This window comes from Streptomyces sp. NPDC002623 (assembly GCF_053592635.1).
This window is the reverse complement of the sequence record NZ_JBSFWB010000054.1, coordinates 1-46,134: the sequence shown is the minus strand read 5'-3', so window position 1 is coordinate 46,134 and position 46,134 is coordinate 1. Positions and strand designations below refer to the sequence as shown.

Below are 46,134 nucleotides of genomic sequence, written 5' to 3'. Positions count from 1 at the left end.
TGGAAGGAGCGGACGAGGACTTCGTAGAACACGGCGCGTTTGAACCACTCGGGGTCGCGGTCCTTGGCGGGAGTGTCCTCGAAGGTGTCCGGAACAGGTTCGTTGACGCTCATGGTGTGGGTGACCCTCCGATCTGCGGGTGGGACGGTCGCAGGACGGTGAGTACGTGCGCGGGCCGGGTGCCCGGTTCCAGGCGCACGTAGTTGGCCCTGCCCCAGTGGTAGGTCTCGCCGGTGAGCTCGTCGCGCACCGGTACCGACTCGTGCCAGTCCAGGCCGAGTTGTGGCATGTTCAACGAGACCGTGGCCTCCTGGGTGTGGTGGGGGTCGAGGTTGACGACCACCACAACCGTGTTCGAACCGCTCGTCCTCGAACTCCTCTTGGAGTAGGCGATCACCGCTTCGTTGTCGGTGGGATGGAAGTGCAGGTCGCGCAGTTGCCGCAGGGCGGGAGCGGCCCGCCGGATCGCGTTGAGCTTCGTGATCAGGGGCGCGAGGCTGCGGCCCTCACGTTCGGCCGCCGCCCAGTCGCGCGGCTTGAGCTGGTACTTCTCCGAGTCGAGGTACTCCTCGCTCCCCGGCTTGAGCGGAGCGTTCTCGCACAGTTCGTAGCCGCTGTAGACGCCCCAGGCAGGGGAGAGGGTGGCCGCGAGCACGGCGCGGATCGCGAAGGCGGCCGGCCCGCCGTGCTGGAGGTACTCGTGCAGGATGTCCGGGGTGTTGGCGAAGAGGTTGGGCCGCATGTAGGAGGCGGCGTCCCCCGACAGCTCCGTGAGGTACTCCGTCAGCTCCTGCTTGGTGTTGCGCCAGGTGAAGTACGTGTAGGACTGCTGGAAGCCGATCTGGCCGAGCGTGTGCATCATCGCGGGCCGGGTGAACGCCTCGGCCAGGAAGACGACGTCCGGGTCGGCGGCGTTGATCTCCCCGATGACCCGCTCCCAGAACACGACCGGCTTGGTGTGCGGGTTGTCGACGCGGAAGATCCGCACCCCGTACGACATCCAGTGCCGCAGCACGCGCAGGGTCTCGGCGACGAGGCCGTCCAGGTCGGCGTCGAAGGCGATCGGGTAGATGTCCTGGTACTTCTTCGGCGGGTTCTCGGCGTAGGCGATGGTCCCGTCGGGCCGGTGGTGGAACCACTGGGGGTGTTTCTGCACCCAGGGGTGGTCCGGGGAGCACTGCAGGGCGAAGTCCAGGGCGATCTCCAGGCCGAGCTCGCCCGCCCGCTCCACGAACCAGGCGAAGTCCTCGATCGTGCCCAGCTCCGGGTGGACGGCGTCGTGCCCGCCCTCCGGCGAGCCGATCGCCCACGGCACGCCGACGTCGTCGGGACCGGGGTCGAGGGTGTTGTTGCGGCCCTTGCGGAACGTCGTGCCGATGGGGTGGATCGGCGGCAGATAGACGACGTCGAAGCCCATCGCGGCGATCGCGGGCAGTCTGCGCGCGGCGGTGCGGAAGGTGCCGTGCGGGCGCTCGGGGGTGCCCTCGGAGCGCGGGAAGAACTCGTACCAGGCCCCGTACAGGGCCCGTTCCCGCTCGACCAGCAGCGGCAGCGGCTCGGCGGCGGAGACCAGTTCCCGCAGCGGGCGTCGGCCGAGAACGGCGTCGACCTCCGGCGTCAGCGCCGCGGCCAGCCGGGAGACGGGCGGCCGGGTCTCGTCGCGCAGGGCGTCGACCGCGGCCCGCAGCACGACCCGGTCGGGCCCCTTCGGCACCGCCGCGGCCGCCCGCTCGTGGAGACTCGCGCCCTCCTCGAGGACCAGCTCCGTGTCCATCCCCGCGGGGATCTTGATGCGAGCGTGGCGCCGCCAGGTGGAGACCGGATCGCTCCACGCCTCCACGGTGTACGTCCAGCGGCCCGTTGCGTCCGGGGTGACGTCCGCGCCCCAGCGGTCGGTGCCGGGGGCGAGTTCGCGCATCGGCGTCCACGGACCGGGCCTGCCGTGCGGATCTCGCAGGACGACGTTGGCGGCGACGGCGTCGTGCCCCTCCCGGAACACGGTCGCCGAGACCTCGAACGTCTCGCCGACGACCGCCTTGGCGGGCCGGCGCCCCTGCTGGACCAGTGGGCGGACGTCGAGGACGGGTATGCGTCCGACGGCGGAGCTGCCGCCGCCCGCGGAGGATCGCTCCGGGGCGGCCGGCGGATCGGGGGTCGGGGTGATCTTCTCGGCGTGCTCGGCACGCTCGGCGTGCTCGATGCGCCTGCCGTGCTCGACGTGCTCGACGTGCTCGACGTGCTCGGTGTTCTCGGTGTGCTCGGCGTTCCGGGCGTGCTCGGGGCGGGTCGTCGGGGGTGTTGACGGGTGGTGCCTGGCTGGCATGACCGCTCCTGTCCGCATCAACGGGGGGTAGGCGGATGGATGTGGTGGGGAGGGGGTCCTGCGAGGGAGTACCGGAGGAGCCTTCCACCCTATTCGGGTGAGCAATCCGGCACTTTGTTAACTACTCGCGCGTATGTCTACGCACAAGACCGGCCCCGTTCGCGGGGAACGGGGCCGGTTCTGGCGCTCCGTCACCGGAAGGGTGGGACCTGCAGGAGTTTGTTCGGCGAACCGAGCCCCCGGCCGGAGACCTTGCCGTTCGCGGCCCCCGCGACCAACGCCCGCGCGACCTGTGCGGGCGTGGCCCTCGGATGGTCGGCGAGGTGTAACGCGGCCGCGCCCGCCGCGTGCGGCGCCGCCATCGACGTACCGGAGTACGCCACCCGGCCGGTGTCGCTCGCGTACGACGCGGAGGTGATCGACACGCCCGGCGCGAACAGATCGACGGCGGAACCGTAGTTGGAGAAGCCCGCCCTGGCGTCCTTGCGGTCGGTGGCCCCGACCGTGATGGCCTCCCGCACATCGGCGGGGGAGTGCAGGGCGGCCGGCTGCCCCAGGTTGCCCGCGGCGACGGTGTAGGTGACGCCGGACCGGATGGAGGTGCGGACGGCGGCGTCCAGCGCCGCGTTGTAGCCGCCGCCCAGACTGAGGTTGGCGACCGCGGGCTTGTGCGCGTGCCGGGTGACCCAGTCGATGCCCGCGATGGCCTGCGCGGTCGTGCCCGCACCGGAGTCGTCGAGCACCCGCACCGCGACCACCTGGGCCTTCTTGGCCACGCCGAGGCTCGCGCCCGCGACGGTGCCGGCGACGTGCGTGCCGTGTCCGTTGCCGTCGGAGGCGACCCGGTCACCGCCGACGAAGTCCCAGCCGTACCTGGCCCGGCCGCCGAAGTCGGCATGGGTGATCCGGACGCCGGTGTCGATCACGTACACCGTGACCCCGGCGCCCGCCGACTTCGGCCAGCTGTAGCTGCCGTCCAACGGCCGGCTCGGCTGGTCGACGCGGTCCAGCCCCCAGGACGGCGGGTTCCTCCCGACGACGTCCAGCGTCACCCGCGTGTCCTGGACGACCGAGGCCACCTCCGGGTCGGCCGCCAGCCGCCGCGCCTGTCTCTCGTCGGCCTCGACGGCGAACCCGTTGAGCACCGTGCCGTAGGTGTGGCTGATGGTGGCCCCGTACTCTCTGACGAGCCGTCGTCCGGCCTCCGACGACGCCTTCATGTCCCCCTTCAGCGTCACGAGATAGCTTCCGCCGACGGTGCCGGGCAGACCGGCGCCGCGTATCAGCCCGTCCCGTGCGGCGAGTGACTTCCCCTCCGGTGCGGCGTGCGCGGGCAGGGTGACGGCCGACAGCACCACGGTCGCGACGACCGCGGTCAGGCCCCCCGCCCGGCGCAGACGCCGTGCTCGCGTCCGTGCCATGGCTCGAGTTCCCCTCCTCGACTCGGCTACAGCCTCTCGTGCGGGGCGAACTGCCACAAGGTGGCCTGCGAGGGTGAAAGGGTATTTTTTAGGCCTTCCGGCGGCGCACCCGACCGTGCCCGGAAAACGCCGCGGCAGGCCGCTTCAGCCCGTCCGGCGATCGAGGGGGAGGCGGTTCAGGCCGAAAAGCGCGGGTCCGGGGGCGGCCAGCCCCCAGCGACGCCGACGCCGACGCCGGTACCTTCTACGAAAGACGTGACGCACACCGCCGTGCGTCTCTTCCTCACGCACGCCGAGGTGGAATGTGAAGGCGATCCGTCGATTCACCGTCCGACCCCTCCTCCCCGACCCCCTCCGGCCACTCAGCGACCTGGCCCGCAACCTGCGCTGGTCCTGGCACGCGGAAACCCGCGACCTCTTCCAGTCCGTCGATCCCGAACGCTGGGCCACCGCCGAGCGCGACCCGGTGAGACTCCTCGGCAACGTGCGCCCCGCACGGCTCGCCGAACTCGCCGAGGACCGCCGTTTCCTGCGCCGGCTGACCGCCGCCGCCGACGACCTCCACGACTACGTGACCGGCGACCGCTGGTACCAGGCACAGCCCCCCACCGCCGGGCTGCCCGCCGCCGTCGCCTACTTCTCGCCCGAGTTCGGCATCACGGCCGCGCTGCCCCAGTACTCCGGCGGCCTCGGCATCCTCGCCGGCGACCACCTCAAGGCGGCCAGCGACCTGGGCGTGCCGCTGATCGGCGTGGGCCTGCTCTACCGGCACGGCTACTTCCGCCAGTCGCTCTCCCGGGACGGCTGGCAGCAGGAGCACTACCCCGTCCTCGACCCCAACGAGCTGCCGGTCACCCTCCTGAGGGAGGACGACGGAGCCCCCGCGCGGGTCTCCCTCGCCCTGCCCGGCGGGAAGTCGCTGCACGCCCGGATCTGGCTGGCCCAGGTCGGCCGCGTCCCGCTCCTCATGCTCGACTCGGACGTCGAGGAGAACGACCTCGGCGAACGCGGAGTGACCGACCGGCTCTACGGCGGCGGCAGCGAGCATCGCCTCCTCCAGGAGATGCTCCTGGGCATAGGAGGTGTCCGGGCGGTGCGGACGTACTGCCGCCTCACCGGCCACGCCCCGCCCGAGGTCTTCCACACCAACGAGGGCCACGCGGGCTTCCTCGGCCTGGAGCGCATCGCCGAACTCGCCGATGCCGGCCTGGACTTCGACCCGGCGCTGGAAGCCGTCCGCGCCGGGACGGTCTTCACCACCCACACCCCCGTACCGGCCGGCATCGACCGCTTCGACCGCGGGCTCGTCGCCCGGCACTTCGGCCCTGACGCCGAACTGCCGCGCATGGACGTCGACCGCATCCTGCGGCTCGGCATGGAGACGTACCCGGGCGGCGAGCCGAACCTGTTCAACATGGCCGTGATGGGCCTGCGCCTGGCCCAGCGCGCGAACGGCGTGTCCCTGCTGCACGGCCGTGTGAGCAGGGAGATGTTCTCCGGCCTGTGGCCCGGCTTCGACCCCGAGGAGGTGCCGATCACCTCCGTCACCAACGGGGTGCACGCCCCCTCCTGGGTGGCCCCGGAGGTGCTGCGCCTGGGCGCCCGGCAGGTCGGCGCCGAACGCGCCGAGGACGCCCTGAGCGTCGGCGGCTCCGACCGCTGGGACGCCGTCACGGACATCCCCGACCAGGACATCTGGGAGCTGCGCCGCGATCTGCGCGAGCAACTGGTGGTGGAGGTACGGCGGCGGCTGCGCGCGTCCTGGCGGCAACGGGGCGCGGGCACCGCGGAGCTGGGCTGGATCGACGGCGCCCTGGACCCGGACGTCCTCACCATCGGTTTCGCCCGCCGGGTCCCGTCCTACAAACGGCTGACGCTGATGCTGCGCGACCGCGACCGGCTGACGGAGTTGCTCCTCCACCCGGAGCACCCCATCCAGATCGTGGTGGCGGGCAAGGCGCACCCGGCGGACGACGGCGGCAAACGCCTGGTCCAGGAGCTGGTCAGGTTCGCCGACGACCCGCGCGTACGCCATCGCATCGTCTTCCTCCCCGACTACGGCATGGCGATGGCCCAGAAGCTGTACCCCGGCTGCGACATCTGGCTGAACAACCCCCTGCGTCCCCTGGAGGCCTGCGGTACCTCCGGGATGAAGGCGGCGCTCAACGGCTGTCTCAACCTCTCCGTCCTGGACGGCTGGTGGGACGAATGGTTCCAGCCCGACTTCGGCTGGGCGATCCCCACCGCCGACGGCGTCGGCACCGACCCCGACCACCGTGACGACATCGAGGCGGCGGCCCTCTACGACCTCCTGGAACAGCGCATCACCCCCCGTTTCTACGAGCGCGGCCGGTCCGGCCTGCCCGACCGCTGGATCGAGATGGTCCGTCAGACCCTCACCCTCCTCGGCCCGAAGGTGCTGGCGGGCCGCATGGTCCGCGAGTACGTGGAACGCCTCTACACCCCGGCGGCCCACGCCCACCGCACCATGACCCCCGACGTCGCCCGCGATCTCGCCGCCTGGAAGCACCGGGTACGCGCGGCCTGGCACGCGGTGACGGTCGACCACGTCGAGACCTCGGTCGCGACGACCACCGCCGAACTCGGCACCACCCTCGCCCTGCGCGTCCGCGTGGGCCTCGGCGACCTGGCCCCCGACGACGTCGAGGTCCAGGCGGTCTCCGGCCGGGTCGACGAGGAGGACCACATCACGGACGCGACGACGGTCCCCCTCAAACCGGCGGGCGGCCCCGACCTGGAGGGCCGCTGGTCCTACGAGGGCCCCCTCTCCCTCGACCGCACAGGCCCCTACGGCTACACGGTCCGCATCCTTGCGACCCACCGACTCCTCGCCTCCGGCGCGGAACTGGGGGTGGTGGCGGTGCCGCCGGAGGAAGTGGTGGAGGCGACGGGGGTGGTGTTGCGGTAGGGACGGCTCTTCGGTGTGCGGGCGTCGGCGACCCCGGCGCCCGCACGCGCGCAGGTCACTCCGGCAGCGACGGGAAAGCCCTTGTCATGTCCGTTCAGGGCTGACATAGGCTGTGTCGCCCGGCAGCCGACTCGCAGAAAGGCCGAAGGCGCGTGTCTGACAGACCGTCCGATGAGCCCGGTCCCATATCCGACGAGGAGTGGGCGAAGTTCGTCCAGGACAGCGAGCGGGCGATACCCGCCTCCGCACCGAAGGAGCCGTCCGCGAGGGCTCGGATGGTGACCGCGCGGTTGCGGGAGCAGGAGGCGCGGGGGGAGTCGCCCGAGGGGTGGCGTACCGGGCCCGCCTTGCACGAGACGGCCGACAGGGCCGCTCGCAGGCGTCGGCGGTTGTGGGTGTTCCTCGGTCTGCCCGTCGTGATCGCTCTGGCCGTGGTGGCGATGCGGCCCTCGCTGCTGCCCGGGGATCCGTTCGGCGCCGGCTCGTCGGACGCGGCCGCCTCCGCGTCGCCGCTGCCCGCCGAGACCGCGGCGCCGACCGGCGCACCCGACGCGGTGGACCCCGAGGCGCCCACGATCGACCAGCCGTTCCGCGGCTCCCCGGCGTTGCAGTGGGCCGACGGCGCGGCCGCGATCGTGCCGCCCGAGGCGACGCCCGTCGGATCGCTGTCCGCGGCCGAGGTGGCGAAGGCGCTGGAACTGACCAAGAAGCTCCTGGTCGACGCGAACCTGGACCCGGTCACCCTGCGCGGCGGCCGTCCCGAGACCGCGTTGGCGGTGATCGAACCCCGGCAGACGGACCTCGTCAGCCAGTTGAACACCTCACTGAGCAAGCCCGACGAGAAACACGACCCGTTGGCGATGTTCAGCCGCTTCGACCCCGCCGACCTGCGGCTGGTCGGCGACGTGGTCAAGACCCGGGGCCGGATGACGTTCAAGGCGGGGGAACACGCCTCCGTCGCCGTGCACGCCGACTACACCTTCGTCTACCCGGTGGCGCGCGCCGAGAACGGCTCGACCGAGGTGGTCCGCACCATCGTCCGTCGGGTGCTCGACGTGGAACTCTCCGATCCGGCCAAGTACATCGTCACCCCGGGGAAGATCACCGTCACGAACTACGAGCAGGACATCGGCAACTCCGCCTGCGACGTCTACGACGGCTTTCTGCATCCCCGGTTCTCGACGACGGTCGACGCGGAGCCCACGGGCGCGTCCCCGACCGGGCCGACGACGGACCCCTACGACCGCAGCCAGGAGCTCAGCGCCGACCGCGACCAGGGATGCGGCGTCGTCTCCCGCACCTGACCGGCCGGCGGGCGGTCGACAGCCGAACCTCCCCGTAGGGTCATCCGGTCCGCGTCCTTGCGTCCCGTCCCCTGCTCCCGCCCGGCGAGGAGCCGGGGGAGGCACGCCTCTTCGAGCCTATGGACGTCCTGGCGATCCTTCGGGCGGTCCAGATGACGCTTCCACTTCAGGGTGTTCTCCAGCGTCAGGAATCTGATGTCGCCGACGACCTTCGCGGTCCGGATGAGGTCGTCGACCTCTCCCATCACGGACGGGAACCAGGCGTTCAGAACCTCGATCCGGGTGCCGAAGAAATACAGGGACAGGGCGTCCCCGTGGGGGGCGTGCTCGGGGCCGGGGAGCGACTGCCCCCGGGCCCGGGACACGGCGTGGTCCCAGCCGGCTTTCCGCGTGACGATGTCGAGATCGGTGACATGGTCGCGCAGCCCGTGGATGAACATGGGCGCGCTGCCGGCCACGACGAAGTCGTCGTTCGCCAGGCCGAGTGCCCCGAGCTGCCGGAAGTGCTCGGTTCGTAGTCGATCCGGCCGCACCGAACACTCGGGTACGACGGACGTCCGGCTCCCTCGGTCGGAGGTCGGGCGGTCGGAATCCGGGTGTCCGGTGCGCTTCATGCCACTAGCTCCGAACGGAGGTGCCGAGGGAGCTGGAGGAGCTGAGGGAGCTGAGGGAGCTGGGGGAGCTGGGGGAGCGGGGCGGGGGAATGGCAGCGTCCGCTACCGACGCTCTGATCAACGACGTCCACAGTTGTGCTGTCACGGGATCTCCTGTGAGCCTGGTTGCCGAGCCCTGCTGGGTGACCGACGCCTGGCGCCTTGGTAGGAGGCGCGCCTGATACATCGTCGGGCGACTGCCCACGCTACGTTCCGAAGCCCGGCGGAGCCACCCGCGCAGGGCCGAAAGCAAAGAGACGACAAGACCCGCGAACCATGTCATCCGACATAGTTCCGCCGCAGGCCTTGCGTCTAGGCTGGTCGGATCGGGTGGAGTCTCTTTGCCGAGCCCTCGTCCGGTGACCGCGCAGGCAGGCTGCGGGGGTGGTAGCCCGCAGTTTTGCCTGCGTTTGAGGTGCCCCGGTGTCATGCGGACGGCGTAGGGGCCTCCACGCCCGCCGTGTCACGGCGTCGACGTCGACCCGTCATCTCCCGTAGGGGCCGCATCGGTCAGGACCCGTGCGCCACCTCGGTCAGCGCGGCCCGGTCCCTCAGCTTCAGCTGGCGGTAGCCGCTCTCCAGCATGCCCGCCTTGCGGAACTCCCTCAGCGCCCTGGCCACGGAGACCGGCGAGGCGGACACCAGTGCGGCCAACTCGGCCTGGCTCAGGGCCACGTCGAGCACCATGCCGTCCTCCTGCCGGGAGCCCAGCGAATCGGCCAGCGACAGCAGGACGCGGGCCAGCCGCACCCGCACGCTGTAGGTGTGCACCTCGACCCGCGCGACGGTCGCCGAGCGCAGCTTCGCCGTCACCACCCGGAACAGCGCGGCCCCGAGATCGGGGTGGTCCTCGGCGAGCCGGAAGAAGACCCGGTGGGACACCCGCCAGGCGGTCACATGACCGGCCGGCGCGACCGTGGCCGACCGCAGGGGGGTCTTCTCCAACGCCGAGAGCTCTCCGATGACGTCCCCCGGACAGCGGATGGCGAGCAGCGTCTCCTGACCCGACTCCGAGGAGGCGGTCACCTTCGCCAGGCCCGACCGGATCACCAACAGGTAGGACGCCGGGTCCCCTTCCCGGAACAGCAGTTCGTCAGGGCCGTACGACACCTGGGCGCCCGCGTCGACGAGCGCCTGACGCGACTCCCGGGAGAGCTGGCTCAGGTACGAGCCCGCCGGCCAGGTGCGGTCGGCTTTCCATGGCACGGCCTCGGCCTCACCCATGCGTCCTCCCCCTCCACGCAGCCTGATGATGGCAGGCGCCGGGACGAACTGAGAAGGACGAGTGTTCTTCAGGCCACCTCCTGTGCCGGGAAAACAGCTGGGCCGGTCGGCTCGCGCCGCGTTATGCTCCCCGCGATGACGACTCACTCTCTTCACAGATCGGGGGTCCCGTCCGCGCAAGGTGAGTGCTGATGCTCACTCAGAACGCGAACAGGGACGACACCCGCTTTTCCTTCTGGCCGCGCGTGCGCGAGTTCGCCGTGCCGGCCTCCATGATCGAGACGGCGACCGCCCGCCGGCATGCCGGGGACTGGGCGGGGGCGTGCGCCGCCGCCCACCTCGACGTCGATCTCGACCTGCGTGCCGTGGCGGCCGCGCACGGACGTGACATCGCCTCCCGGATCAGAGCCGACCTGCGGCACCTGGCTCCCGACCTGCTGCGCTGGCATCTGCCGAGGGTCGCTCCCGACGGGTTGCTGAGACCGGGGCTGACCGTCGCCCTGGCCCGGTACGACCGTCCCGGCCGGTACGACCGTCCCGGCCGGTACGACCGTCCCGGCCGGTACGACCGTCCCGGCCAGTACGACCGTCCCGGGCGGGACGACACCAAGTGGCCGGTGCATCTGGTCGTGCGGACCCCGCCGGCCTGGGCCGATGCCGGGCAGCGGATCAGCCTCGCGGTGTGGGACGGCGCCCACGACGGCCATCCGCATCCCCACCCGAAACCCAGCCGGCGGTTTCGGCTCGATCTGCACCGTCACCTGTGGGACGCCCGCCGGACGGACGAGCTGCGCGAGCGGGCCGGCACCGCGCCGGACGGGCATGGCCGCGCCGTCGACCGGTGGGCCGACGAGGCCGAGATCCTGCTGCGGGCCGATGCGACGACCCGGTCCACATCCGTTCTCGTACGGCTCGGGAAGCGGCAGCGGCTCGTCCTCGACGACGTCGGGGCGTCCACGTTCCGGATCACCGAGCCGCCCCCGCGCGGCGACGGCTCCGTGCTGCCCGTGCTGCCCGACGCGGCCACCTGGGCGCCGCCCGATCTGGAGCTGATCCGGGCCGGCGCCATCGACGTCGACCGGCTGCATCCGCTCGTCGCCTCGGCGCTGGCCCCGGGGCACGAGCCGGCGGCGGCCGGGTCGCTCCGGGCCGACGACCACGCCGGGCGGCCGCGCCTCGTCGAGTGCCGGGGGGACACGCACCGCATCGGGCTGGTGGGCGGGGTCCTCGTCCCGCTCGACCACGAACCCGGCGAGATCCGGCGCGAGGAACTGCTGGTCGCACTGACCGGTACGCCCTTGCCCTGTCTCCGGGCCATCGACGAAGCCCATCGCCGGCCCGACTGTCTGACCGGGGTCCGGGAACGTCTCGTCCACGGGGACATCACCGGTGCGCTGGCCGTCGTCGAGGGACTGCTCGGAGCCGACGCGGTGCTGCGCGACGGCGCTCTGCGGGACGAACTGGAGTCGGCCGCGCGACGGCGGATCACCTATGGGCTGTTCCGCGCCGGGCTGGCCACGCCCGGACCGCGTCGGGTGGGACTGCGGCCGTCCGCCGACCGCCCCCGCGGCCACCGTTCACACCCGCGCCACACCCTCGGCCGCTGACTTCACTCACTTGTTCTTCTGACCCCCTCGTTCTTCTCGCCAACCCCGAAGGTGATCACGCATGCCCACACGTACCCCTGTTGCACCCCTGCCCGAACTCTCCGAACTCTCCCAACTCGACGTCGCCGCCGATCTGTTGACCCTGCTCCGCGACTCCACCACCGAACCGCGTCCCGACGTCCAGCTGGAGGCCCTGACCCTTGCCGTGGCCGCCGATCTGCCCGTGCTGCTCTGGGGGGAGCCGGGGATCGGCAAGACCGCCGCGCTCACCCAGCTCGCCGACGCTCTCGACCTGCCGTTGACGACCGTCATCGCCAGCGTGCACGAGCCGTCCGACTTCTCGGGGCTGCCCGTCGTCGGGGACGATCCCGCCGAGCAGGGCGTGCCGATGGCGCCGCCGGACTGGGCGGTGCGGCTGGTGCGGGCCGGCCGGGGGCTGCTGTTCCTGGACGAGCTGTCCACCGCGCCGCCCGCCGTGCAGGCCGCGCTGCTGCGGCTGGTCCTCGAACGGCGGATCGGTGCGCTGCGACTGCCGCCCGGCGTACGGATCGTGGCCGCCGCCAACCCGCGGTCCTCGGCGGCCGACGGCTGGGAGCTGAGCCCGCCGCTGGCCAACCGGTTCGTGCATCTGCAGTGGACCCACGACCACGAGGTCGTCGTCCGCGGACTCGGCGGGACCTGGCCCCGGGCCACCCTGCCCCGGCTCGACCCGGAGCGGCTGCCGCAGGCCGTGGACTTCGCCCGCCGCGCGGTGTGCGGGCTGCTGGCCGCCCGGCCCACGCTCGTGCACCGGCTGCCCAGCGGCGAGACGCGCCGGGGCGGGGCCTGGCCGTCGCCGCGCAGTTGGGACATGACGTTGAGTCTCGTCGCGTTCGCGACCGCCGCCGGGTCCTCCCGGGAGGTGCTCTCCCTGCTGGTGCGCGGCACGGTCGGGGACGGCCCCGGGCTGGAGCTGCTGGCGAGCCTGGACCGGATGGACCTCCCGGACCCCGAGACGCTGCTCGCCGATCCGGCGGCCGCCGAACTGCCCGAGCGGGGGGATCTGCGGCAGGCCGTGCTCGACGGGGTGGTGGCGGCCGTCCGCGCCCGTCCGGAGCGGTCCCGTTGGGACGCGGCATGGGCGCTGCTGGTGAAGGCCGTCGAGACCGGGGCCCCGGACCTGGTCGTCGTGCCCGCGACCACCCTCGCCAGTCTGCGCCGGGAGGACTGGGACGTCCCGGACTCGATCGAGAGCCTCGCCGGGGCGGTCGGCCTGTCCAGGCGGGCGGACCGGGCGGCGGCAAGGGTCGCAGACCTGGAGAGGACCGCCCGATGAGCTCTCATGAGGTGCAGACCTCGCTCGACGCGAAGACGTCGCTGGCCCTCGACCTCGACCTCGACAAGCTGCTCGCCGCCCGGCTCCAAGCGGCCCGGGCCCGGCCCTACCTGGCGACGGCGCTGTTCGCCCTGCACATCGTGGAGTCACGGCGGGTGCCGACCATGGCGGTGGACCGGCACTGGCGCTGCTACGCCTCACCGACGTTCGTGGACCGGACGCCGGTGGAGGAGCTGGCCGGGGTGTGGGTGCACGAGGTGTCGCATCTGCTGCGCGACCACCACGGGCGCAGTGACCGGGTGGCGAGGGAGCGCGGGCTGACCGGGCCGGGGGAGCGGCTGCGTATGAACATCGCCGCGGATCTGGAGATCAACGACGACGCCTACGGCGAGGGACTGGCCCGACCCGAGGGCGTCGTCGTGCCCGAGACGCTGGGGCTGCCCGACGGCGAGCTCATGGAGGAGTACCTGAGCCGGTTCCGGCTCGGGCAGTTCACCGACGGGCTCTCCTGGCTGGACTGCGGCAGCGGCGCCGACGGGCTGGAACGGGACTGGGAGCTGGGGCCCGAGGGCGCTCACGGGCTCAGCGAGCAGGAGCGGGACGCGGTCCGGTTCCGGGTGGCGCAGGGCATCAACGGGCGGCCGGGCAGGGCCTCCAGGCAGTGGCGGCGGTGGGCGGAGGAGGCGTTCCATCCGCCGCAGCCGTGGCGGGAGCTGCTGGGCGCGGCGGTCCGCTCGGCGACCTCCGGGCCGGGCGCGGGCGAGGACTACAGCTACGGCCGGCCCGCCCGCCGTTCGGCGAGCGTCCCGGGCGCGGTCCTGCCGAGCCTGCGACGCAGACCGCCCCGGGTCTGCGTGGTCGTCGACACCTCTGGATCGGTCAGCGACGCCGAACTGGGCAGCGCGCTGCTGGAGGTCGCCGCGATCTCCCGGGCCGTGGGCGGCCGACGTGACCTGGTCAGCGTGGTGCCGTGCGACGCGTCGGCCCGGATCGCGCATCCGCTGTGCCGCGCGGAGGGGATTCCGCTGGTGGGCGGTGGCGGCACGGATCTGCGCACCGGCTTCGCCAAGGCGCTGCGGCTGTCGCCCCGACCGGACGTGGTCGTGATCCTGACCGACGGCCAAACCCCCTGGCCGGCCACCCGCCCCCCGTGCCGCACGGTGGTGGGCCTGTTCCCCCGGCCCTCGGATTCCTACGACGAGGACGACCCCGACTACGTGCCGGATGCGCCGCCGGGGTGGGCTCGGGTGGTGGAGCTGGGGTGACGGCGATCGGGTGGCGAAGTGAGGGTGCTATGCGGCGAATTGCCGTGTGATCATGTTCACTTCGCCTGTAGGAACCGTGTGAATATCTTGTGCTTTTGTTTGGAGATCTTTTAGAACTTGCCCACTCGTGATCTTTTGGGTGGGGGGATTCCGTGCGTCCGGCACGCTCGCTGGTTCTTGCTGTTGTCTTCGTCCTGGCCGTGCTGGCCGGGACCGACCAAGTCGCCTTCGCTGTGGGGCAGTCCGCGGGCGGCGGCTCCGGGGAAGCCCCCGACCAGCGCTGGGGTTCCGCCGCGGGGCGCGGTCACACCGCGTCCGCGCAGGCCACGGACGCCTCCGCGAAGGGCGGGCGCGACGGGGCGCTCACCGGGCGGGGCGAACTCCCGGCCGAGCAGGCCGAGGGCGTCACACGCCTGCCCAGCACCGCCCGGACACCCGAGCCCGGAACTGCCGTCGAGGTCGTTCCGGAATCGACCTGAGGAACCTGGTTGCGGAGTATGAGAAGACGAACAGTCCGTATCTCAACCATGGCGTGGAGAAGGAGATCAGAAATTCCATCAAGTCGGGCAAGCATCTCGCTATCTCCGTGATTCCGCATTATGGAAACAGTGGCAGCGGGATCCCCGCTGAAATTGAATACAACTACGGAGCCTTGGAGAGCGGCAAAATGAAGCATTGTGTTATCACGCAATCACCTGCAGGAGGAACCACCCGAGGTAGTGCAGATTGCCCGAAGAGGTGAATGGGATGAGGGATAGTTACCTGGAGCGAGTGCTGGACATGCTCGGTGAGCCGCCGGGGCGGTACCGGAACCCAGTGGCGTGGGGCGAGATTGAGGGCGAACTCGGCACAAGCCTACCAGGGGAATATAAGGAGATCATCGACGGATATGCGCCTGTTCTCGTCAATGGTCATCTATCTTTGAAGCATCCGGCGACTGGGCGTTGGAACTTGGGCGAGTGGATTCGTAGTACGGCGGAGGCTTGGTCGCAGGTCGAATGGGGCGACGGGGAACCCGAGGGTGACCCCAGAATCTCGCTCGGTATCCCTGAATTGGAATTCGGTACCCCGAATGGGCTGATTCCGATCGCATCCACCGACCGAGGGGAGACTATTTTCCATGCACCTCGGGGAGCGCAAGGGAAGGGATCGCTCTTCGTTGAAGATGGCGAGGGTGAGTTCTTCGAATATTCGATCGGATTCGCCGAGTGGCTTTGGCGCTGGCTTGTCGGTGAAGAGGTTACTGGGCCAGGCGGCTCTGCCTTCTACCCCGGTCCAGTGGCATTGCAGGACCTGCCCATGACTCCCACCGAGCGTCCGGAGAGGCGGTACGGACCGCCCCGCGGAATGTAATGGACGAGCCGCTCTCGGTCGAACCTCAACGGGATGGCGGACGATCTGCCGCAGTGTTTCGCGAGCTAGTCGGTCGGTTGCTGCAGAAGAGTATGAACGAATACCGTTCCGAAGCGTCCCAGGCGATGCATCAAATTCCGCAGGTCCACCCCCCCCGGCGACCACCGATGACCTCTTGATACTTGAGGGTCGGGCGGGGCAGGTGCTGGAGTCGAACTATCGTGCCTTTCTGTTGCTGACGGATGGGATGGATGGCTTCAGGTTGGACATGCCGCTCTTCGGTTTTCATGACTGGGGAGAGGGGGGGGCGAGCTGTCGATGGGGTGGCTTTTCTGGACGGCGTGAGAGAGGACGGTACCGCCGAGGACGTTGGCCTTCCGGCGGACATCGATTTGTTCCCAGTGTCGGTCGATGCGGACAGGACCCGGGCGATCTTCATGCTTGATTGTCCCGATGTTCTTCCAGAGCGCTTTTGGTGGGTCGGAGAGGGTAGTAGTTCTTTCTTCGGGACTTTCCTCGACCTGCTTGGGTATGTCCTTGACCCGCACTCCTATTTGCCCCGGGAAGAAATTGACTGACCTGACTGAAGGCGAATACCTTTCCTTGATGAGTGGAATAAACAAGTGGACGAAGAGAGACTCGAGATGGTCAGAGCCTGCCCTCGTGGGGCGGCCGTCCTGAGGGCTGCTGTAGTAGTGGCCGTTCTGTGCGTGGTGGGATGTTCGGCTGGCGGGGGCGCTGGTGCCGGCGAGCCTTCGGGCGTTGAGAGTTCTCCGGTGAGCTCGGTGTCCGCGTCGGTGAGTTCGTCGAGCGGTGTTGCGTCACCGAGCCCTTCTCCGAGTCGCTCGGTGACCGCGTCGGGCACGCCATCGCCGTCGAAGACCTCGGCTTCGCGGGCCACGAGGGATTCGTCGGCGGATGTGGGCAGCGGCTCAGGTAGGTCGAGCGGTTCAGGTACGACCCGAACAGGGTCGGGCGGGTCGGGTTCTGTTGCCCAGAATCCCAACCGTGGCTCGAATCCTCCGCCCGCGCCGCCTCGTCCGTCCCCCACTCCGGAGTGGACTTCGGCGGAATGGCAGCCCGGCGATCCGGTCGAGACAGGGGTGCCGGGTTCGGGGGGATGAGGACCTGAGTTCGCGGCGCGGCCCCTCGTCCGTGAGGGTTGCCTACGTTGCCGCAATCTGACGGTGACACGATCGATTGGCATGTGTTCGCGGACTCAGCTGAATGTTATGCCTTGGCATTAGTGAGGGGACCCAGGGATGGCGCACTCCATGGTCGATCGAATCCGACACGTGCTTCCGCCCTCACCATCAGGCGGAGACCTGGTCGACTGGGAGATGGTCGCTCGCACTACGGGCTGGCAATTCCCACCGGACTACAAGGCGTTCGTTGAACTCTACGGAGGGGGTGAGATCGACGAATACCTGTCCGTCAGTACACCGCCTGTTGAGGGGTCTCCACTTGGAGACCTGTTGGACCGCGTGGACCCAGCACTCCCCTCGGACTGCCGTGAAGAGTTGGCCCCTCATCTTCCGGCTGGCGTCGAGCCAAGGCTTCTGCCATTCGGCGATACGGCAAACAGTGACGTCGTGTTCTGGTTGATTGAGGGCGCTCCAGAAAAGTGGAAAGTCGTTGTTTTTAGGCGGCAATCGCCTTATGGGGAGAAACGTTGGTCAATTTTCGACGGGGGTATGGTCGATTTCTTTTGGTCCATTCTCTGTGATTCTCTCCAGCCTTCAGTCAGCACTTTGCGGATGATGAGCCGCATGAGTACCTCAGTTGGCGTGACGACTGACGGAAGGCCGGTTTTCGTGAGTAGCGCGGGTGTGAAAGGTGAAAGAATCCATTGATTCCTGGGATGCTTCCGGGGGAATGGGCACGGGCTGCCTGCGAGCTACACCGTCGACCGTGTCCGTTCGGTAAGTGCAGGTAGGAGAACAGTAGTCATGGCAGCGCGAAATAGCTTCGAGGTATTGAAGGAACTGTTGCCTCCACGGTCGGGCGGCGGCCTGGCCGTGGACTGGGCAGCGGTCGAGCAAGCCTGGGGGTTGGAGTTTCCCTCCGACTACAAGAACATCATTGCTCACTACGGCGATTTGATCCTTGAGGACTATCTCCAGGTCATTGGGCCCTCCACCGTGACACCGGCAACCTGCGACGAACCCGGAGCGCCGCGCGGCGGCATGGGTTTCATCACAGCGGATACCCGTGACACCTGGACGGACACGGAACCCACTGAAATCGACGCCGAACCCGAGGAATTGGTGACCTGGGGAGCCGCGAGCAGCGCTGACCTCTTCTGCTGGCTCACCCGCGGCGAACCGGACAAGTGGCCTGTGCTGGTCTTCAGCCACGGCGACGACACCTGGACCCAATACGACTTCGGGATTGCGGAGTTCCTGGTCCGCGTACTGACTGCGCAACCGGGCGTCGAGATGATGGAGGGGACGATGTTGTGGGGTGACAGGAATCCTTCGTACGTCAATTCCGCGGAGTGTCGCCGCGCACGGGGACAGTAAGCCCTTTTAAGTAACAGACGATGACGTTGTGTGGTCGCTCAAATGGTGCGGTCGTACTCGAGTTGGAGCAGGGCAACGAGGTCTGCGGCGATCTTCGTGATGCGCTGGGCCGAGGCTGACCCTGTGCGGGGGTAACGCGTCGTCGCGCTTTCTGTACCGCGACGAGGAGCAGCGACTCCGTGCTTTCGGCCTTGACCCGTGGACCGGGGAGTCGGATCCCTTTGCAGGCATGTTCGGCAACTGACACAGGTAGGCCGGTTTCTGCTATGCAGGCGTGATCCGTGGAGAAGTAGTATGGAAATGTGGATGCTTATCGGCGAGCTGATGCGCGCTAGGACGCGCGACTACCTCGCTACTTCGCCCCTGGATCCGGAGTGCATGCCCGGCCTCAGGCCCCCGGCGACTTCCGTGCAGATCGAGGCTCTTGAAACTCTGGCTGGCCAGCCGCTGGATCCGGATTATCGAAAGTTCCTGTCTCTGACGGACGGATTGGGCGGATTCCAATTCACGATGCCGCTCTTGGGGTGTTGTGACTGGGAGGATCCGGAGCTGAACGGACTGGCTTCGATGTTCCGCGATATCATCCTGGAGGCCGACCTACTGGATGATGTCGGGCTGTCGGAAGAGACATATGTCTTCCCGGTCTTCGTCAACCGCCAGGGGTCTGCGGGCGCCCTGATGCTTCACGCCAGTGATGCATTCGCGAAACGCTACTGGTGGACCGGTTCGGGAGACAGTAGATTTTTCCATACCTTCTACGACCTTGTAGCCTACATAGCGGATTTGCCATCCTGAAGTCCGAGGTACTCGCCCGGCTGACCTGGCGGGGCAATAGTCGGCCACCTGCTCCAGGCTGCTAGCCGTACATTGTGTACTTCGGGAGGTGATCTTCTGCAAGAGAGTTGAAATGTGTCTAGCGGCTACAGAGCTTGGCATCGGTTCGGCGTAGGTGTGCATGCTTAGCGGGAGGGATGCGTTGTCCGTCGATGAGCTGGTCAAGATCCTAGGAGTGCCTCATCGGGATCCAGTTGGCGATTTGGGGACCGTGGAGAGTTCCCTCGGGATCGAACTTCCCCGAGAAGTGATGGAGGTTTGCTCGGTCTACGGAGACGTGGTGATCTCTGATTTCATGTTCGTCTTCGGCCCCAAGTTCATGGCTGCGAAAAACGCGTGGATGAGTGAATTTGTGCGCGATGACCTTTCTTTCATCCCTCGACATGTTCTACCGACGGCCGGAGGAATGCTCCATTGGGCACACACCATCGAAGGGGACAAGCTATTCCTGGAGGATCGCGGGGGAGGGAAGTGGACTGTCTCCGCTTTTCGGAGAAGCTGGGGAGACTGGTATGAGACCGATGACACTCTTGTCAACTGGCTTGTGAAGGTCTTCACGGGGTGCTGTGCCACGGATTGGATGCCCGAGTGGCCTGCACTTCATTGGTTTGAGAGGGGTAATTAGAGTCGGCTCGGCTAGTTGAGTGTCCAGGATCGCGGGGTGGCATGCCGAGGAATTCGGCTCGGTGGATTCGGGTGGCTGGTGCTCGTGCCGTTTCTCCGCCCGTCGGTTATCGCCACGTGTATCGCGCCACCGTGTAAGCGGTTGGGCCGGTAAGCCTTGTCCCTGTGCCGTCGAGCATGTCCAGAACCTCGAAGCCGGCGCCCTCCGCGTAGCGTTCCAACTCGCGGGGGAACAGGACGCGTCTGCGGATCCAGTCTCGCGCCTCGTCGCCTGAGGGGAGCGCCCAATGCCGATGCATGGTGTTGATCTGGGTCCGCAGGTCCCACGTGTGGCAGATGGTGACCGTGGCGGTCCCCTTCGGGGTGTCCACCGTGGCTGTGGTCGGCTCGGTCCGGGTGATCGGGGCGACCGGGGAACACAGCACGAGCAGCGCTCCCGTCCGGGCATGCGCCGCGAAGGTGGCGAAGACCTCGCCGATCGCCTTGTTGTCGTGCACGTAGGCGAGGCTGTTGCCCATACAGGTCACCACGTCCATGCGCTTGCCCAGTCGTACGGTGCGCATGTCCCCGGTGCGGATGTCCAGCCCCGGCCGGGCGTGGTGGGCGTAGTCGACCATGCCGGGCTGGAGGTCCACGCCGATGCACTTGTAGCGCTCGGCCAGGATCTCCAGGTCCCGGCCGGTACCGCATCCGAAGTCGATCAGGGTCTGGGCGTCCGGCCGGTGCAGCTCGATCAGGGTCTGGCACATTCCGGCGCTTGTGCTGTCGGACTGGACCACGTCGTAGAGTGCCGGATCGCGGTACAGGAGGTTGGTGGCTTCCACGTCCTTGGCTTCCGTGTTGGCGCTGGTCACCTGATCCCGTCTCGCCTTCAAACTCAGCCACAGAGCGTCAGGGCTGCGGTGTGGAGTCCCGGACCTGAACTTCTTTGAGGCCGCGTATCAGAGCCTGCAAGCGGGCCGGGGTCGTCGTCAGTACCGTCTCCGGCTCGTCGCTCTCCCGGAGGTGGAGCGTGCCCGTGGGGCCGGCGGCGATGTTGACGCAGTTCGCGGCCTCGGCGCTGTAGGTGGACTTCTGCCAGGTGAGGTCGGTCATGGCGGGGCTCCTCAGAGGTCGCTGGAGATGCGGTGGATGAGGTCGCGGGACTTCGTTTCAGGGAGAGCGCGGGATTCCATGCGGTCCAGGACGGAGCGATAGCGGTCCAACTGGGCTTCCGCGTCGAGGAACTCGCAACCGTGGTCGGTGTCCAGCACCACGGTGTCGAGCTGGGGCACGGGTCCGTCGGCCACGGTGATGGGCTGGCCCGAGGCGGGGAAGCCGGTCTGGCCGAAGGGGATCACCAGGACGGTGATCGTGGGCTGCTCGCTCATCTCCACTAGGTGGTCGAGCTGGGCGCGGGCGATGTCCGGGCCGCCGAAACCCATACGCAGGGCTGCCTCGTGAACGACGGCGGCGTAGGGCGTCGGGGTGCCCTCGAACAGTACGGACTGGCGCTTCACCCGGTACGAGACGCGGTGCTCGATTTCGTACGCGCGCAGGGGCGGGACCGCCTCGCGCATGGTGGCGCGGGCGTGTTCGGGCGTCTGCAGGAGTCCTGGCATGTGGACCGTCACGGACACTCGCAACGCCGTGGCGTGGTGCTCCAGTTCCGCGAGGTCGAGCAGACCGGACGGGAGGTTGTCCCGGTACTCCTCCCACCAGCCCCGCTTGCGGCCGCCTGTCATCGCGGCCAGAGCGTCGACGTAGGCCTCGTCTGCGCAGCTGTAGATGCGCGCGAGCGTACGGACGCGCTCGGCGCTCACGGCGTACCGCCCCGCCTCGATGTTGCTGATCCGGGCCTGCGGCCCTCCGAGAAGTGCGGCAGCCGCAGTCGAGGTGAGTCCGGCGCGTTCGCGGAGCTTGCGCAGCTCGGCTCCGAGGCGCTGCTGGCGCAAGGTCGCGGTGGGGGCGGGTGGCATGGCGGTTCGCTTCTCTCTGGGTGCGGGCCTTCAGCAGCAGGTCACCTACACGGGTGATGATTGACAGATCTTCGCAGACTCAATGGAATAACTTCCATCGTGACGCTACGTTGTTCAGCGCGAGCCGCTCAACACCCCGCACCCCTAAGCCGGAAGCGCACCGCCAGGCAATGCCACCGCTCGGCGCGGACGTGAGCGAGTCGTCCAAGTCCCCTTTCTCTCCCCCCTGCTTCCTTCCGGAGGTCGTCATGGTCACCGTAGCTCCGCCCGACACCTGGACGTACGCCCTCCGGCTGCCGCATGACCCCAGAGCCGCACGTGTCGCACGTATGACCGTGCGGGCGGCCCTCACCGGGCACGGGATGCGTGAAGTGCTGGACGTCGTCGAGTTGTTGACGTCCGAGATGGTGGCCAACGTCTACCGGCATACCGACGGGCCCGCCTCGCTCCGGCTCACCGCCCCGGGAGGCGGGCGGCTTCGGGTCGGTGTCTGGGACGGTCATCCGTACATTCCCGCGCCCTTCGCCGAGCCTCCTGGCGATCGGCTCCCGCCCGCTCCGGTCGACGGTGAGGGCGGGCGCGGGCTGTATCTCGTGCAGGAGTACGCGGACTGGTGGGGAGGCTGGCCGCTGGGTCGCGGGGGCGGGAAGCTGCTGTGGTTCGAGGTGGGCGGGCGGCGGAGGGCGCCGCACGCCGCCTGAGGGCCGGAGGGCCGACCGGCCCGCCCGCTACCCCGCTTCCCGTTACGACTTGTCGCCCTCGCTCAACCCCCGCAGCACCACCCCGCACCGCCGGGCGTACGCCTGTTGCATCGCTCGGGTTGCGGGGCCGCCGGCCCTTGCGTACCACTTTGCGCCGCGGCTGAACGCGGAGACCGTCAGCCAGACCGTGCCGTCGCCGGTGCGGTCGACGACGAAGGCCTCCTCGCCGGACTCGGGGTGGCCGGGGAGGGTGCCGTACGCCCAGCCGGCCCGGCGGTGTTCGTTCACCGTCCAGACGACTCGGCAGGGGGCCTTGACTATGCCGGCCAGGGTGACCGTGACGTCGACGTCGGGGGCCGCCCGGTCCGCGCTCGCGTCGATGCCCACCCCCAGTGCGCGGTGCATCTCCCAGGTCAGGACGGCTTCGGCGGCGCGGCGGAAGACGTCGTGGCCCTCGCCGAGGCGGGTGCGCACATGGAGGGCGTGGAAGCCGGGCGGGCAGAAGCCGGGACGGTCGCGGGTGGCGCCGACGTCGTCGTACGTGAAGGCCTTGGCAGACATGGGAGCCAAGCGTAGGGCGGCACCCGGGGATGCCTTCGTCCCGGGTGCCGCCCTGAGTCTCAGCTACGACAGCGTCAGCTGACGTTGACGGCGGACCAGGCCGCCGCGACCGCCTTGTACTCGGTGCTGGAGGTGCCGCCGTACAGGGCGGAGGCCGCCGACAGGGTGCCGGTGCGGGCCGCCTTGTAGTTGGTCGTCGACGTGAAGTACGTCGTCAGCGCCTTGTACCAGATCTGCAGCGCCTTGTCGCGGCCGATGCCGGTGACCGTGGAGCCGTTGGACGTGGGCGAGTTGTAGGTCACGCCGTTGATCGTCTTGGAGCCGCTGCCCTCCGAGAGGAGGTAGAAGAAGTGGTTCGCGACGCCCGACGAGTAGTGCACGTCGAGGTTGCCGACCGACGAGGACCAGTAGTTGGCGGAGCCGCCGTCCTTGCTGGGCTGGTCCATGTAGCGCAGCGGGGTGCCGTCGCCGTTGATGTCGATCTTCTCGCCGATGAGGTAGTCGCCCTTGTCCGACGCGTTGTTCGCGTAGAACTCCACGCCGGTGCCGAAGATGTCGGAGGTCGCCTCGTTGAGGCCGCCGGACTCGCCCGAGTAGTTCAGGCCCGCGGTGTTGGAGGTGACGCCGTGGCTCATCTCGTGGCCGGCCACGTCCAGCGAGGTCAGCGGGTGGGTGTTGCCCGAGCCGTCGCCGTACGTCATGCAGAAGCAGCTGTCGTCCCAGAACGCGTTGACGTACGCGTTGCCGTAGTGGACGCGGGAGTAGGCGGCCACGCCGTTGTTCTTGATGCCGCTGCGGCCGAACGTGGACTTGTAGAAGTCCCAGGTGGTCTGCGCGCCGTAGGCGGCGTCGACGGCGGCGGTCTGGTCCGTGGTGGAGCTGGAGGCCGCGCCGGTGCCCCAGGTGTCGTCCGCGTCGGTGAACAGGGTGCCCGCGGAGGTGGTCGAGGCGTGCGCCTTGTTGTACGTCTTGTGGCTGCCGCGGGTGCCGTCCGTCAGCTGGTACGTCGAGCCCGAGAGGGTCGTGCCCAGGGTGACCGTGCCCGAGTAGAGGCTCTTGCCGGTGCCGGTCTCGATGCCCTGGTACTCGTAGAGCTTCTTGCCGGTGGCCGCGTCGGTGATGACGTGCAGCTCGCTCGGGGTGCCGTCGTCCTGGAGGCCGCCGACGATCGTCTCGTAGGCGAGGACGGGCGTGCCGTTGCCGGCCCAGACGACCTTGCGGGGGGTCTGGTCGGCGGCGGTGGCCTCGGAGCCGGCGGCCTTGGCGGCGGTCAGCGCCTGGGTCTCGGCCTTGGCGGAGGTGACCTTCGGGGTCAGCGTGGCGACCTTGATGGTCGCCGAGTTGGCCTTGGTGACGCCCTTGGCGGCACCGGTCGCGGACTCGTGGACGACCAGGTCGCCGCCGAGGACCGGCAGGCCCGCGTAGGTGCGCTCGTAGCGCGTGTGGACGGTGCCGTCGGCGTCCTTCACGACGTCCTTGACGACGAGCTTCTCCTGCGCGCCGAGGCCTATCGACTGGGCGGTCTCGGGCGCGTCGGCCTGCTCCTGCGCGATCAGCGTGGTGCGGGCGGCGGGCGACAGCTGGATCGGCGCGCCGAGCGGGGTCGACGAGCCACTCGACTCCGCGGGGGTCTGGGCGGCGGCGGTACCGGTGGTCAGGCCGGTGGTGACCAGCGCTCCGGCCGCGACGGCGGTGGCGATGGCCAGGGTGGTGCGCTTGTGACGCGCGTAGAGGGAGGTCACACAAGCTCCTTGAAATGTGGGGGGTCCGGACGGCGTGGGGCTGCTGTCCGTGACGGCTGTGAAGTTGTGCGGCGGGTGTGAGGAAGCCTCGCATCAGGTCGCGTACATGTCAGGACCCCGAAGTGATGTTGGCTGAAAATGGACGCCCAGATGAACATTGCTGGAATGTAAACGGAGTTGACCTGGGTAAAAGGCCAACAGGCCGTAGGTAAGGGGCTGGCAAAAAGGGGACGCCGTCCCGGAGGGGAAGAACCTCCGGGGCGGCGCCCCCATGCGACTGTCAGCCCGAGCGTGTGCCGCCTACGGGAAGGTGAGGCTCCAGCCGTTGATGCGGCCGGTGTCCTGGGCCGCGTTGTCCTGGACCCGCAACTGCCAGACGCCGTTGGCGACTTCGGAGGAGGCGTTCACCGTGTACGTGGTGTTGATGTTGTCCGTGCTGCCACCGGTGCTGTACGCCTTCAGCGTGTACGCCGTGCCGTCGGGCGCGACCAGCTGCACCTGAAGGTCACCGATGTAGGTGTGGGTGATGTCCACCGCCACCGGGAGGCTCGCCGGCGCGTTGCCCGTCCGTCCGGAGACGGTGATCGACGAGGTGACCGCCGCCCCGTTGTCCGGAATCGATACGTCGGCGGTGTTCTCGAACACCGTGCCGCCGCCCCCGCCGCCGGGCCGCGAGCCGACCGCGATGGCCGCCCACGCGTTCTGCACGGCCGTGTACTCGGCGCTCGTCGTGCCGTACAGCTCACCCGTCGCCGCGAGCGTGCCGGTGCGGGCGGCCGCGTAGTTGGTCGTCGAGGTGAACTTCGTGGTCAGCGCGCGGAACCAGATCTTCTCCGCCTTGTCGCGGCCGATGCCGGTGACCGGCAGACCGTCCGAGGTGGCCGAGTTGTAGGTGACACCGTTGATGGTCTTGGTGCCGCTGCCCTCCGACAGGAGGTAGAAGAAGTGGTTCGCCGGCCCGGAGGAGTAGTGCACGTCGATCGAGCCGATGCCGGAGTACCAGCTGTCCTTGGACGAGCCGTCCTTGCTCGGCTTGTCCATGTAGCGCAGCGGGGTGCCGTCGCCGTTGATGTTGATCTCCTCGCCGATGAGGTAGTCACCGACGTCGGAGGAGTTGTTGGCGTAGAACTCGACGGTCGAGCCGAAGATGTCGGAGGTCGCCTCGTTCAGACCGCCGGACTCGCCGCTGTAGTTGAGCCCCGCGGTGTTGGAGGTGAGCCCGTGGGTCATCTCGTGCGCGGCCACGTCGATCGACGTCAGCGGGTTGGCGTTGCCCGAGCCGTCGCCGTACGTCATGCAGAAGCAGCTGTCGGACCAGAACGCGTTCACGTAGTTGCTGCCGTAGTGGACGCGGGAGTACGCGCCGACGCCGTCGCCGCGGATGCCCGAACGGCCGTGCACGTTCTTGTAGTAGTCCCAGGTCAGCTGGGCGCCGTAGTGGGCGTCGGCGGCGGCCGACTCCAGGTTCGACGCGGCGCCGTTGCCCCAGATGTCGTCGGCGCCGGAGAAGAGCGTGCCGGTGCCGGACGTGCCGCGGTTGAGGTTGTACGTCTTGTGGCCGCCGCGCGCGCCGTCGGTGAGGTTGTACGTCGAGCCGGACTGGGTGGTGGTCAGCGCGACCTGGCCGCTGTACACCGTGTTGCCGGTGCCGGTCTCGATCGCCTCCCACTCGAACAGCTTCGCGCCCGTGGTGGCGTCCGTGACGACGTGCAGCTCCTGCGGGGTGCCGTCGTGCTGGAACCCGCCGACGACCGTCTCGTACGCCAGGGTCGGGGTGCCGCTCGCGGCCCAGATCACCTTGCGCGGCGCCCGGTTGACGTCGGGGCTCTTGGCGTCCTCCGCCTTCGCCGCGGACAGCGCCTGCGCCTCGGCCTTGGCGGCGGGCACGGCGGCCGCGGTGGTGGCCGGCGCGATCTTCGCGCCCGTGGCCTTGACGACGGCCTCGGTCGCGTCGGCCTTCGTGGACTCGACGACCAGGTCGCCGCCGAGGACGGGCAGCCCGTCGTAGGTGCGCTCGTAGCGGGTGTGGACGGTGCCGTCGCCGTCCTTCAGGACGTCCCGGACGACCAGCTTCTCCTTGGCGCCCAGGCCGAGCTCCTTGGCGGTCGCCGTCTTGCCGGCGTCGGCCGCGCGTATCAGCTCGGCGCGCTGGGCGGGGCTGAGCTGGACCGACTCGGCGCCCGGGAGCACCTGGCCGACGGCCGACGGCGCCTTGACCGGGGCGGCGGTCGCGGCGCCGGACTGCACGGCGGCGGCGATGAGCGCGGAGACGCCCACGAGGGCGACGGCCGCAGCGCGACGGGTGGGGGTGTGGGGGGTGCGTCTGTGAGAGGAACTGCTGCTCAACACTGACTCCTTCTGCGCGGCCGCGGATCACACGGCCAGGGGAGACCCGACGGCGGGTGGGCCGTACGGGCACGACAAAGGCGGTACGCAGAACAAAGGCGGTACGTGGAGCGGCCCCCCGCCGCAGCCGGGGGCTGTGGGGTTGCTGTGAACCAGCAGTGGGAAGAGTGGCAGTGGATTGCGCTGTCTGTCAGGACCGCGTCAGAAAGTTGGCCGGAAACGGTCCGTTGTCCGGGAGTTCATGTTCGATATACGGACCAAAGGGGTTACCGGATACGGACCAGGTGGTCTACCGGCCGTCGGCCGGCTGGTCTCCGTGCCAGGTCCGCCACAGTGCCGCGTACGCGCCCTCGCCCGTCACCAGTGCCTCGTGCGTGCCGAGTTCGGTGAGCAGGCCGTCCTCCATCACCGCGACGCGATCCGCGTCGTGGGCGGTGTGCAGCCGGTGGGCGATCGCGATGACCGTACGGCCCCGCAGCACGGCCGCCAGGGCGCGTTCGGTGTGCCGGGCGGTCATCGGGTCCAGCAGGGCGGTCGCCTCGTCCAGGATCAGCGTGTGCGGGTCCGCCAGCACCACCCGGGCCAGGGCGAGTTGCTGGGCCTGCGAGCCGTCCGTACGGCAACCGTCCCCGCCCAGCACGGCGTCGAGGCCGCCGGGCAGCTCCCGGACCCAGTCCGCGGCGCCCACCGCGGCCAGCGCCGCCCACAACTTCTCGTCGTCCGCGGCCGGTTCGGCGATCAGCAGGTTGTCGCGGACCGTGCCGAGGAAGACGTGGTGCTCCTGGGTGACCAGCACGACCTGCCGGCGCAGCGTCTCGGGCGCGAGGTCCGCGACCGGCACCCCGCCCACCGTCACCGTGCCCGCGCTCGGCGCGTCCACCCCCGCCAGCAGCCTGCTCAGCGTGGTCTTGCCCGCGCCGGACGGGCCGACGACCGCGAGCCGCTCCCCGGGCCGCACGGTCAGATCGACCCCGCGCAGCACCTCGCCGCCCCGCTCGTAGGAGTACCGCACGCCGGTCACGTCGATCCGGTCGTCCGCCGGGACGGGGGACGCCTCGGTGACCGCCCGCGGTGCCTGCGCCAGCCCCTCGACCCGGGCGAACGAGGCACTGCTGGACTGGAGTTGCTCGACGCGGATCAGGATCTCGTCGAGCGGCTCGGTGAGCTGCCGCAGATACAGCGCCGACGCCACCACCGCCCCGAGGCTCACCATGCCCCGCCCGTGCAGCACACCGCCGAGCAGCAGCACGCCCGCCACCGGCAACGAGTACGACACCTCGACGACCGGGAAGAACACCGTCCGCAGATACAGCGTGTGGAAGCGGGTGCGGCGGGCCGTCGTCAGCGCGTCCCGGCTCGCCGTCGTCCGTCGCTTCGCCAGCCGGAACGCGTCGACGGTCCGGGCCCCGGCGGCCGTCGAGGCGAGCGACTCGGCGACCTCCGAGTCCGCCGCGCTCTGGTCGAGATAGGCCGAGCGGGCCCGGCGCAGATACCAGCGCAGCGCGCACCAGATCGGGGTCAGCCCCAGCACCCCGACCGCGCCGAGCAGCGGGTCGACCAAGAACACCGCGGCAAGCGTGAACAGCGCCTGCACGGAGCAGACCAGCAGCTCCGGCCCGGCGTCGCGCAGGGTCGTGCCGACGGCCGCCACATCCGCGGTGCCGCGGGTGGTCAGATCGCCGGTGCCGGCCCGCTCCACGACCGACGCGGGCAGCGCCAGCGCCCGGTCGACGTACTCCTCCCGCACCCGGGCCAGCGTCCGCTCCCCGAACCGGTGCCCCGCGTAGCGTGCCCAGCGGACCAGGAGCAGCTGAGCGAGCGCGCACAGGGCGATCGCCGCGGCCAGCCGGTCCACCACCCCGATCCCGCGCCCGGCGCGCACCTCGTCGATGATCCGGCCCAGCAGCCAGGGCCCGGCCAGCCCCGAGGCGGCGGCCAGCACGTTGAGCAGCAGCACCCCGACCACCGCTCGTCCGTCGGCCCGCACCAGTCTGCCCGCGGCCCGCCGCACCTCGGCGGGCCCGGCGACGGGCAGCCGCCTTCCGTCGGCCGTCACCGTGCGACCTCCTCGGCGTTCTCGGCGTCCCGCGCCACCAATGCCCGGTATCCCGGCTCCCGTTCCAGCAGCTCGCGATGGCGCCCGGTGGCCGCGAGCTTCCCGTCGACCAGGTAGAGCACCGTGTCCGCGTGATCGAGGACGAGCGGGGACGTCGTCGTGACGACCGTCGTCCGGCCCGAGCGGGCCGCCCGCAGCCGCTCGGCCACCGCCGCCTCCGTGTGCGCGTCCAGCGCCGACGTCGGCTCCACGGCCAGCAGCACCTCCGGGTCGGCGAGCAGCGCCCGCACCAGCCGGACCCGCTGCCGCTGACCGCCGGACAGACTGCGGCCCTGTGCGGTCACCGGCGCGTCGAGCCCCTCCGCGAGCCCCTGCACGATGTCGTCGGCCGCCGCCGCCCGCACCGCCGCCCGCAGTCGCTCCGGGCCGGGGTCGCCGCGTCCGCCCACCACCTCGCGCAGCGGCCCGGCGAACAGGTCGGCCTCGTTGTCCGCGACCAGGATCCTGGCCCGCACCTGGGCGAGCGGGATCGCGTCGAGCCGGACCCCGCCCCAGGAGACGTCCGTCGGGCCCAGCCGGCCGAGCCGGTCCACCAGGGCCGTCAGCTCGGGGGCGCGCGCCCCGACCAGCGCGGTCAGCCGGCCCGGCCGGACCCGCACGCCCGAGCCCGGGTCGTGCAGCACCGCGGCCTCGGCCGGCGCCTCGGCCGTCCCGCTGTCCGGATCGGGTTCGAGCCGCAGCAGCCGTACGACCCGGTCGGCGGCGACGAGGCCCCGGCTGAGCTCGTAGCCCATGTCGACGAGGAACGCCACCGGGCCCACCAGCACCGCGACATAGCCGTACACCGACACCAGCTCGCCGACCGTCAGCTTCCCCTGGACGGCCTCGCGGACCGCGAGCCAGGTCACCGCGGCGAGGAACAGCCTCGGCAGCCCCACCCCCAGCGACTGGAGCCAGCTGGCGGACGAGCCCACCCGGTAGCCCTGCTCCCGCAGCCGCCCCGAGTCCCGCCGGAACCCGTCCGCGAACAGGCTCTTGCCGCCCAGCCCGTTGAGCACCCGCAGCCCGCCCGCGAGATCCCCGATCCGCGCCGTGAGCATCCCCTGCCGCTCCCGGTACTCGCCCTCCGCCCCGCGCAGCCGTGACATCAGCGGCCCGACGAGCACGGCGACCACCGGCATCCCGAGCAGGACGACGGCCGCCAGCAGCGGTGAGACGGCCAGCAGCAGCCCGGCGACGAACACGTACACGACGACCGAGCCCACGCCGGGCCCGATCACCGTCAGCGCCTGCGCGATGGTGTGCACATCGCCCACGCCGATGGTGACGACCTCCCCGGCGCCCGTCCGGCGCGGCAGCGCGTCCCCCAGCCGCACCGCCTGCCCGACGGTCACCTTGATCGTGCGGAAGTACGCGTCCATCCGCAGCCGTGTCATCGTGCGGTGCCGCATGATGCTCACCCAGGAGTTGGCCGCCCCGACGACCGTCAGCGCGGCCGTCCAGCCGACCAGCGCGGCCGTGTCACCGGGCTCCAGACCCTCGTCCACCGCCTTCGACAGCAGATACGGCGACATCGCCATCAGCACCATCCAGACGCTGGCCAGCACCGCCCCGGCCACTCCCCGCCACGGCTGGCAGCGCACCAGCCAGGCCAGATAGGCCCAGCCGTTGCGGCAGTCCGGGACGCCGGGATCCCCCTGCACGTCGACCGCGGCGTCCCCGCGCCTCACGCGAGGCTGTCCCGCCACGCCCGGTGCAGATCCGCGAACCGGCCGGTGCCCGCGATCAGCTCGGCCGGACTGCCGTCCTCGACGATCCGGCCGTGCTCCATGACGAGCACCCGGTCCGCGATCTCCACGGTCGACAGCCGGTGCGCGATCACCACCGCGGTACGGCCCTTCAGCACCGTCGCCATCGCCGCCTGCACGGCCCGCTCGCCGGGGACGTCCAGCGAACTGGTCGCCTCGTCGAGGATCAGCACCGCCGGGTCGGCGAGCAACGCCCGTGCGAACGCGACCAGTTGACGCTGGCCCGCGGAGATACGGCCGCCGCGCTTGCGCACGTCGGTGTCGTAGCCGTCGGGCAGGGCGCTGATGAACTCGTGCGCGCCGATGGCCTTCGCCGCGCGCTCGATCTCCTCCCGGCTCGCGTCCGGCCGCCCGATGGCGATGTTCTCGGCGACCGTGCCGGAGAACAGGAACGCCTCCTGCGTCACCATGACCACCCCGCGCCGCAGCTCGGGCACCGGCAGCTCGCGCAGATCGACGCCGGCCAGCAGCACCCGGCCCGCGGAGGGGTCGTAGAACCGGGCGAGCAGCTTGGCCAGCGTGGACTTGCCGGCGCCGGTGGAGCCGACGACGGCGACCGTCTGTCCGGCGGGCAGCGTGAGATCGAAGCCGGGGAGGACCTCGCCGCCCGTGCGGTAGCCGAAGGAGACCCCGTCGAAGACGACCTCGCGGCCCGGCGACTCGCCTTCAAGCGGCGGGAGTTCGCGCGGCTTGGCCGGCTCCGGAACGGTGGGCGTCTGGGCCAGCAGCCCCGCGATCTTCTCCAGGGAGGCGGCCGCCGACTGGTAGGAGTTGAGGAACATGGCGAGCCGGTCGATCGGGTCGTACAGCCGCCGCAGATACAGCACCGCCGCCGCCAGCACGCCCAGCTCCAGCGTGCCGTCCGCCACCCGGGAGGCGCCCCACAGCACGATCCCCGCGACCGCCGTGTTGGCGACCAGCCGCGACCCGACGACATAGCGGGCCATCTCCAGCAGCGCGTCGCCGTTCCTGCGTTCGTGCCGCCGGTTGAGGACCCGGAAGTCGGCGTCGTTGACGGCCTCGCGGCGGAACGCGCGCACCGGGCGGATGCCGTTCATCGTCTCCACGAACTTCACGATCACGGCCGCGATCGCGGTCGACCGCGCGGTGAACACCCGCCCGGCGCGCCGCCGGTAGACCCGCACGAGGAGGTACAGCGGCACGAAGGAGACCACGGCGACGGCGCCCAGGCCCAGGTCCAGCCAGAGCAGCATCGCGGAGATGAACGCGAAGGACAGCACGACCGTCACGAGCTCCTGCAGACCCTCGTTGAGGAGCTCGCGCAGGGCCTCCACGTCGTTGGTGGAGCGGGAGATGAGCCGGCCCGAGGTGTAGCGCTCGTGGAAGTCGATGCTGAGCGCCTGCGCATGGCGGAAGATCCGGCCGCGCAGATCGAGCAGCACGTCCTGGTTGACGCGGGCGGCGGCGACCAGGAACGCGTACTGCAGGCCGCCGGAGACCAGCGCGCACAGCAGATAGCCGGCGCCGGCCGCGATCAGCGGCCCGTGGTCGTCGGCCCGGAAGGCCGGTACGGCGCGGTCGATGGTGTACGCCACCAGCAGCGGGCCGGCCTGCACCGCCGCCTGCTGGAGCAGCAGCAGGACGGTGGTGAGGGCGACCCGGGCCTTCATGGGGGCGAGCAGGGAGCGCAGCAGCGTGCCGGTGGCGCCGGGCGGCGTCGGCAGGACGTCCTTGTCGAAGGGGTCCTCGACGGCCGACGGACGCGGCTCCTCCGGTCGGTCCTCCGAGCCGGAGCCGGAGGCGGGGTCGGTGGCGGGGTCGGTGGCGGGGTCGCTCGTCGGGTCGTCCGTGGGGGAGGAGGTCGTGGGGGTGGTGGTCATCGGTCGTCCTCCTGGCGGCCGGTTCCGGACATGAGGTGGGCGTACTCGGGGTTGCCGCGCAGCAGTTCCTGGTGGGTGCCCACGGCGGTGATCCGGCCGCCGGACAGCAGAGCCACCCGGTCGGCGAGCAGCACGGTGGAGGGGCGGTGGGCGACGATCAGCGCGGTCGTGTCGGCGAGGACCTGGCGCAGGGCGGCCTCCACGGCGGCCTCGGTGTGCACGTCCAGCGCGGAGAGCGGGTCGTCGAGGACGAGGAACCGGGGCCGTCCGACCACGGCTCTGGCCAGCGCGAGGCGCTGCCGCTGGCCGCCGGAGAGGCTGAGCCCCTGTTCGCCGACCTGGGTGTCGGCGCCCTGCGGCAGGGCGTGCACGAAGTCGGCCTGGGCGACGGCGAGGGCCCGGTCCAGCTCGTCGCGGCCGGCGTCTTCCGCGTCGGTGCCCATCAGGACGTTCTCCCCGACGCTCGCCGAGAACAGGGTGGGTTCCTCGAAGGCGACGGCGACCTTCGAGCGCAGCTCGGAACGGGACATCGCGGTGACGTCCGTGCCGTCGAGGGTGATCCGGCCCGAGGTCGCCTCGTGCAGCCGGGGGACGAGCGCGGTGAGCGTCGTCTTCCCGCTGCCGGTGGCCCCGACCAGGGCCATCGACTCACCCGGCCGGATGTGCAGGTCGACGTGGTTCAGGGTGGGCGGGGAGGCGGGATCGGCGTCCGGGTAGCGGAAGACGACGCCGTCGAACCGGAGTCCGGCGCCGACCGCCGCGTCCGCCCCGACAACGCTGTCCCCGTCCCCGTCCCCGTCCCTGTCCCTGGCCTGTTCCCCGTTCTCGGCTTCCCTGTTCTCTGCTTTCTCGCTCTCGGGTTCCTCGTCCATCACCTCGAAGTAGCGCTCGGTCGCCGTGGCCGCCTCCTGGCTCATCGCGAGCAGGAAGCCGATCGAGTCCACCGGCCAGCGCAGTGCGAGCGCCGTCGACAGGAAGGCGACCAGCGTGCCCGCGGACAGCTCCCCGTCCGCGACCTGCATCGCGCCCAGCACCAGCGCCGCCCCGATCGCGAGCTCCGGCAGCGTCACGATCACGGCCCAGATCGTGGCGAGGAGACGCGCCTTGGACAGCTCCGTGCCGCGCAGCGACTTCGAGATCTCCCGGAAGGCCTGCGCCTGGCTGCGGTGCCGGCCGAAGCCCTTGATGATGCGGATCCCGAGGACGCTCTCCTCGACGACCGTCGTCAGATCGCCGACCTGGTCCTGCGCGCGCCGCGCCACGACCGCGTACCGGTGCTCGAAGACCACGCACATCACCATGACCGGGATCGCGGGCCCCAGGATCACCACGCCGAGCGTCCAGTCCTGGAGCAGCATGATGATCACACCGATGACGATGGTCACGCTGTTGACCAGCAGGAACGTCAGCGGGAAGGCGAGGAACATCCGCACCAGACCCAGGTCCGCGGTCGCCCTGGACAGCAGCTGACCCGACGGCCAGCGGTCGTGGAACGCCACCGGCAGCCGCTGCAGCCGCTGGTACAGAGCGGCCCGCATCTCCGCCTCGACGTGTGACAGCGGGCGCGCCACCAGCCAGCGTCTCGCCCCGAACAGAAGGGCCTCGGCGAACCCGAGCAGCAGCAGACAGAGGGCGCCCAGCCACACCCCGGCGCGGTCCCGGTCGGCGACCGGCCCGTCCACCATCCACTTCAGGACGAGCGGGATCACCAGACCCGTACAGGAGGCGAGGACCGCGACGGAGGCGGCCGCGAAGAGCCGCGCCCGCGCGGGGCGTACGTACGGCCACAGGCGCAGCAGTGTCCGCACCGCGGACCGGTCCTCGGTGTTCTCACGTGTCGTCGGCATCACGGGCGAGCCTACGGATCGGCACTGACATCGCCCACCGAGTTTTGGCCCGATCGGCATCCGACGTCGGTCCTACGACCTGCGTTTTTCGCGGAAATTCAGGGGCCGGCTTCCCGGGACCGTCACTCCACCACACGCAGCAACAGCACCGCCCGACCCGGCACCCGCACCGCCGCCCCCGCGGGGTGCGTCAGTCCCGGCGCCTCCCCCTGCTCCTCCCTCGACGTGTCCACGACCACCTCGTACCGCTCCGCCCACGGCGGCCCCGGCAGGACGAAGTCCACCGGCGCGTGCCCCGCGTGCAGCACCGCGAGGAAGCTGTCGTCGGTGATCGGCGCGCCCCGCTCGTCCCGGCCGGGAATGTCCCGCCCGGACAGGTACATCCCCAGCGTCGCCGCGGGCGCGTACCAGTCGCCCTCCGTCATCTCCGTGCCCCGAGGCGTGAACCAGGCCAGGTCCCGCAGCCCGTCCGCCGAGTGCGCCCGCCCGGAGAAGAACGCCCGGCGCCGCAGGACCGGGTGGCGGTGGCGCAGCGCGATCAGGCGGGAGGTGAGCTCGTACAGGGCCTTCCAGCCCGGGTCCTCCAGCAGACTCCAGTCCACCCAGCTGATCTCGTTGTCCTGGCAGTAGGCGTTGTTGTTGCCGCCCTGTGTGCGCCCGAGTTCGTCGCCGGCGACCAGCATCGGCACGCCCGTCGACAGCAGCAGGGTCGTCAGCAGGTTCCTCAACTGGCGGCGCCGTAGCGCCAGGACGCGTTCGTCGGAGGTCCGGCCCTCGACCCCGCCGTTCCAGGAACGGTTGTCGTTCGTGCCGTCCCGGTTGCCCTCGCCGTTGGCCTCGTTGTGCTTGCGCTCGTAGGACACCAGGTCGCGCAGGGTGAAACCGTCGTGCGCGGTGACGAAGTTGACGGACGCGTACGGCCGCCGTCCGCCCCACGCGTACAGGTCGCTGGAGCCCGACAGCCGGTAGCCCATCTCCCGGACGTCCGGCAGCGCGTGCCGCCAGAAGTCGCGGACCGTGTCGCGGTAGCGGTCGTTCCACTCCGTCCACAGGGGTGGGAAGGCGCCCACCTGGTAGCCGCCCGAGCCCACGTCCCACGGCTCCGCGATCAGCTTGACCCGGCGCAGTACCGGGTCCTGCGCGATCACCGCCAGGAACGGGGAGAGCATGTCGACGTCGTGCATGGAGCGGGCCAGGGCCGCCGCCAGGTCGAAGCGGAAGCCGTCGACGCCCATCTCCGTCACCCAGTAGCGCAGCGAGTCGGTGATCAGCCGCAGCACATGCGGCTGGACCACGTGCAGGGTGTTCCCGCAGCCCGTGTAGTCCGCGTACCGGCGGGCGTCGGACTGGAGGCGGTAGTAGCCGCGGTTGTCGATGCCCTTCAGGGAGAGGGTCGGGCCGAGCTCGCCCGCCTCCGCCGTGTGGTTGTAGACGACGTCCAGGACGACCTCGATGCCTGCCGCGTGCAGCGCCCGCACCATCCGTTTGAACTCGCCGACCTGCTGACCGGTCGTCCCGGCGGCGGCGTACGCGGCGTGCGGGGCGAAGTAGCCGATCGAGTTGTAGCCCCAGTAGTTCTTCAGACCGCGGCGCAGCAGATGGTCCTCGTGCGCGAACTGGTGGACGGGCAGCAGCTCCACCGCCGTGACGCCCAGCCGCACCAGGTGCTCGATCGCCGCCGGGTGCGCCAGGCCGGCGTAGGTGCCGCGCAGTTCCTCCGGAATCCCGGGGTGCAGCCGGGTGAAGCCGCGGACGTGCAGCTCGTAGATCACCGAGTCCGCCCACGGGGTCTTCGGCCGGCGGTCGTCGGCCCAGTCGTCGTCATCGTGCACGACGATGCCCTTCGGGACGTAGGGCGCCGAGTCGCGTTCGTCGCGGACGGTGTCGGCGACCTGCTGCTGGGGCCAGTCGCGGACATGCCCGTACACCTCCGGGGGCAGGCCGAACTCGCCGTCCACCGCGCGGGCGTAGGGGTCCAGGAGCAGCTTCGCCGGGTTCCAGCGGCCCCCGGTCCACGGGTCCCAGCGGCCGTGCACGCGGTAGCCGTAGCGCTGGCCCGGCATGACCCCGGGCACGAAGCCGTGCCAGATCTCGTGCGTGAGCTCGGTCAGCCGGGCCCGTGTCTCCCGCCCCGCCTCGTCGAACAGACAGAGCTCGACGGACTCCGCCCCGCCCGCCCACAGCGCGAAGTTGGTGCCCGCGACCCCGTCCGGGCCGACCCGGAACCGGGCGCCCAACGGAGTGGACGCACCCGGCCGCACGGGCGGTCCCGGCACCTTGCGCGGCGCACCGTTCACGACGATGTCCGGCGTGGCGCGTTCTGCCGCCACCGCCTCCTGCTCGGCTGCGCTGGACACCGGCTCGCCTCCCGCGGCTCATGGAACGACGTGGGGAAAGAGCGCGCGGTGTCCCGCCGCGGCCCCTCGTCGCGTCGTCCTCCCCCCTTTTCTGCCCAGAGCGGCCGTCGCACTCACGTTTCCCCGGAGCGTGCCCGATCGTTGGGTACGCCGTGAGGCACGTACAAGGGCGCGCACGGCGCGCGGGGGTCGCACTGGCCGCCGTAATGACATGGGCAGGACTACTGGCTGGGGCCGCGGGCTGCACCGGCGGCGACAGCCGCAGCGGGCTCGACCGGATGGTCGGCAGACCCCCGGCCCCCGAGGACGTCATCCGGGTCGCCCCGGCGGACGGCGCCAAGGGCGTGCAGCCCGGGGAGGAGTTGCGGGTGCGGGTGCCCGACGGGCGGCTGGAGTCGGTGAAGGTCGTCCGGTCGCAGGACGCCCGGGAGGCCGTCGTCCCGGGCCGGATCGCCGCGGACGGTCTGAGCTGGCAGCCGGACGACGAACGGCTCGGGCTCGCCGCCCGCTACACCGTGGACGTCGTGGCGCTGGACGGCGAGGGCAACCGCTCGGCCCGCCACACCACGTTCACCACCTACGTCCCCAAGGAGCGCTTCATCGGCTACGTCACCCCCGAGAACCGTGCCACCGTCGGCACCGGGATGATCGTCTCGCTGGAGTTCAACCGGGAGATCGACGACCGCGCGGCCGTCGAACGCGCCGTGCGGGTCACCGCCGAACCGGCGGCGGACATCCGGCCCCACTGGTTCGGGAACACCCGGCTCGACTTCCGCCCCGAGGAGTACTGGAAGCCCGGCACCCGGGTCACGGTCGCGCTCGGGCTGCGGGACGTCGCAGGGGCGCCCGGCGTGTACGGGCTGCAGCAGAAGTCGTTCTCGTTCACCGTCGGCCGCAGCCAGGTGTCCCTGGTGGACGCGGCGAAGCACACCATGCAGGTGCGCCGCGACGGCGAACTGCTGGCCACCGTGCCGATCACCGCCGGGGCGCCGAAGAACACCACGTACAACGGCAAGATGGTGGTGACCGAGATGCTGGAGCTGACCCGGATGAACGGCGCCACGGTCGGCTTCAAGAAGGCCGACGGCAAGGGCGAGTACGACATTCCGGACGTCCCGCACGCCATGCGCCTGACCAGCTCCGGCACCTTCCTGCACGGCAACTACTGGGCGGAGGACGTCTTCGGCAACGCCAACGTCAGCCACGGCTGCGTCGGCCTCCGGGACGTCAAGGGGGGCGGGGCGGAGACGCCCGCGGGCTGGTTCTTCGACCGCAGTCTCGTCGGGGACGTCGTCGAGGTCGTCCACAGCAAGGACAAGGTCGTCGCCCCCGACAACGGGCTCGGCGGCTGGAACATGAGCTGGCAGGAGTGGCTCGCCGGAAGCGCCGTGAACTGACCCCGCCCCGCATGCAACCTTCCCCCCGCATTCACGGTCCTACTTGGGACCGAACGGTGACAATCTTGGCCCGCCGGGGCCGCTGACCATGTGGTTAATATGCGGCGAACGCGGGTGACGCGTCGCTGCGGGCCCGGGGAGGGCCCGGGGGAGTGGGGAGAACGACTTTGAACGTGCGACCGATATCGGGGGCGTCGGTTGGGGGGCGCTCGCGCGGCCGTGACAAGCGGTTGGCGCTGATCGTCGGAGGGCTGCTGCTGGCCGTCACGGCGTGCGGCGGAGGCGGGGACTCGGACTCCGGGTCCACCGCCAAGGACGACGGCGACAAGGGCGCTTCCGCCGCCGCCGAGAGCAAGCAGTCGGAGGCGGTCGTCACCATCGCCCCGAAGACCGGCGCCAAGGACGTGGACACCAGCGGCGCCCTGAAGGTCAGCGCGGCCAAGGGCAAGCTGACCGAGGTCACCGTCAAGGACGCCAAGGGCAAGAAGATCGACGGCGCGATCTCGGCCGACGGCGCCGGCTGGACGCCCGCCACGCACCTGGCCGCGTCCACCGCGTACCAGGTGCACGCGGTCGCCAAGGACTCCGCGGGCCGGACGGCCGCCGAGGACTCCTCCTTCACCACGCTGAGCCCGAAGAACACCTTCATCGGCAACTTCACGCCCGAGGACGGCTCCACCGTCGGCGTAGGCATGCCGTTCTCGGTGAACTTCACGCGTGGCATCACCAAGCCGGCCGACGTCGAGAAGGCCATCACGATCAAGACCGTGCCGGCCGTCGAGGTCGAGGGCCACTGGTTCGGCAACGACCGCCTGGACTTCCGTCCCGAGAAGTACTGGAAGGCCGGCACCAAGGTGACGGTCTCGCTGAACCTCGACGGAGTCGAGGGCCGCAAGGGCGTCTACGGCGAGCAGTCCAAGACCGTGTCCTTCACCATCGGCCGCGACCAGGTGTCCGTGGTGGACGCCAAGAAGCACACGATGAAGGTCATGCAGGAGGGCAAGGTCGTCAAGACCATCCCGGTCACCACCGGCAAGCCCGGCTACGCGACCTGGAACGGCCAGATGGTCATCAGCGAGAAGTTCACCGTGACCCGGATGAACGGCGACACGGTCGGCTACGACGGCGAGTACGACATCAAGGACGTCCCGCACGCCATGCGGCTGACCAACTCCGGCACCTTCGTGCACGGCAACTACTGGGGCGGCGACGCCTTCGGCAACTACAACGCCAGCCACGGCTGCATCGGCCTGCGGGACGTGCGCGGCGGCTACGACAGCTCCATCGCCGCCGCGTGGTTCTTCAACCACTCGATGGTCGGCGACGTCGTGACCGTGAAGAACTCCACCGACCCGACGGTCGACCCGGCCAACGGCCTCAACGGCTGGAACATCCCCTGGGCGGAGTGGAAGAAGTAGCAGCCCCCTGACGAGCAGTCCCCTGACGACGGGCCCGGCGCTGTGACACACGGCACCGGGCCCGCCGTCGTTAGTCGCCGTTAACCTGCTGGCATGACCGTGAATCTCGAAGTCGCCGAAGGCGTCGGCACGCTCCGTCTCGACCGCCCGCCCATGAACGCGCTGGACGTCGCCACGCAGGACCGTCTCAAGGAGCTCGCCGAGGAGGCGACCCGGCGGGACGACGTCCGCGCGGTCGTCGTGTACGGCGGTGAGAAGGCGTTCGCGGCGGGCGCGGACATCAAGGAGATGCAGGAGATGGACCACACCGCGATGGTCCTGCGCGCCCGCGCCCTGCAGGACTCCTTCACGGCCGTGGCCCGGATCCCCAAGCCGGTCGTCGCGGCCGTCACCGGATACGCGCTGGGCGGCGGCTGCGAGCTCGCGCTGTGCGCGGACTTCCGCATCGCCGGGGACAACGCCAAGCTGGGCCAGCCGGAGATCCTGCTCGGGCTGATCCCCGGCGCCGGCGGCACCCAGCGGCTGGCCCGGCTGATCGGCCCCTCCAAGGCCAAGGACCTCATCTTCACGGGCCGGATGGTGAAGGCCGACGAGGCGCTGACCCTGGGTCTGGTGGACCGGGTCGTCCCGGCCGCCGACGTGTACACCGAGGCGCATGCCTGGGCGGCGAAGCTGGCGCAGGGTCCGGCGCTCGCTCTGCGCGCCGCGAAGGAGTCGATCGACACCGGCCTGGAGACGGATCTCGACACCGGCCTGGCGGTCGAACGCAGCTGGTTCGCGGGCCTGTTCGCGACCGCCGACCGCGAGATCGGCATGCGCAGTTTCGTGGAGGAAGGGCCGGGCAAGGCCAAGTTCCTGTGAGCGCCCGCTGTGAGTGACGTCTCCTTCAAACTGCCCGGAATCACTTGCAATTGACGGGATGTCTCACCCGGGTCCCACCCTGGTCCCTCGATGGGGCGGTTTATCGAAACCTTAAGGCGACCTTAAGCCTGCCTTGTCGAGGGAGCCTGTGGATTGCCGGTGGGTGAGCCGTTGCTGCAGGTCGACGCGGGTTTGTCAGGCTTTGTGCTGCCGCTGGCATATGCCGATCGCATCATCCGGAACGGTCGATTCCGGGGGGCGTATTCCGTCGGAACGGCCCCGGAGGGCGTGCTGGGCGGCCATGATGGGGGCATGGCGGGGCTGGAGGGCATCGAACAGCCGCGGGGGCCGGGCCGTGCGACCGCGGCGCGCTGGTCGCCTGCGGTCGAGGACGAACGGGCGCTCAAGGCGCTGGAGTTGTTCGGCAATCCGACGGAGGGCGAGGTTCCGCTGCCGTCCCGCCCCGAGTCCGCCGCGACGGCCCGCCGACTGGCCCAGGTCGTCGTCCTGAGGCAGTGGGGACTGACCCCCAAGATGACGGAGGACGCGGTCCTTCTCGTCTCCGAACTCGTCGGCAACGCCGTACGGCACACCGGCGCCCGCGTCTTCGGTCTCCGGATGCGCCGCCGCCGCGGCTGGATCCGCGTCGAGGTCCGCGACCCCTCCCGCGGCCTTCCCTGTCTGATGCCGGTCCAGGAACTGGACGTCAGCGGCCGCGGTCTGTTCCTGGTCGACAAGCTGTCCGACCGCTGGGGCGTGGACCTGCTGCCCCGGGGCAAGACGACCTGGTTCGAGATGAGGGTCGCCGACCGGTAGGCGCGGCCGCGGGGTCGGTCCGGGTCGCTTCTCAGGCACCCGGTGCCGGTGTCCCGTCCCTGGGGGCTGCCGCCCCCAGACCCCCGCTTCGGCCTGACGGCCTCGTCCTCAAGCGCCGGACGGACTGTAAGGGTGGGTCAATCGCCGGAATTGCACCATTTAGCCCCTTAAATGGTGCAAGTGACCACATCCGACCGTCGTTATCTGCTGCGGGCGGGCGCCGGGCTCGTCGCCGGGGGTGCGTGTGCCGCCGCGTGCTCGCCCCTCGGGAGTCCCTCGGGTGCCGTCGCCCCCCGCGCCCCCGCGAGCACAGCCCCCTCCGCCGGTGCGGCCCCCGGCCCCCGCACCTTTCCCCGGCAGCCCGCCCAGATCGCCCATGGCCCCCGGGACCGTCCCCGGGTCGCGCTCACCTTCCACGGGCAGGGGGAACCCGCCGTCGCCCGGGCCCTGCTCGGTGAAGCCGAGCGGCACGGGGCACGGGTCACCGTCCTGGCGGTCGGGAGTTGGCTCGACGAACACCCCGACCTCGCCCGCCGGATCCTGGACGGCGGTCACGACCTCGGCAACCACACCCAGCGGCACCTGGACGTCAACGCCATGTCGGAGCCGGACGCGGCGGCCGAGATCGCCGGGTGCGCCGAGCGGCTGCGCAGGCTCACCGGGTCCATCGGCACCTGGTTCCGCCCCTCCCGGGCCGTCCGCGCCTCGCCGCTCGTCGAGGCGCTGGCCCGCCGCGCCGGCTACCCGCACGTCCTCTCCTACGACGTCGACTCCCTCGACTTCACCTCGCCCGGCGCTCCCGCCGTCGCCCGCAACGTCCTCGGCCAGGTCCGGGGCGGGTCCGTCGTGAGCCTGCACTTTGGGTACGCGGACACGGTCGCCGCGCTTCCGGCCGTCCTGGACGAACTCGCCCGCCGCGGACTGCACGCGGTCACCACCACGGAGCTGATCGGCTGATGCACCGAAACCTCGCGAAATGCGCCCTCCCGGCCGCCGTCGCCCTCGCCCTGCTCGCCGCCTGCGGCGCCGAGGGCGAGGACGGCGCGGCCAAGGCCACCCGGGCGGCGGCGCCGGCGCCCGTGAAGAAGCCGGTGAAACCACTCGTCGACGGACTGCCCGGCATGCCGCCGGTGCTGGACCCGAAGGACGTCTACGCAGCCGACCGCCCGAACAGGCTCTCCCCGGTCGTCAAGGACTTCCCGTCCCGGGTGTACGTCCCCAACACCGAGTCCGACACCGTCTCCGTCATCGACCCGAAGACGTACCAGGTGATCGAGACCGTCCATGTCGGCCGCCAGCCCCAACACGTCGTCCCCTCCTGGGACTTGAAGACCCTGTGGGTCAACAACAACCGCGGGCACACCCTCACCCCCATCGACCCGAAGACCGGCAAGGCGGGCAGATCGGTCGAGGTGCACGACCCGTACAACCTCTACTTCACGCCCAACGGCAAGTACGCGATCGTCATGGCCTCCCTCGACCGCGAGCTCGTCTTCCGCGACCCGCACACCATGAAGCGGATCAAGACCGAACCGGTCACCTGCTACGGCGTCAACCACGCCGACTTCTCGCTCGACGGGAGGTACTTCATCGTGTCCTGCGAGTTCAGCGGTGAACTGCTGAAGGTCGACACCGAGCAGATGAAGGTGGTCGGACAGCAGCGACTGCCCTTCAAGGGCGCCATGCCGCAGGATGTGAAGGTCTCGCCCGACGGGAAGCGGTTCTACGTCGCGGACATGATGGCCCACGGGATGTGGATCGTCGACGGCGACACGTTCGGCGAGCCGGAGTTCCTGCCCACCGGCAAAGGCTGCCACGGGCTGTACATCGGTCGCGACTCCCGCGAGATGTACATCTCCAACCGCGGCGAGGGCACCGTCTCCGTCTTCGACTTCCACGAGAATCGGCTCACGAAGAAGTGGCGACTCCCGCAGGGCGGCAGCCCGGACATGGGCGGCGTCTCCGCGGACGGCAAGGTCCTGTGGCTGTCCGGGCGGTACAACTCCGAGGTGTACGCCATCGACACCGCCACCGGCCGCCAGCTCGCCCGCATCAAGGTCGGCAGCGGCCCGCACGGCCTCGCCGTCTACCCCCAGCCCGGCCGCTACTCCCTCGGCCACACGGGCATCTTCCGGTAGTCCGCCGCCCGGCTGGAGCTGATCCGCACCCTGCGCGAGCTGGGTCTGGGCCTGGCCGACGTGCGCCGGGTGCTGGCCGGGGAACGGACGGTCGCGGAGGTCGCGGCGGCGCATGTGACCGCGCTGGACGCGCAGATCAGAGCGCTGCGGGTGACCCGTGCGGTGCTGTCGTCGGTGGCCCGACGCGGTGCGAGCGCACAGGAGGCGACCTTGATGAACAGACTGGCCCGACTGTCGGCGGCCGAGCGGTCGCGGATCGTCCACGACTTCATGACGGAGATCTTCGACGGCCTCGACACCGCCGACCCCGACATCCGCACCCGGCTGCGGTTCGCGGCGACCGACCTGCCGGACGACCCCACCCCCGAGCAGGTGGACGCCTGGGTGGAGCTGGCCGAGCTGATCCAGGACCCGGCGTTCCGGGCGCAGATGCGGCACACGGTGGAGTTCAACGCGGCGGACCGGGGGCCGGAGGCGCCGGCCGGCACCTCCCTGTGGTTCACCAGCCGGCTGGTGCAGCTCGCCGGCGACGCCCTGCGCAGGGGGCTCGCCCCCGACGCCCCGGAGGCCGCGGAGGTCGTGCGGGGCCTGATCGGCGACGCCGACCCCGCCGCCGTACTGGAAAAGCTGACCGCCGCGACGAACGTACAGGTGGCGCGCTACCGGGAGTTGTCGGCCGTCGTGCAGGGGCTCGGCCCGCAGCCGGCCTACCAGGAGGAGTTCGCGTGGGCGGTCGCCGCACTCGCCGCTCGCGCGGCCGGTTAATCTGACCTGCGTCAGTACGACAGCAGGACAAGAAAAAGAAAAAGGGGCGGATCGGTGGCCGACATCGAAGAAGCGCGCAAGCAGTTCCAGCGGATCGACACGGACGGTGACGGCTTCATCACCGCGGCCGAGTTCAAGACCGCCCTCGCTCAGGAGGGTGACTGGAACGTCACCGAGGCGGTCGCCGAGGTCCTCATCAAGAGCCGTGACCTCAACGGGGACAAGGTTCTCTCGTTCGACGAGTTCTGGGCCTACCTGAGCAAGTGACGCGCGCGGAAAAGGGGCGCCCCGCAGCCGCGGGGCGCCCCTTCCGCATGCTGCCGTGCTCACTGCGGAACTCGAGGATCCGGTCGCCGCCCCGGAATAACCGGCGAACCACTCCGGTTGACGCCGCTCGGAAGCATGCACACGCATTGATTCTCTGGTGGATCCGACGTGTCACTCCGGAAGGCAGGGCCAGTCATGAAGATCGGCATCATCGGCGCGGGCAACATCGGCGGCAACCTCACCCGGCGGCTCACCGCCCTCGGCCATGACGTCTCCGTCGCGAACTCCCGCGGTCCGCAGACGCTCACGGAACTCGCCGAGGAGACGGGAGCGACCCCCGTCACCGTCGAGGAGGCGGCGAAGGGCGCGGAGGTCGTGGTGATCACGATCCCGGTGAAGGCGGTCCCGAACCTGCCGTCCGGCATCCTGGACGGCGCGGCCGCCGACGTGGCCGTCATCGACACCAACAACTACTACCCGCAGCAGCGCGACGGCCGGATCGCGGGGATCGAGGACGAGGGCCTCACCGAGAGCGGCTGGACGGAGCGTCAGATCGGCCACCCCGTCGTCAAGGCGTTCAACGGCACCTACGCCCAGGACATCCTGGACCGTCCGCTCCCGGCCGGCGACCCCGACCGCATGGCGCTCCCGGTCGCCGGCGACGAGCCGGCGAAGGCGAAGGTGCGCGCCCTGATCGACGAGCTCGGCTTCGACACCGTCGACACCGGCGGCATAGCCGACTCCTGGCGTCAGCAGCCCGACACCCCCGTCTACGGCCTGCAGGCCGGCGCGGAGGCGGTCGCCAAGGCACTGACCGAGGCAAGCCCGGAACGCCCCGCGACCTTCCGCGGCTAGACCGGCTCCCGGTCCGGGTCCGGGTCCTGGTCCTGGGGTCCCGCTCCTGAGGTCCCGGTCCCGGTCCTTTTCCGGGTCCTGTTCCGGGTTCAGACGATCGCGAGGGGCAGGTGCGGTCCGTCCGGCAGCTCGACGGTGATCGAGTCCCCGGGCCGCACCACGCCCCCGCTGAGCACGACGCTCATGATCCCGGACCTGAACGCCGGACGGCCGTCCGGGCCGCGCCCGACGACCTGCTTCATGAGCCCCTTCCGGAAGCCGTCGATCTGGGCGCAGGGGTTGCGCAGCCCGGTCACCTCGACCACGGCCTCGGCCCCGAGCCGCAGTCGCGCCCCGACGGGCAGACCGAGCAGATCGAGCCCCCGGGTGGTCACGTTCTCGCCGAGCTGCCCGGCGGCCACCTCGAACCCGGCCGCCCGCACCTCCTCGAAGAGCTCCTCGTGGATGAGGTGCACCTGCCGCAGATTCGGCTGCGAGGGATCCTTCTCCATCCGGAACCGATGCTTCACCGTGGCCCCGGCATGCACATCGCCCTCCACCCCGAGCCCGGCGAGCAGCGTGACGCTCGCGCGGTTGGGCTTGGTGAAGGAGTACGTGCCGTTACTGCTGACGGCACTGACCGACCCAGTCATCTGTTCCTCTCGGCATTCGCTTCAGCATTCGATGATGTTCACCGCCAGCCCGCCCCGGGCCGTCTCCTTGTACTTGACGCTCATGTCGGCGCCCGTTTCCTTCATCGTCTTGATGACCTTGTCCAGCGACACCTTGTGCGAACCGTCGCCGCGCATCGCCATGCGGGCCGCGGTGACCGCCTTCACCGCGGCCATGCCGTTGCGTTCGATACAGGGGATCTGGACGAGGCCGCCGACGGGGTCGCAGGTGAGGCCGAGGTTGTGTTCCATGCCGATCTCGGCGGCGTTCTCGACCTGCTCGGGGGAGCCGCCGAGGACTTCGGCGAGGGCGCCGGCGGCCATGGAGCAGGCGGAGCCGACCTCGCCCTGGCAGCCGACCTCGGCGCCGGAGATG

The 46,134-nt window shown here is 70.3% G+C and carries 37 protein-coding genes and 1 pseudogene; 21 read left to right on the top strand and 17 right to left on the bottom strand.

Annotation, left to right across the window (positions count from 1 at the left end):
- Nucleotides 1-109 precede the first annotated feature (109 nt).
- Together ACWD4O_RS45050 and ACWD4O_RS45045 are read right to left on the bottom strand one after the other, a co-directional pair.
- Nucleotides 110-2,323 (bottom strand): alpha-1,4-glucan--maltose-1-phosphate maltosyltransferase, encoded by a 2,214-nt coding sequence (locus ACWD4O_RS45050; protein WP_451288881.1) that lies wholly within the window; start codon nucleotides 2,321-2,323, stop codon nucleotides 110-112.
- A gap of 191 nt (nucleotides 2,324-2,514) precedes the next feature.
- Entirely contained in the window at nucleotides 2,515-3,744 is a 1,230-nt protein-coding gene (locus ACWD4O_RS45045; RefSeq protein WP_451288880.1) for a S8 family peptidase, read from the bottom strand.
- Between the two features lie 304 nt (nucleotides 3,745-4,048).
- Between ACWD4O_RS45045 and ACWD4O_RS45040 the strand changes: the two genes are divergently transcribed.
- Together ACWD4O_RS45040 and ACWD4O_RS45035 are read left to right on the top strand one after the other, a co-directional pair.
- Entirely contained in the window at nucleotides 4,049-6,673 is a 2,625-nt protein-coding gene (locus ACWD4O_RS45040) for a glycosyltransferase family 1 protein (RefSeq protein WP_451288879.1), read from the top strand.
- 152 nt (nucleotides 6,674-6,825) lie between these two features.
- Nucleotides 6,826-7,977 carry a hypothetical protein gene (locus tag ACWD4O_RS45035; protein ID WP_451288878.1) on the top strand — a complete coding sequence of 384 codons (1,152 nt, stop codon included), beginning with the start codon at nucleotides 6,826-6,828 and terminating at the stop codon, nucleotides 7,975-7,977.
- Here ACWD4O_RS45035 and ACWD4O_RS45030 read toward each other — a convergent pair.
- Together ACWD4O_RS45030 and ACWD4O_RS45025 are read right to left on the bottom strand one after the other, a co-directional pair.
- Complete coding sequence (locus ACWD4O_RS45030; protein WP_451288877.1) at nucleotides 7,911-8,591, bottom strand: hypothetical protein; 681 nt, start codon at nucleotides 8,589-8,591, stop codon at nucleotides 7,911-7,913. The genes ACWD4O_RS45035 and ACWD4O_RS45030 overlap by 67 nt on opposite strands.
- A gap of 549 nt (nucleotides 8,592-9,140) precedes the next feature.
- Complete coding sequence (locus ACWD4O_RS45025; protein WP_451288876.1) at nucleotides 9,141-9,854, bottom strand: Crp/Fnr family transcriptional regulator; 714 nt, start codon at nucleotides 9,852-9,854, stop codon at nucleotides 9,141-9,143.
- A gap of 191 nt (nucleotides 9,855-10,045) precedes the next feature.
- Here ACWD4O_RS45025 and ACWD4O_RS45020 point away from each other — a divergent pair, with 191 nt between their 5' ends.
- The 9 genes from ACWD4O_RS45020 (at nucleotide 10,046) to ACWD4O_RS44980 (ending at nucleotide 19,375) form a co-directional block, all read left to right on the top strand.
- A complete protein-coding gene (locus tag ACWD4O_RS45020; protein ID WP_451288875.1) occupies nucleotides 10,046-11,461 on the top strand; it encodes a hypothetical protein in 1,416 nt (471 codons plus the stop codon).
- A 61-nt stretch (nucleotides 11,462-11,522) separates the two neighbouring features.
- Nucleotides 11,523-12,776, top strand: a complete 1,254-nt coding sequence (locus ACWD4O_RS45015; protein ID WP_451288874.1) for an AAA family ATPase — start codon at nucleotides 11,523-11,525, stop codon at nucleotides 12,774-12,776.
- Nucleotides 12,773-14,041: a vWA domain-containing protein gene (locus ACWD4O_RS45010; RefSeq protein WP_451288873.1), complete on the top strand. Its 1,269-nt coding sequence runs from the start codon at nucleotides 12,773-12,775 to the stop codon at nucleotides 14,039-14,041. The genes ACWD4O_RS45015 and ACWD4O_RS45010 overlap by 4 nt, the downstream gene beginning before the upstream one ends.
- A 152-nt stretch (nucleotides 14,042-14,193) precedes the next feature.
- Nucleotides 14,194-14,520, top strand: coding sequence for a hypothetical protein (locus ACWD4O_RS45005; RefSeq protein WP_451288872.1), 327 nt, complete (start codon nucleotides 14,194-14,196; stop codon nucleotides 14,518-14,520).
- Nucleotides 14,521-14,788: 268 nt separating this feature from the next.
- A complete protein-coding gene (locus tag ACWD4O_RS45000) occupies nucleotides 14,789-15,394 on the top strand; it encodes an SMI1/KNR4 family protein (RefSeq protein ID WP_451288882.1) in 606 nt (201 codons plus the stop codon).
- A 1,274-nt stretch (nucleotides 15,395-16,668) separates the two neighbouring features.
- Nucleotides 16,669-17,247 carry an SMI1/KNR4 family protein gene (locus ACWD4O_RS44995; RefSeq protein ID WP_451288871.1) on the top strand — a complete coding sequence of 193 codons (579 nt, stop codon included), beginning with the start codon at nucleotides 16,669-16,671 and terminating at the stop codon, nucleotides 17,245-17,247.
- A 96-nt stretch (nucleotides 17,248-17,343) separates the two neighbouring features.
- On the top strand, nucleotides 17,344-17,916 hold the full coding sequence (locus tag ACWD4O_RS44990) for an SMI1/KNR4 family protein (protein WP_451288869.1): 573 nt from the start codon (nucleotides 17,344-17,346) through the stop codon (nucleotides 17,914-17,916).
- A 294-nt stretch (nucleotides 17,917-18,210) separates the two neighbouring features.
- Nucleotides 18,211-18,711 carry an SMI1/KNR4 family protein gene (locus ACWD4O_RS44985; protein WP_451288868.1) on the top strand — a complete coding sequence of 167 codons (501 nt, stop codon included), beginning with the start codon at nucleotides 18,211-18,213 and terminating at the stop codon, nucleotides 18,709-18,711.
- 181 nt (nucleotides 18,712-18,892) lie between these two features.
- Nucleotides 18,893-19,375: a hypothetical protein gene (locus tag ACWD4O_RS44980; RefSeq protein ID WP_451288867.1), complete on the top strand. Its 483-nt coding sequence runs from the start codon at nucleotides 18,893-18,895 to the stop codon at nucleotides 19,373-19,375.
- 106 nt (nucleotides 19,376-19,481) lie between these two features.
- On the opposite strand, the gene ACWD4O_RS44975 is transcribed toward ACWD4O_RS44980, so the two are convergent.
- The 3 genes from ACWD4O_RS44975 to ACWD4O_RS44965 are packed head-to-tail and all read right to left on the bottom strand — an operon-like array spanning nucleotide 19,482 to nucleotide 21,332.
- Nucleotides 19,482-20,228, bottom strand: coding sequence for a class I SAM-dependent methyltransferase (locus ACWD4O_RS44975; RefSeq protein WP_451288866.1), 747 nt, complete (start codon nucleotides 20,226-20,228; stop codon nucleotides 19,482-19,484).
- A 37-nt stretch (nucleotides 20,229-20,265) separates the two neighbouring features.
- Nucleotides 20,266-20,469, bottom strand: a complete 204-nt coding sequence (locus ACWD4O_RS44970) for a DUF397 domain-containing protein (protein WP_451288864.1) — start codon at nucleotides 20,467-20,469, stop codon at nucleotides 20,266-20,268.
- 11 nt (nucleotides 20,470-20,480) lie between these two features.
- Complete coding sequence (locus ACWD4O_RS44965; protein ID WP_451288863.1) at nucleotides 20,481-21,332, bottom strand: helix-turn-helix domain-containing protein; 852 nt, start codon at nucleotides 21,330-21,332, stop codon at nucleotides 20,481-20,483.
- Nucleotides 21,333-21,580: 248 nt separating this feature from the next.
- Between ACWD4O_RS44965 and ACWD4O_RS44960 the strand changes: the two genes are divergently transcribed.
- Complete coding sequence (locus ACWD4O_RS44960; RefSeq protein ID WP_451288862.1) at nucleotides 21,581-22,033, top strand: ATP-binding protein; 453 nt, start codon at nucleotides 21,581-21,583, stop codon at nucleotides 22,031-22,033.
- A 42-nt stretch (nucleotides 22,034-22,075) separates the two neighbouring features.
- On the opposite strand, the gene ACWD4O_RS44955 is transcribed toward ACWD4O_RS44960, so the two are convergent.
- The 8 genes from ACWD4O_RS44955 to glgX form a co-directional block, all read right to left on the bottom strand.
- The gene (locus ACWD4O_RS44955) at nucleotides 22,076-22,594 is read right to left on the bottom strand and encodes a DUF1990 domain-containing protein (protein WP_451288861.1); all 519 of its coding nucleotides are present in this window, start codon (nucleotides 22,592-22,594) and stop codon (nucleotides 22,076-22,078) included.
- A gap of 74 nt (nucleotides 22,595-22,668) precedes the next feature.
- Nucleotides 22,669-24,336 (bottom strand): M4 family metallopeptidase, encoded by a 1,668-nt coding sequence (locus ACWD4O_RS44950; RefSeq protein WP_451288860.1) that lies wholly within the window; start codon nucleotides 24,334-24,336, stop codon nucleotides 22,669-22,671.
- A gap of 300 nt (nucleotides 24,337-24,636) precedes the next feature.
- Entirely contained in the window at nucleotides 24,637-26,682 is a 2,046-nt protein-coding gene (locus ACWD4O_RS44945; protein ID WP_451288858.1) for a M4 family metallopeptidase, read from the bottom strand.
- Nucleotides 26,683-26,971: 289 nt separating this feature from the next.
- Nucleotides 26,972-28,738, bottom strand: a complete 1,767-nt coding sequence (locus ACWD4O_RS44940; protein WP_451288856.1) for an ABC transporter ATP-binding protein — start codon at nucleotides 28,736-28,738, stop codon at nucleotides 26,972-26,974.
- Nucleotides 28,735-30,468 carry an ABC transporter transmembrane domain-containing protein gene (locus ACWD4O_RS44935; RefSeq protein WP_451288854.1) on the bottom strand — a complete coding sequence of 578 codons (1,734 nt, stop codon included), beginning with the start codon at nucleotides 30,466-30,468 and terminating at the stop codon, nucleotides 28,735-28,737. The genes ACWD4O_RS44940 and ACWD4O_RS44935 overlap by 4 nt, the downstream gene beginning before the upstream one ends.
- On the bottom strand, nucleotides 30,465-32,387 hold the full coding sequence (locus ACWD4O_RS44930) for an ABC transporter ATP-binding protein (protein WP_451288853.1): 1,923 nt from the start codon (nucleotides 32,385-32,387) through the stop codon (nucleotides 30,465-30,467). The genes ACWD4O_RS44935 and ACWD4O_RS44930 overlap by 4 nt, the downstream gene beginning before the upstream one ends.
- Entirely contained in the window at nucleotides 32,384-34,234 is a 1,851-nt protein-coding gene (locus tag ACWD4O_RS44925; protein ID WP_451288852.1) for an ABC transporter ATP-binding protein, read from the bottom strand. Before ACWD4O_RS44925 ends, ACWD4O_RS44930 begins: the two co-directional genes overlap by 4 nt.
- A gap of 122 nt (nucleotides 34,235-34,356) precedes the next feature.
- Nucleotides 34,357-36,591: a glycogen debranching protein GlgX gene (gene glgX, locus ACWD4O_RS44920; RefSeq protein ID WP_451288851.1), complete on the bottom strand. Its 2,235-nt coding sequence runs from the start codon at nucleotides 36,589-36,591 to the stop codon at nucleotides 34,357-34,359.
- A gap of 152 nt (nucleotides 36,592-36,743) precedes the next feature.
- On the opposite strand from glgX, the gene ACWD4O_RS44915 reads away from it, so the two are divergent.
- The 9 genes and pseudogenes from ACWD4O_RS44915 to ACWD4O_RS44875 all read left to right on the top strand — a co-directional run bounded on the left by ACWD4O_RS44915 (nucleotide 36,744) and on the right by ACWD4O_RS44875 (nucleotide 45,108).
- Entirely contained in the window at nucleotides 36,744-37,988 is a 1,245-nt protein-coding gene (locus tag ACWD4O_RS44915) for a L,D-transpeptidase (protein WP_451288850.1), read from the top strand.
- A gap of 167 nt (nucleotides 37,989-38,155) precedes the next feature.
- On the top strand, nucleotides 38,156-39,406 hold the full coding sequence (locus ACWD4O_RS44910) for a L,D-transpeptidase (RefSeq protein ID WP_358809086.1): 1,251 nt from the start codon (nucleotides 38,156-38,158) through the stop codon (nucleotides 39,404-39,406).
- A 93-nt stretch (nucleotides 39,407-39,499) separates the two neighbouring features.
- On the top strand, nucleotides 39,500-40,267 hold the full coding sequence (locus tag ACWD4O_RS44905; protein WP_451288848.1) for an enoyl-CoA hydratase/isomerase family protein: 768 nt from the start codon (nucleotides 39,500-39,502) through the stop codon (nucleotides 40,265-40,267).
- A 312-nt stretch (nucleotides 40,268-40,579) separates the two neighbouring features.
- Nucleotides 40,580-41,083: an ATP-binding protein gene (locus ACWD4O_RS44900; protein WP_351916431.1), complete on the top strand. Its 504-nt coding sequence runs from the start codon at nucleotides 40,580-40,582 to the stop codon at nucleotides 41,081-41,083.
- A 180-nt stretch (nucleotides 41,084-41,263) separates the two neighbouring features.
- The gene (locus ACWD4O_RS44895) at nucleotides 41,264-42,040 is read left to right on the top strand and encodes a polysaccharide deacetylase family protein (protein ID WP_451288847.1); all 777 of its coding nucleotides are present in this window, start codon (nucleotides 41,264-41,266) and stop codon (nucleotides 42,038-42,040) included.
- Complete coding sequence (locus ACWD4O_RS44890) at nucleotides 42,040-43,221, top strand: YncE family protein (protein ID WP_451288845.1); 1,182 nt, start codon at nucleotides 42,040-42,042, stop codon at nucleotides 43,219-43,221. Before ACWD4O_RS44895 ends, ACWD4O_RS44890 begins: the two co-directional genes overlap by 1 nt.
- Nucleotides 43,222-43,986: pseudogene (locus ACWD4O_RS44885) on the top strand (helix-turn-helix domain-containing protein); the annotation flags it as partial.
- Between the two features lie 54 nt (nucleotides 43,987-44,040).
- On the top strand, nucleotides 44,041-44,253 hold the full coding sequence (locus ACWD4O_RS44880; RefSeq protein ID WP_351916439.1) for an EF-hand domain-containing protein: 213 nt from the start codon (nucleotides 44,041-44,043) through the stop codon (nucleotides 44,251-44,253).
- Between the two features lie 195 nt (nucleotides 44,254-44,448).
- Nucleotides 44,449-45,108 (top strand): NADPH-dependent F420 reductase, encoded by a 660-nt coding sequence (locus ACWD4O_RS44875; protein ID WP_451288843.1) that lies wholly within the window; start codon nucleotides 44,449-44,451, stop codon nucleotides 45,106-45,108.
- A gap of 89 nt (nucleotides 45,109-45,197) precedes the next feature.
- On the opposite strand, the gene ACWD4O_RS44870 is transcribed toward ACWD4O_RS44875, so the two are convergent.
- Nucleotides 45,198-45,740, bottom strand: a complete 543-nt coding sequence (locus tag ACWD4O_RS44870; protein WP_451288841.1) for an MOSC domain-containing protein — start codon at nucleotides 45,738-45,740, stop codon at nucleotides 45,198-45,200.
- Nucleotides 45,741-45,761: 21 nt separating this feature from the next.
- Nucleotides 45,762-46,134 (bottom strand): L-serine ammonia-lyase, iron-sulfur-dependent, subunit alpha (locus tag ACWD4O_RS44865; protein WP_451288840.1); only part of this gene is annotated, 373 nt, incomplete at its 5' end.

Excerpts from the sequence above, each read along its gene's own strand:
- ACWD4O_RS45050 (WP_451288881.1), bottom strand. The coding sequence starts at position 2,323 with ATGCCAGCCAGGCACCACCCGTCAACACCCCCGACGACCCGCCCCGAG.
- ACWD4O_RS45045 (WP_451288880.1), bottom strand. The coding sequence starts at position 3,744 with ATGGCACGGACGCGAGCACGGCGTCTGCGCCGGGCGGGGGGCCTGACC.
- ACWD4O_RS45030 (WP_451288877.1), bottom strand. The coding sequence starts at position 8,591 with ATGAAGCGCACCGGACACCCGGATTCCGACCGCCCGACCTCCGACCGA.
- ACWD4O_RS45025 (WP_451288876.1), bottom strand. The coding sequence starts at position 9,854 with ATGGGTGAGGCCGAGGCCGTGCCATGGAAAGCCGACCGCACCTGGCCG.
- ACWD4O_RS45020 (WP_451288875.1), top strand. The coding sequence starts at position 10,046 with ATGCTCACTCAGAACGCGAACAGGGACGACACCCGCTTTTCCTTCTGG.
- ACWD4O_RS45015 (WP_451288874.1), top strand. The coding sequence starts at position 11,523 with ATGCCCACACGTACCCCTGTTGCACCCCTGCCCGAACTCTCCGAACTC.
- ACWD4O_RS45010 (WP_451288873.1), top strand. The coding sequence starts at position 12,773 with ATGAGCTCTCATGAGGTGCAGACCTCGCTCGACGCGAAGACGTCGCTG.
- ACWD4O_RS45000 (WP_451288882.1), top strand. The coding sequence starts at position 14,789 with ATGAGGGATAGTTACCTGGAGCGAGTGCTGGACATGCTCGGTGAGCCG.
- ACWD4O_RS44995 (WP_451288871.1), top strand. The coding sequence starts at position 16,669 with ATGGTCGATCGAATCCGACACGTGCTTCCGCCCTCACCATCAGGCGGA.
- ACWD4O_RS44990 (WP_451288869.1), top strand. The coding sequence starts at position 17,344 with ATGGCAGCGCGAAATAGCTTCGAGGTATTGAAGGAACTGTTGCCTCCA.
- ACWD4O_RS44985 (WP_451288868.1), top strand. The coding sequence starts at position 18,211 with ATGGAAATGTGGATGCTTATCGGCGAGCTGATGCGCGCTAGGACGCGC.
- ACWD4O_RS44970 (WP_451288864.1), bottom strand. The coding sequence starts at position 20,469 with ATGACCGACCTCACCTGGCAGAAGTCCACCTACAGCGCCGAGGCCGCG.
- ACWD4O_RS44965 (WP_451288863.1), bottom strand. The coding sequence starts at position 21,332 with ATGCCACCCGCCCCCACCGCGACCTTGCGCCAGCAGCGCCTCGGAGCC.
- ACWD4O_RS44960 (WP_451288862.1), top strand. The coding sequence starts at position 21,581 with ATGGTCACCGTAGCTCCGCCCGACACCTGGACGTACGCCCTCCGGCTG.
- ACWD4O_RS44955 (WP_451288861.1), bottom strand. The coding sequence starts at position 22,594 with ATGTCTGCCAAGGCCTTCACGTACGACGACGTCGGCGCCACCCGCGAC.
- ACWD4O_RS44930 (WP_451288853.1), bottom strand. The coding sequence starts at position 32,387 with ATGACCACCACCCCCACGACCTCCTCCCCCACGGACGACCCGACGAGC.
- ACWD4O_RS44925 (WP_451288852.1), bottom strand. The coding sequence starts at position 34,234 with ATGCCGACGACACGTGAGAACACCGAGGACCGGTCCGCGGTGCGGACA.
- ACWD4O_RS44905 (WP_451288848.1), top strand. The coding sequence starts at position 39,500 with ATGACCGTGAATCTCGAAGTCGCCGAAGGCGTCGGCACGCTCCGTCTC.
- ACWD4O_RS44900 (WP_351916431.1), top strand. The coding sequence starts at position 40,580 with ATGGCGGGGCTGGAGGGCATCGAACAGCCGCGGGGGCCGGGCCGTGCG.
- ACWD4O_RS44890 (WP_451288845.1), top strand. The coding sequence starts at position 42,040 with ATGCACCGAAACCTCGCGAAATGCGCCCTCCCGGCCGCCGTCGCCCTC.
- ACWD4O_RS44875 (WP_451288843.1), top strand. The coding sequence starts at position 44,449 with ATGAAGATCGGCATCATCGGCGCGGGCAACATCGGCGGCAACCTCACC.
- ACWD4O_RS44870 (WP_451288841.1), bottom strand. The coding sequence starts at position 45,740 with ATGACTGGGTCGGTCAGTGCCGTCAGCAGTAACGGCACGTACTCCTTC.